The following is a 57,653-nucleotide window of genomic DNA, read 5'->3' on the forward strand; positions in this document are numbered from 1 at the left end:
GCGGCGCGCCTTGATCCTGTAGAGCGGAATTCGGCAGTGCAGGAGGTTGGGGATGGTGAGCTGTCGTGATGAGGTCTGGCTGCCTAGGGTGAGGGCGTGGATCTCGTTGCATGGGCCTACTCGGTCGCCGAGGACCGGCTTGCTGACTCGTTGCCTCGACGGTGGGCGCACGTGCAGGGTGTTGCGGCGCGGGTCGGGGTGGCTCAGCGGCTGTTCGTCGGGCAAGACCAGGAGCTGCTGACGGCGGCGGCTCTGTTGCATGACGTGGGGTATGCGCCTGATCTGGCGTCGACTGGGTTCCATCCGCTCGACGGTGCTCGTTACCTCGAACAACAGGGCTTCCCGGAACGGCTGTGTGCGCTGGTGGCGCATCACTCGTGCGCGCGCAGGGAAGCCGAGTTGAGGGGGTTGTCAGCGGAGTTGGCTTCGTGGGAGGACGAGCAGTCCGCGGTGCGTGATGCGCTCTGGTGGGCAGATATGACGACCAGCCCAGACGGTGAGACAACGACGGTTGATGATCGGCTTCGTGAAATTCACAAGCGTTACGGGCCGGAAGACGTTGTGACCGTCTTCATCAAGCAGGCTGAGCCCGAACTGAAAGCCGCAGTTGAGAAGACTGAGGAGCGCCTACGGGAGTTCGGGCACGGTCAGGTGGCGAAGTAGGGCTTCGGCCGGTTCTCGAAGCCGTGTTCGATCCGCAGTCGGATCGACGGGTGGATGTTGAGCGTGCTCACATCGTCGCGCTGCACCCAGTGGACCTCGCTGGACTCGCTGCTGGTGCGCAGCTCGCCACCGACCAGGCGAGCGCGAAAGCAGATCGAGAACTCCTGGCGAACCTCGCCATCAGTGTACGAAATGACGTGTGCCGGGTCCGAGTAGATGCCGATGAGGTCGGTCGGCTCTACGTCGTAGCCGGTCTCTTCCTTGACCTCGCGGATGACAGTGTGGCCGATGGTCTCGCCTACGTCTTGGGCTCCGCCGGGGATGGAGTAGAGGTCGTTGTCGGTGCGGCGGATCATGAGCAGGCGGCCTTGGTCGTCCTGGACGAACGCGGTCACGGCTACGACGATGTTGGTCGCCTTGGGGGCGTTGGGGTCGTTGTAGTGGTCGGTGCGCGCCATGGTTCCCTGCCTACCACTTGGGTGGCTTGGCGTCGTCCCAGACGCCCTGGAAGCTCTCGGCGTAGGTCTCGAAAAGGTCGCCTCCGGAGAGGCGGCGCAGGTGTAGGACCGGGGCGTGGGCTGCCATGAAGCCGTGGACGTGGGTGTTGACCAGCATCTCGTCATCGAAGCGGTAGATCGAGTTGTAGAGCGTGGTGCGGTGGCAGCGGATCTCGGCGTGGCCGGTGTCGGCCAGAGGCTTGAAGAACGCGAGGGCGTTGCGGACCTTTGCGGCGAGGGTGCCCTTGCCGATGCCCTCCTCCTCGCTGCGGCGGGCTACCTCGCGGCTGGCGGGGTCACCCAACAGTAGGCGGATCTTGACGCCTGTCTCGGCCTTCTGGCGGAAGGTCTTGATCAGGCTTGGGTTGTCGACCAGGAACATGCCCGCATACACCAAGATCGAGATGTTGAGGCGGGCTTGGTCGACCAGGTGGGTCCACTGCTCCTGGGGGACGGAGTGGCGGTGCGGGTAGACCTGCACGACCTCCGATTGAGTGATCTCCTTCTTGACATCCGGGGCGAGTGCGTTGGGCCAGAGGTAGGTCTCGGCCTCGCGCACCATGGCCGCGATGGTGCGGCGGTGGCGGGGGTATGGGGTTCGGTCGAGGTTGATCCAGCGTTCGACTGTCTTGGGGTCCACGCCGGTGGCCTTGGCCACCTGGTTGAGGTCGAATCCGTTGCGTAGCAACGAGTCTCGTAGGCGTTGGTTCGGCATGGCTCCCCCTGTGGAACGAGTTGGGACGTCTTCAACGTAGCAAGGACGTCTTCAGATGTCCCGCTATGTGGTGCTGACGTCCCCCATTTCTGCCGAAAGTGGTCGGTGTCAAGGTGCTGGACAGAGGGTCCAGCCGACACCGATGACAGGAGAACGGCTGTGGCGATCTCGGGCGGGAGCAGGCTCCCCACGTCGCACGACTTCGTGTTCCCCCGTGGCGCGCTGGTGATGGGCGTGGAGCCGGTGCTCAGGTTCCAGTCGGCCGAGGAGCGGGCGAAGGGACTGCCGGTGCAGCAGGAGACGGACAAGGAGTCCGGGTTGTTGGTGTGGTCGGTCCTGGTGATCGACCAGGCGGCGGAGCGGAAGACGGACGCCGTGGTGACGGTGAAGATCGCGGCCCCGCATCAGCCGGTGCCGCCGGAGGCGATTCCCGGTACCGACGTGCGGCCGGTGGTCTTCGAAGGGCTGACGGTGACGCCGTGGATTGACGACAAGGCGTGCCGGGGGAGCCACGGTGGTGAGCGGCACCGGTGCCGGGCGAAGCTCGGGTACAGCCTGCGAGCGACCGGGATGAAGCCGGTTGTCGTCAAGTCCGCGCCCAAGGCCGCGTGACCCAGGTGGCTGACATGGTCCGTTTGCATGTCACGGCTGACCTGCCGATTCGGGTCGAGCCGCTGGTGTTCGCGGGGAGGGTGGAGTTCCGGCTTGGCAACGCGTTCCCGGCGGTGTTGGTCGTTGACCGTGACGCGTTGCCGCGTCTGGCGCAGGCGATCGCCGAGGGGCAGGCCGCGTTGGGCACTCCGCCTCAGGTTGGGGGTGCGTGATGGCTCAGCCGAAGAAGGCCGATCCGTGGGTGGCGGCGTTCGGCGTGACGTTGCTCAAGGACGCGCACGAGGCGTTGACGCACCTGATGCCCGCGCCCGGTGCGTCCTCGGAGGTGTGGCGGGAGTTCTACCTGCGGTCGGCGGAGGTGTACGCGCGGGTCGCGGAGGTTGATCGGGGTCATCACCACGAGGCGCTGTATTGGGCCAAGCGGGAGCGTGCCAAGGCTGAGGGGGCTGTTTCGGATGAGCGTTGATCAGGCTGTGGAGCGGTCCCGTGGTAGGGCCGGTGCCGGGCTCGGCCGTGTGGTGCGGGACGGGTTGTCGTTGGAGCGGTTGTCGGGTGCCGGGTACACGCCGTTGATGTTCGAGGCGGTGATGCGCCGGCTCGTCGGCTACCCGCATGAGGAGTGGTCGTTGCGGTCGTTGGCGCGGTCGGCGGGGGCGTCGTATTCGGCGGTGCGTCACATCTGCCGTGACCTTGTCGAGCTGGGGCACGTGTCGGTCGATGAGGGGACGTTGCAGGGAGCCGCCTCCGTTCATCGGCATCGGCTATCGCCCGAAGGGCTTGCCTACTGGGGCGGTCCGGTGGTGCCGCACGACTGGTTGAGTGGCGCGGACCTGTGGCGGGATCCGCGGTTGGTGCCGGTGATGGGGGCGCGTCTGTCGGCCGAGGAGCCGGCGCGGGGCGAGCCGGTGGGTTACTCGTTCCCGGTGGTGTACCGGGTCGCGGATGCGCTGGTGCTCGTGCCGTCGCGGGAGTGGAGTGTCGCGGACCTGGCGACGGCGGCCGATGCCGATGAGGGCATGGTGCGGCTGGCCTGTCTGGACCTGGTCGCGGCCGGTCACGCCACGGCGCACGAGTGGCGAGAGGACGGCGAGCAGACCCGGTTCAAGATCACTCGTGCCGGGACGGTCTCCTGGCTGCCCTGGATGCCCGGCCCGTTCGACTGCTGATCGGTGGTGTGGGCGGGCAGCGGATGCGGCGGTGTCCGCCCACATCGAACGTAAGACCTGAAGACGATCACTGAACCTGTCGGTGGTGGTCGTCGGTGAACGGACCTCAAGTCTTGGCGGGCCTGGACCTGTTCACCGACGACACAACCGACCGGGCCTTCTCGCGCGCTTTTGTTGACACACAAGGGGTTCCGGTCATGTCTAGGCTATCGGTTCGTGGGGTGCGTGCGTCAAGTCGGCGTGTTGCCCCGTCGGTGTGGAAGCTGTCCAACGGTCGCCCCTGCGGGGCGTGCGGGCGGTTCGGGGTCTACGCGCCCAACCAGCTCGTCTGCTGTTCCTGTTTGGGCTGGTTGCAGCTGATCTTCGCCCCCGTGGGGCGTGCGTGATGGGCGACGGGAAGTGGGTGGACCCGGCTCCGTTCGAGGGTGTCCGGCCTCGGGTGCCGTGGTGGGCGCTCGTGCCGGGCAAGGCCAAGTGGATCACCGCCGTGGTGGCGCTGGTGTGGCTGGTCCTGGTCGGCGTCGTGCGCCTGGTGCTCGTCGTCGTCCGGTACCCGATGGTCACGGTGGTGCCGCTGACGGCGGCCTGGTGCTGGTGCAGGTTCGGCCTCTCACCGCTCGTTCTCGCACTGTTGTCGCTGGTCGCCGCGTTGAGCATCTGGGCGGGTCTGGATCGTGGGTCGTTCCTGCGGCACGGCTGCTACCGGCTGGTGACCGAGTGGCGGCGGGCGACGGTGTACGTGCCGAGGTGGCGGTCGGTGATGCGGCTCGCCGATCTGTCCAAGCGTGACCGTGGTCGTGAGTACCGACCGAGGCTGCGGCGGGTGCGGTCGGAGGGCTGGAGGGACCGGGTTCGGGTGCGGATGGTGCCCGCGCAGTCGCCGGAGGCGTGGGAGCTGCGGCGTGAGGGTCTGGCGCACTCGTTCGGCGCTCGGTCGTGTCGGGTGCGGGTGCTGCGGCCGAGGGCGATCGAGCTGGACTTCGTCCACCGTGACCCGCTGTTGCGTCCCCTGTCGGTGCCCGCGTTGACGGATGCCGAGGTGGATCTCAAGCGGGTGGTGGTCGGGCGGACGGAGACGGGTAGGCCGTGGCGGCTGCGGTTGCTGGGGTCTCAGGTGCTCGTGGTCGGTGTGCCCGGTGCGGACAAGGGCTCGGTGTTGTGGTCGATCGTGTGGCAGCTCGCCCCGGCTGTTCGGTCTGGTCTGGTTCGGCTGGTGGGGATCGACCCGAAGGGCGGGATGGAACTGGGGCAGTGCCCCGACGCCTTCGACCGCGTGGTCTACGACAACGGGTCGGAAGCCGTTGCCCTGCTTGAGGAGATCGCCGCTGAGGTGAAGGAGCGGGCGGCGCGGTATCGGGGTGTTCGACGGCTGTGGGCGCGCTCGACCGGAGAGCCGTTCACGGTCCTGGTGGTCGATGAGCTGGCTGACCTGGTCGCCTACCAGCAGGACAAGCAGCTCCGCGAGCGGGCCGCTCGGGCAATCCAGACCATCACCTCACAGGGGCGTGCGCCCGGCTATGCCGTGGTGGGCCTGGTCCAGGACCCGCGCAAGGAGGTCGTTGGGTTCCGGCACCTGTTCAGCACCCGCGTGGCGCTGCGCGTGGATGAGCCGCAGCAGGTGGACATGGTGCTTGGCGATGGCGTGCGGCAGCGGGGCGCGGCGGCGCACGAGATCAGCGAGAACACGCCCGGTGTCGCCTGGGTGAAGCAGGACGGGCAGCGGGAGCCGGAGCGGGCTCGGGCCTTCCACGTCACCGACGCTGACTTGGTCGAGCTGAGCGTCTTTCTGGCCGATGCAGAGGTGCACGACTTCCCGACCCGGCCGGACGGTAGTGGGGAGGTCGCGGCGTGAGCGAGTACCTGACCCGTGCCGACCGGATGAAGCAGCCGGCGGCGCTGGATGTGGCTCGGGCGGTGGCTGAGGAGCACGGCGTGTGCGTCCGGCCGCTGGCCAAGGAGCGGATCGACCTGGACACCGGGCGGGTGGACATCGTGCCCGTTCCATGCGGCTCGACGGTCGCCAGTGTGTGCCCGACGTGCGCGGAGAAGAACCGGCGGCTACGGATGGCCCAGTGTCGGGAGGGGTGGCACCTGACCGAGGAACCCGACTTCACCCCGGACCCGCCAACAGAGGATCAGCGGGCGCTGGCGGCCTTCCGGGCCGATCTGGTCAAGGCGTACCGGGCGGCGGTCGATGAGGGCGACGAGATCGGAGCGGAGGAGGTGCGGGAGGAGATCACCGGGGTTGATGCGGAGCTGCGGCAGCTCGGAGTCCGCGGGAAGCTCCCGGCGTTGGAGGCCCGGCCACGGGCGGTGCGGAAGCGGTCGACCAGGCGGCGGCAGGACGCGCCGAACTTGCCTCGGCGGCCGGTGACCAAGCGCACGGTCGGGCGGGTGTTCGGCGGCAAGTATCAACCGTCCACGTTCCTGACGTTGACGTTGGACAGCTACGGCAAGGTGCGGTCGGACGGCACTCCGGTTGACCCTGCCCGGTACGACTACCGGCGGGCGGCTCGGGACGCGGTGCACTTCGCGGCACTGCTCGACCGGTTCGTGCAGAACCTGCGGCGGTGCGTCGGGTGGGACGTGCAGTACTTCTCGACCGTCGAACCTCAGCGGCGACTGGCGCCACACTGGCACGCCGCTATCCGGGGCTCGATCTCGCGTGCGGAGCTGCGGGCGGTCGCTGAAGCCACTTACCACCAGGTGTGGTGGCCCAACCACGACGAGATCAAGTACAACGGCGACAACCGGCCGGTGTGGGACTCGCAGGCGAAGGGGTTCGTTGACCCCACCACCCGTGCACCGCTCCCGACTTGGGATGAAGCACTGGACCAGGTGGACGCGCCCGCGCACGTCGCCCGGTTCGGGGTGCAAGTGCACGCCAAGGGCATCCTCGGCGGCACGGAGGAGGCCGGTCGGCACATCGGCTACCTGACGAAGTACCTGACCAAGAGCATCGGCGAGTGCTTCGACGCCCGGACCAGTCGCCAGGAGGACCACGCCGAACGGCTCTGCGCCGAGCTGGCCGTCACGCCCTGCTCGCCGCAGTGCCAGGTCTGGCTGCTCTACGGCGTCCAGCCGCGCGGCGCTCGGCTGTCGATGGAGCCGGGCAAGTGCAAGGGCAAGGCGCACAAGCGCTCAACTCTAGGCGTCGCTGGCCGGCGGGTACTGGTGTCCCGGAAGTGGTCGGGCAAGTCGCTCGCCGACCACAAGCACGACCGGGTGAAGTTCGTTCGGCAACTGCTCGCCGATGTCGGGATCAAGCAGGACGACCAGCCCAGACGGGTCGTCTGGAACAACGTCCAGCCCGGTGACCCGAACGTGCCCCCGAGACCTCACCTGCTTCTGCGGGCGGTCGCGGAGCGGCGGAGGTGGAAGGCGGAGTACACGGCGGCGCTGCTCGCGTCGGCCGGTGGACAAGAGAGTTCGGCAACCGGCCAAGCGGCCTGATCTGGGGGGATCACCAATGCAAGAGCAGAAGCACTTCAGCGTGCCGGAAGCGGCTGAGTACATGAGCACCACGGAGCGCTTCGTCCGGCGGTTGGTCGCGGAGCGTCGCATCCCGTTTCACCGACTTGGGCGACTGATCAGGTTCAAGAAGGCAGACCTCGATGCCTTCATCGAGGCCGGTCGGGTAGAGGCGTTCGACCCCAACGCCGTTCGGCAACACCTGCGGAGGGTGTCGTGAGCGACAGGCGGCGGAGGTTCGGGCGGGTTCGCCAACTGCCTTCGGGGCGGTGGCAGGCGCGGTACCAGGGACCGGACGGCAGGCAGCACACCGCGCCGATGACGTTCGAGCGGGAGAAGGATGCCGACCAGTGGTTGAGCACCGTGGAAACGGACATTCTTCGCAACGACTGGACGAACCCGGACGCGGGGAAGATTAAGCTGCGGGTTTACGCGGAGGCGTGGATCAAGGAGCGGGACCTGGCGGTGCGGACGGTCGAGCTGTATGACGGCCTGCTCCGCAACCACGTTGGACCGAGGATCGGTGACGTGATGCTCGCCGACCTGACGCCTTCGCGAGTGCGGCGGTGGCGGAAAGAGATGCAGGACGACGGTGTGGGGGAGGTGACGGTCGCCAAGGCGTACCGGTTCCTGCGGGCGGTCCTCAACACGGCGGCGGCACCCGAGGAACGGCTCCTCAAGCACAACCCGTGCACGATCAAGGGCGGCGGCCAGGAGCGGAGCCCGGAACGGCCTACGGGCAGTCTCCAGCAGGTGTTCGAGGCGGCTGACGCCATCGAGGAGCGGTATCGCCTGATGGTGTTGTTGGCGACGTTCGGCAGTCTGCGGTTCGCCGAGATGGTGGGCCTCAAGCGGCGTGACTTCTCGGTCGTCCATGACGGTGAGCGGACGTTCTGCGTGGTCCAGGTCGAGCGGCAGACGGTGCAGCCGGACTCCGGGCCGCTGTTCGAGGACGACCCAAAGGCCAAGAGCAAGAGGCCGGTCACGCTGCCGCCGTTCCTCGGCGAGGAGATCGAGGCACACCTCAGTCACTTCGTGGACGACGACGAAGATGCCTGGGTGTTCGTCGGGCCGAAGGGCGGCAGGCCGAAGCGGAACAACTTCTGGCACATCTGGGACAAGGCGAGGCAGGCCGCGGGAATGCCTGATGTCCACCTGCACGACCTCCGGCACACCGGGAACACGTTGGCGGCGGAGACCGGGGCGACGCTCCGCGAACTCATGGACCGGATGGGGCACAGCTCCACCCGCGCGGCGCTCATCTACCTGCACGCGCGGGAGGAGCGGGGGCGGAGCATCGCGGCGGGGATCGAGGCTCTGGTGAGCGCCGAGAAGGGCACGGCGGAGGAGGAGGGGCACGCGAGGGGCACGGAAGATCCGCATAAAGCAAGAAACCGTCCACGAGGGACGGTCAGCAAGCGGTCTACCAGCGAGAAGAGTAGAGAGCGGGTGACGGGAATCGAACCCGCATGACCAGCTTGGAAGGCTGGGGCTCTACCATTGAGCTACACCCGCATCGCGGCCACCGGGGTGGGCGCGTGGTTAGCTTAGCCGGTCGCGATAGGCTGAGGTGGACCGGGGCGTGGCGCAGTTTGGTAGCGCACCCGCTTTGGGAGCGGGGGGTCGCAGGTTCAAATCCTGTCGCCCCGACGGTCGCCCTGGCCAGCCCGGTGGTTGGTCAGGGCCTCTTCGCGGGTAGCCGTCCGCCATGACGACCGCGCCGTTCGAGCCCGACCCCGAGTTCGGCAAGCCCCGCATCGCCGCCGCGGACCCCGGGCAGGGGGCGCCCGAGCAGGCGCCCGGCTACGGGGTCGAGGCCGAGGAGCCCGGCGTGGTCCCCGAGGACGACGACCGCGACTAGCCGCCCAGCTCGTTGACGGCGGTGGAGATCGTGGCCGCCTCACGTTCCAGCGCGTCGTCCGGCGAACTCTCGTCGACGCCCCGGCCCAGCAGCTCGGCCCTCGACACGAGCAGCATCGCACCGCGGAGGCCGTCGGTGTCCAGGTCGTCGACCTTGACCACCTCGACCCTGCCCTCGACCAGCACCAGGGTGGGGTCCGGCACATCGGACGCCAGCAGGGCGCGCAGGTCACTCGCCTTCACCGTCATGGCTTCGACCTACCCGCCGCCGGCCCCGTGAAACGCGGGCCGTTCTTGAGCACACCCGCGCCCGGGTGCTCAAGAACGGCTCCCAGTGTCACGCCGGGGTCGCCACCTGCTCGCTGACCACCTGCGCCGCCGCCGACACGAGCGCCGTCACGGACGGGTTGGTGGAGTTGTCCTGGCGCCACGCGAACTGCGTGTACACCCGGAACGGCGGCACCCAGGGCAGTCGGCGCAGCCGGCCGTCGGCGAGCTCCGCCGCGACCGTCACCTCGGGGACGAGCGAGATCCCCAGGCCCGAGGCGACCGCCCGCTTCGCGGCGTCGATCGAGTCGAGCGCCAGCACGGGCGACTTCGACTCGGCGTCCTGCAGGCCCAGCGCCTGCTCGAACTGCTCGTAGTAACTGGCGCCGTTCTCGGCCCGGATGAGCGTGCTCCCGCGCAGCTCGTCCTCGGTGATCACCGAACGCCTGGTCAGGGCGTGGGTCGGCCCGGCGACCATGACCAACGGCTCGGGGCACAGCACCGTCGTCTCCAACCCCTCGCGGGGCTCCACGGAGCCGATGAAGAAGGTGCAGTCGAGCCGTCCCTCGCGCACCGAGGTCAGGTTGGCCTGGGTGTTGCGCGAGTGGAGTGAGATCTGGACGCTCGGGTAGCGCCAGCACATGTACTCGATCAGTGGTAGCAGACGGTAGTCGGTCAGACTCTGTGCGCTGCCGATGACCAGCTTGCCGTGCGGCTCGCCGTTCATCGTGATCGCTTTCCTGGCCTTGTCGGTCAGGGTGATGATGTTCCGCGCGAAAGGCAATAGCTCGACACCGGCAGAGGTCATCTGGATGCCGCGCGGAAGTCGTCGGAACAGGGGGACGCCGAGGGTCTCCTCGAGCGCCTTGATCCGAGTGGTTATAGTGGGTTGTGAGCAATTCAGCGTGGCGGCTGCCTTGGTGAAACTGCCCGTTTGAACCACAGTTGTGAACGCCAAAAGCTGACGCGTCTCCATGGAGCTCCCCAACGGTGCGTGTAAGTGGTCCACGATGAGGCCGGTACGGGACGGCATCGTGATCTCTTGTGCGTGGCGGCAGTTGACCTGGCCGTGCTGATCAGGCGCGGCCCGAGGTCGATCAACATCGCCGCGCTACCGCCAGGGGTGGAACGCGGTGGCCGGGAGGCTCCCCGGGGGCCGGTCGGACCCCGAAGCGACAGCCGGCGCCCAGTGGTGGTCCTGGGTTAGTGTTCGGCAGCGGCGGAATGGATCTCATCGGGTCATCGGCACCTTGTCTGGTAGGTGGTTAAAGAGCTCGATGACATTGTCTCGCTCGTTCCTGTCGGTCCCGGTTGCCGGTTGCGTCCGCTGCTGACCCCCCAGAACGTCCGGCAACGCCAATTATTGCTGGTCCAACATGCGGATCCGGGCGTCACGCTACCTGAAACCCACACTAATGGACTACGGCGGTTGGAGTCATCTCGACAAGTGAAAGTTTTCTGGCGAGCGCTACTCCAAACGGCCTCAATTCACTCTTTGTGGCGAACCTCCCCTCCGCGATGGTTGCCGACTGTTAGTCGCCTCTACGACATACGTGTTACACGACCTGGGTCCCGCCTCGCTCGGTGCTGACGCTCTCCGCAGTGCTCACGGCTCCCATTGCCACTCGAACGGAGTAACGGATCACCCTGTCGATCGACCGTTGGGCCGCATAGGTACACCCGAATCGCCTCTGGCGAAACCGCGAAAATGCGGTCTGCTAGCCCGTTGACGTGAAGCTGCCGGCCGTGGTTGGCGGTCGCGGCGGGCGGCCCGGCGGGACAGCCGGGGCGCGCCGGCGGCGGGTGGTTAGGAACCAGCGTTGTGATTTCCACCGCCCGCGGCGGCCGTCCCGCGAGGTGGACGCGGGGGCCCGGCGGGTGCGTCCGGACGGCGGTATGGAGCGGCGCGGCGGAGCCCCTGGCCGACAACCCCCTCGAAAGGGTGAAATTCCGCCGCCCGCGCGAATTCCCGAAGCGCCGGCGAAGGCATTCCCGGCCACCCGGTATTGCCGCCGCAATGGCCGGCGGCGGCCGTCGGGCCCGCCGTCACGCCCGGTTGCGGCACCCGGAGCCGGGGTGCTAGCGCCGCCGCGTCCGCCGACCGCCTAGACTCAGGCGGAATCCCGGCACGCGCCCACGCGTTCCCCGGGGTGTTCCGCACGTCATGCCCGTTACGAGGAGACCACGTTGAAGAGCACCGTCGAGCACCTGAGCCCGACGCGGGTCCGGATCAACGTCGAGGTGCCGTTCGACGAGCTCAAGTCGGACTTCGACCGCGCGTACCGCAAGCTGGCCAAGCAGGTCCGCATCCCCGGCTTCCGCCCCGGCAAGGCCCCCGCCCGCGTGCTGGAGAGCCGCATCGGCCGCGCGCCCGTGCTGGACGAGGTCGTCCAGGAGGCCATCCCGGCCAAGTACCTGGAGGCCGTCACCTCCGGCGAGCTGCGCACCCTGGGCCGCCCCGACTTCGAGGTGACCAAGATCGAGGACGGCGAGTCGCTGGCGTTCACCGCCGAGGTCGACGTCCGCCCCGAGATCACGGTCCCCGCGTTCGGCGAGCTGACCGTCAGCGTCGACGACCAGGAGGTCACCGACGAGGACGTGGACACCCAGCTCGACGAGCTGCGCGCCCGCTTCGCCACCCTCACCGGCGTCAAGCGCCCCGCCCAGCAGGGCGACTTCGTCGTGGTCGACCTGTCGGCGACGGTGGACGGCGAGGAGGTCGAGGAGGCCAAGACGACCGGTCTGTCCTACGAGATCGGGTCCGGCCAGCTCGTCGAGGGCATCGACGACGCCCTGATCGGCGCGTCCGAGGGCGAGTCGAAGAACTTCACCACCACCCTGGTCGCCGGCGACCACGCGGGCCGCGACGCCGAGGTCATCGTGGTGCTGAACTCGGTCAAGGAGCGCCAGCTCCCCGAGCTGGACGACGAGTTCGCGCAGCTCGCCAGCGAGTTCGACACGCTGGACGAGCTGAAGGCCGACCTGCGCACCCGGTTGGCCCGCGTGAAGAAGATGCAGCAGGGCGTCCAGGCCCGGGACAAGGTGCTGGAGGCGCTGCTGGCCAGCGTCGACGTGCCGCTGCCCGAGGCCGTCGTGCAGGGCGAGGTCGAGGCGCGGGCGCACGACGCCATCCACGCGCTCGACCACGACGAGGCGCGCTTCGCCGAGTGGCTGGCCGAGCAGGGCCAGACCCAGGAGGAGTTCGACGCCGAGGTCCGCCAGGCGTCCGAGCAGGCGGTCAAGACCCAGCTCGTGCTGGACGCGATCGCCGACGCCGAGCAGCTCAACGTCACCGACGCCGAGCTGACCGAGCGCATCATCTACCAGGCCCAGCGGTTCGGCATCAGCCCGGACGAGTACGTCAAGCGGGCGCAGCAGTCCGGCCAGCTCGGCGCGATCTTCGCCGACGTGCGCCGCGGCAAGGCGCTGGCCTCGGTCGTGCGGCAGGCGACCGTCAAGGACTCCGCCGGCAACACCCTGGACCTGGACGAGCTCTTCGGCGAGACGAAGTCCACTGAGGAGCAGGAACCCGCGAACGCGGAGTGAAGCCCTGAGCGAACGCGGGCGGTGTCGGGACGTCGACGCCGCCCGCCTTCGTTAAGGTCGTTGCTACGAGACTCTTTTCGGCACAGCTAGTCGGCAAAGTTAGGCAGGCAGACGTGACGCAGCATTCCTTCCCGACGCCCTTGATGCGAGCGGCCACGGGGATGAACCTCAACGACTCGGTCTACGAGCGCCTGCTCCGCGAGCGGATCATCGTGCTGGGGTCGCAGGTCGAAGAGGGCATCGCCAACCAGATCACCGCCCAGCTCCTCCTGCTCGCCGCGGAGGACCCGGAGAAGGACATCACGCTCTACATCAACTCGCCCGGCGGCTCGGTGACCGCGGGCATGGCGATTTTCGACACGATGCAGCTCATCGAGCCGGACGTGGCCACCTACGCGATGGGCCTGGCCGCCTCGATGGGGCAGTTCCTGCTCTCCGCGGGCACGCCCGGCAAGCGGCACGCGCTCCCGCACGCCCGCATCCTCATGCACCAGCCCTCGGCCGGTGTCGGCGGCACGGCGGCGGACATCGCGATCCAGGCGGACATGCTCACCAGGACCAAGCACGAGATGGCCGAGCTCATCGCGCAGCACACGGGTCAGCCGGTCGAGCGCATCATCGCCGACTCGGACCGCGACCGCTGGTTCACCGCCCAGGAAGCCCTCGAGTACGGCTTCGTGGACAAGGTGATCACCCGTGCCAGCCAGGCGACGACCAACTGACCGCGAGCAGAGCACCAGGAGACCTGAAGTGAGCCAGTTCCACGCGCCGCAGTCCCGGTACGTGCTCCCGTCGTTCGTCGAGCGCACCAGCTACGGCATCAAGGAGTCCAACCCGTACAACAAGCTGTTCGAGGAGCGCATCATCTTCCTCGGCGTGCAGGTGGACGACGCGTCGGCCAACGACGTGATGGCCCAGCTGCTCGTGCTGGAGTCGGAGGACCCCGACCGCGACATCCTGATGTACATCAACTCGCCCGGTGGCTCGTTCACCTCGCTGATGGCCATCTACGACACCATGCAGTTCGTCCGCCCGGACATCCAGACCTACTGCCTGGGCCAGGCGGCCTCGGCGGCGGCCGTGCTGCTCGCGGCGGGCACCCCCGGCAAGCGGCACGCGCTGCCGAACGCCCGGATCCTGATCCACCAGCCGGCCACCGAGGGCGTCTACGGGCAGGTCTCCGACCTGGAGATCCAGTCCAACGAGATCCAGCGGGTCCGCCGGCTGCTGGAGACCACGCTCGCGCGGCACACCAGCCGCTCGCCCGAGCAGGTGCGCGCCGACATCGAGCGCGACAAGATCCTCACCGCCGACGAGGCCAAGGAGTACGGCATCGTCGACAGCGTCCTGCCCTACCGGAAGCTCTCGGCGAAGTAGTCCCGGCGTGGCGTGGGGGGGGCGCGCCCCCCCCCCCGGGGCCCCGCGGGGGGGCGGGGGGGGGGGGGGGGGGGGGGCCCCCCCCCCCCGAGCCGACCAGGGGTCCTGCCCGGTTCGGCGTGTCGGGGGCACGCTGGTCCTCCCGCACAGGCGGGTAGGACAGGTACCGTCGAGGGGAACGGGCGGACCCCGCACCCAGCGGGCACTCGCCACATCAGCAGTCAGGCGCACCTCACCAGGTCGTGCGCCGGAGGGGACAGAGGTCAGCGGTCATGGCACGTATCGGTGACGGCGGCGACCTGCTGAAGTGCTCTTTCTGCGGCAAGAGCCAGAAGCAGGTGAAAAAACTCATCGCCGGACCGGGTGTCTACATCTGCGATGAGTGCATCGACCTCTGCAACGAGATCATCGAGGAAGAACTCGCGGAGGCCGGCGACGTCAAGCTCGACGAGCTGCCCAAGCCCGCCGAGATCCACGAGTTCCTCGACCAGTACGTGATCGGCCAGAACGAGGCCAAGCGCACGCTCTCGGTGGCGGTCTACAACCACTACAAGCGCATCCAGGCAGGTGACCGCGGGCGTGAGGGCCGCGACGACGGCGTGGAACTCGCCAAGTCGAACATCCTCATGCTCGGTCCGACCGGGTGCGGCAAGACCTACCTGGCCCAGACGCTCGCCAAGATGCTGAACGTGCCGTTCGCCATCGCGGACGCCACGGCGTTGACCGAGGCGGGCTATGTGGGCGAGGACGTGGAGAACATCCTCCTCAAGCTCATCCAGGCGGCGGACTACGACGTCAAGCGCGCCGAGACCGGCATCATCTACATCGACGAGGTCGACAAGATCGCTCGAAAGAGTGAAAACCCGTCGATCACGCGCGACGTGTCCGGTGAAGGCGTGCAGCAGGCGCTGCTGAAAATACTGGAGGGCACGACGGCCTCCGTGCCGCCGCAGGGCGGGCGCAAGCACCCCCACCAGGAGTTCATCCAGATCGACACGACGAACGTGCTGTTCATCGTGGCGGGCGCGTTCGCGGGCCTGGACAAGATCATCCAGGACCGGGTCGGCAAGCGCGGGCTCGGCTTCGGCGCCGAGGTGCGCACCAAGGCCGAGGTCGACGCGGCGGACTACTACGCCGAGTCGATGCCCGAGGACCTGATCAAGTTCGGTCTGATCCCGGAGTTCATCGGCCGGTTGCCGATGGTCGCGAGTGTCACGAACCTGGACAAGGCGTCGCTGGTCCGCATCCTCACCGAGCCGAAGAACGCGCTGGTCAAGCAGTACCAGAAGCTGTTCGAGATGGACGGGGTGGAGCTCGAGTTCACCCGGACGGCGATGGAGGCGGTCGCGGACCAGGCGATCCTGCGGGGCACCGGCGCCCGCGGCCTGCGGGCGATCATGGAAGAGGTTCTGCTGCCGGTGATGTACGACATCCCCAGCCGCACGGACGTCGCCAAGGTCGTCATCACGGAGCAGACCGTGAAGGAGAACGTCAACCCGACCATCGTGGCGCGGCAGCCCTCGCGGCGCGAGCGCCGCGAGAAGTCCGCCTGAGGACCGGTCCGGGTTGTCCCTCCCGCACGTCCTGATCCTGCACGGCCTGGGCGGCTCCGGGCCGGAGCACTGGCAGAACTGGCTGGCAGGCGAACTGGCCCACCACGGTGGGTCGGTCGACCTGCCCCTGTTCAGCTCCCCGGACGCGCCGAGCCTGCCGGCGTGGCTGGCGGAGCTGCGGTCGCACCTGGCCGCGATGCCGGCGCCCGACTCGGGTGAACGGGTCGTGGTCGCGCACTCGCTGGCCGCGCTGCTGTGGCTGCACCACGCGGCCGGCGAGTTCGACGAGGCGCTGCGGGTCGACCGGGTGCTGCTGGTCGCGCCGCCCGCGCCCGACTACGACGGCGAGCCGCTGATCCGGGACTTCCTGGGGCCGCGGCTGGACCCGACGGCGGTGCGGCGGGCGGCGGTGTCGACCCGGCTGGTGGCGGGCGAGGGCGACTCCTACTGCACGTTGGCGCAGGCCAAGGAGCTGGCCGAGGCGTTGCGCGTGGACCTGGACGTGATCGTGGGCGGCGGTCACCTGAACGTGGACGCCGGCTACGGTCCGTGGAGCGCGGTGCTGAAGTGGGTCCGCAGCGGGCGGGTGCCGCTCACGCCGCGGTGACGGTCACCCGGAAGAGGGTGAACGAGGCCAGGAACGGGCCCGTGCGCAGGTCGGTCAGCCACGCGTCGGCGGCCAGGCGGGCGAGCTGCCGGCCGACCACCGAGTGCGGCACGACCCGGTCGCACACGAAGCGGTTGAACGCCAGGTTCACGGCCACCGGGCCGGGGTCCACGGCGAGGGTCTCCCAGTCCGGTTGCGCCAGCGCGGCGCGACCGGTGGGGCGCAGCACGCGGCGCAACTCGGCCAGGACGGCGGCCGGGTCGGGGACCCGGTGCAGGACCCGGTCGAGCCGGGCGCGGTCCACGCTGTCGTCCTCCAGCGGGAGCGCCTGCGCGCAGCACGGTCACCGTGGTCGGCATGGGGTCAGGCAACCACAGCCGTGTGGAGGAACCGTGGGCGTCAGGGAACGCGCTTGCCGAGGAAGCGGATGACGTCGGGGACGACCTTGCGGTAGAGGGCGTCGTCGTGGCCGCCGGGGACGATGGAGGCCACGGCGGGCCGGGTGGCGGCGATGAACCGGCGGGTGCCGGTGATGAAGCGGTCCCGGTCGCCCGCCCAGACGCCGATCGGCGTCGCGCCCAGCTTGTCGGTGTTCTTCAGCGGGTCCAGCTCGGCCCAGGCGGCGGGGCTCGCGAACGCGCCGCGCTGCGACATCTCCGCCCAGTCGGTGAGCAGGGCGGGGGCGATGGCGGCGACGGCCCGGACCGGGTCGCGGCGCTCGTGGCGCCGGCGGGCGTAGAGGAGCGCGCCGAAGCCGCCCATCGACACGCCGGTGCAGGCGAACGGGGCCCCGAAGCCGCGTTCCCGCAGCCAGCGGGGCACCTCGTCGAGCAGCATGGCCAGGGGGTCGTCGCCGGGCACGTTCTCGTGCCAGTAGTGGTCGCCGCCGTCCACCGCGACGAACCCGAACGGCGGGATCTGGCGCCGGGCGACGGCCGCGACCAGCACCGCGTCCATGTTCGCCACGGACGCGAGGCGGGCGGTGCCGTGGCGGCCGTGCAGCAGGATCGACATGGGCAGGTCTTCGGTGCGGGTGTTCGGCGGCACCATGGTGAGCAGGTCCACGTCGCGCCCCCGGTGCTCGGAGCGGACGCGTTCGATCGTGACCACGGCGCGTTGGACGGCCGGCACCGGGCCCGCCACGCCGAGCGCGTGGCGCAGGGCCTCGCCGAGCGGCGCGTTGCCGTGCAGCGCGGCGGTCACGCCCGCGGTCGCCAGCGCGCCGCCCGCCAGCGCGGTGAGCGCCGTCCGTCTGCTGAGCATGGTTCACCCCTCCGGGCACATCGCTGTGAACCGCGCTCGCGTTTCTTCAGATCGCCGAGCGGCTGCGCAGTTCCGCGATCTGCTCCGGGGTGTAGCCGAGCCCGTGCAGCACGTGGTCGGTGTGCTCGCCGAGGGCGGGCACCGGCGCCGGGGTCCACGTCCACGCCGACGAGTCGACCGGCGGGCGCAGGGCGGTGACGTGGCCGCCCGGCACCGGGACGGTGGCCCGCCGGTCGCGGGCGACGAGCTGCGGGTGGGTCGGGAGGTCGGCGACGCCGCGGGTCCGGGCGGCGGGCACGTCCGCCTCGTCCAGGGCCCGGAGCAGGTCGGCGGCGGTCCAGCGGGTGAAGTCGAGCTGGGCGTGCAGCTCGTCGCGGTGGGCCACGCGGGACGCGACGGTGGTGAAGCGGGGGTCGTCGGCGAGGTCGGGGCGGTCGAGGAGGCGGCACAGGCGTCGCCACTGGGGGTCGTTCTGCACGGCCACGTGGACGGTGCCGTCCGCGCACGGGAACGGGCCGTACGGGGCGATGGTGGCGTGGTGCGCGCCGGTCCGCGGCGCGGCTCGGCCGGTGCCGGCGGCGTAGAGCATGGGCTGGTGCATCCACTCGGCCATCGCCTCGAAGAGGGACAGGCCGAGGGTGGCGCCCTCGCCGGTCCGGGCGCGGTGCAGGAGGGCGGCCAGGACGGCGGACTGGAGTTGGACGCCGGCGGCGATGTCGGCCACCGAGATGCCCACCCGCGCGGTGACGTCGTCCTGCCCGGTGAGGTCGATGAGGCCGGTCTCGGACTGGACCAGGGCGTCGAACGCCTTGCGCGCCGCGTACGGCCCCGGCTGCCCGTAGCCGGAGAGTTCGCCGATCACGAGATCGGGTTTCACCTGCCGGAGTGAGGCGGCGTCCACGCCGAGCCGGCGCGCGGCGTCCGGCGAGAGGTTGCACAGGACCACGTCGGCGGTGGCGACGAGGCGGCGCAGGACGTCGCGGGCGTCGGGGTGCTTGAGGTCGAGGGTGAGGGACTCCTTGCCGACGTTGGTCCAGGCGAAGTAGGAGGAGACTTCGCCGCAGGCGGTGTCGTAGTAGCGGGCGAAGTCGCCCTCCGGGCGCTCGACCTTGACCACCCGCGCGCCCAGGTCGGCCAGCAGCCGGGTGGCGTAGGGCACCGCGACGGCCTGCTCCAGGCTGACGACGAGCACCCCGTCCAGGGGTCTCACGCGGCGACCCGGTCGTGGCCGGTGTAGACGTTCATCGAGTCGCCGCGCAGGAACCCGACCAGGGTCACGCCCTGCTCCTCGGCCAGGTCGGCGGCCAGCGAGGACGGCGCGGAGACGGCGGCGAGCACCGGGACGCCGGCCATCGCGGCCTTCTGCACCAGCTCGAACGACGCCCGGCCGGAGACCATGAGCACGGTGCCCGCCAGCGGGACGCGGTTCTGCAGCACGGCCCAGCCGAGGACCTTGTCGACCGCGTTGTGCCGGCCCACGTCCTCGCGGACGACCAGCGCCTGGCCGGTGGTGGTGAACAGCCCGGCCGCGTGCAGGCCGCCGGTCGCGGCGAAGACCTTCTGCCGCCGGCGCAGCTCGTCGGGCAGGCCGGCGAGGACGTCCACGTCGACGGTGGAGTCGTCGTGGGCGGGGGAGTGCCTGGTCTTGAGCTTGACCGCGTCCAACGCCGCCTTGCCGCAGACGCCGCACGACGACGTGGTGTAGAAGTTGCGCTCCACGCTCGCGTCCGGCGGCGCGACGCCCTCGGCGAGGGTGAGGTCGAGCACGTTGTAGGTGTTGACGCCGTCCGGGCCGGCGCCCTCGCAGAACCGCGCGACGGCGATGTCCTCCAGACCGGTGATGACGCCCTCGCCGAACAGGAAGCCGTGCGCCAGCTCGACGTCGTGGCCGGGGGTGCGCATGGTCACGGTGAGCGCCTTGCCGCCCACCCGCAGCTCCAACGGCTCCTCGGCGGCGAGCGCGTCGACCCGTTTGCGGGACGTCCGTCGCGCGAACGTGACGACTGGACGACGCACGGTGACCCGCCCCATCGCGTGCCTCCTTCTGCTGGCCGGGTGGTCTCGCGGTCCAGGTTACGGACTGCGGGGCGGGGTGGTCGTCCACTTCGGACCCGCGCGGGCAGCCGCGGGATCGCGGCGGCGTCGTCTGGCAGAGTCGGGTGCGTGGATACCTACGACGTGGTGGTGGTCGGCGGCGGGCACAACGCGCTGGTGGCGGCCGCGTACCTGGCGCGGGCGGGTCGCACGGTGCTGGTGCTGGAGAAGCTCGACCACGTCGGCGGCGCGGCGGTGAGCGAGGAGGCGTTCCCGGGCGTGCCGGCGCGCCTGTCGCGGTACTCGTACCTGGTCAGCCTGCTGCCCGACCGGATCGTGGCGGACCTGGGGCTGCGGGTGGCGTTGCGGTCGCGGTCGGCGTCGTCCTACACCCCGGCGGGCGACCTGCTGGTGGAGCGCGACCCGGGCCCGGCGACCGCCGCGTCGTTCCGGGCGCTGACCGGCTCGGACGCCGAGTGGGAGCGGTGGCGGCGCTGGTACGACGACCTGGAGGTGCTGGCGGAGGCGTTGTCGCCGACGCTGCTGGAGCCGCTGCTGTCCCGCGAGCACGCCCGGCTGCGGGTCGACTCGGTGGCGCGGATGCGGCTGTGGGACCAGGTGGTGGAGCGGCCGCTGGGCGAGACGCTGGAGGAGCTGTTCGCGCACGACGTGGTGCGCGGCGTGGTCGCCACGGACGCGTTGATCGGCACGCACGCGTCGTTGCACGACCTGAAGGCGAACCGGTGCTTCCTCTACCACGTGATCGGCAACGGCACGGGGGAGTGGCAGGTGCCGGTGGGCGGCATGGGCGCGGTCACCGGCGAGTTGCTGCGGGTGGCGCGCGAGGCCGGGGCGGAGGTCGTGACGCGGGCCGAGGTGACCCGCGTCGAGGCGGACGGCGTGACGGCCGAGGTGGACTACGACGGCCGCACGGTGGGGGCGAGGTTCGTGCTGAGCGGCGTCGCTCCGTCCACTTTGGACCGGCTGCGCGGTCGGCCGGCCGCGCCGGTGGCCGAGGGCTGCCAGGTGAAGGTGAACATGCTGCTGGAGCGGCTGCCGAGGTTCCGCAGCGGCGTGGACCCCCGGGTGGCGTTCGCCGGGACGCTGCACGTGGACGAGTCGTACGGGCAGTTGGAGGCGGCGTACCGGGAGAGCGCGGCCGGTCGGACGCCGTCGGTGCTGCCGGCGGAGATGTACTGCCACACGCTGACCGACCCGTCGATCCTCGCGCCGGAGCTGGTGGCGCGCGGGTGGCACACGTTGACGCTGTTCGGCCTGCACACGCCCGCCGCGTTGTTCGAGCGGGACAACGCGGGGTTGCGGGACGAGCTGGTCGGCCGGTACCTGGCCGGGCTGAACGCCCACCTGGAGGAGCCGATCGAGTCGTGCCTGGCGAGGGACGCGAACGGCGAGCCGTGCCTGGAGGCGCGCACGCCGCTGGACCTGGAGTCGGAGCTGGGCCTGCCGCGCGGCAACATCTTCCACGACGAGCTGGCCTGGCCGTTCGCCGAGCACGAGGAGGAGGTGGGCCGGTGGGGCGTGGAGACCGACGTGGCGAACCTGTTCGTCTGCGGCGCGGGGGCCCGGCGCGGCGGCGGGGTCAGCGGGATCGGCGGGCACAACGCCGCCATGGCGGTGCTGGAGCGGTGACGCCGTGAGCGACGTCCACAACGAGATCAGCGGCACCGTGTTCGGCCCGGTGCTCCAGGTCGGCCGGGTGGACTCGCTGACCGTCGTGGGGCCGGCCGCGCCGGTGACCCCGGCGAGCCTGCCGGTGGACGAGGGGTTCGTGGGCCGGGCCGCGGAGCTGAACGCGCTGCGGGACTTCCTGTCGCCCGCCGGCGAGCGGACCGCGCTGGCCGTGGTGGGCCTGGCCGGGGTGGGCAAGTCGGCGCTGGTGGTGCGGGCCGCGCACCTGGCGGTCGGGGCGGGCTGGTTCCCCGGCGGCGTGCTGTTCGTGGACGCCCAGGGGTACAACGACGACCGGCGGTTGAGCGCGAACGACGCGTTGGCCTCCCTGCTCCGCGCGCTCGGCGTGCCCGGCGAGGCCATCCCTCCCGGCCAGGGCGATCGCGAGGCGCTGTACCGGTCGCAGCTGGCGGCGCGCCCGGCCGTGCTGGTCGTGGTGGACAACGCGTCGTCGGCCGACCAGGTGCTGCCGTTGCGGCCCGCCGGTCGGGCCCACCGCATGGTGTTGACCAGCCGGGACACCCTGCCGGTGCCCGGCGCGCGGCGGATCGAGCTGGACGTGATGAGCGCCGCCGAGGCCGTAGCGGTGCTGGAGGACGCGGTCCGCGCCGTGGACCCGGACGACGACCGGATCGCCACCGACCCGGCGGCGGCCGGCGCGTTGGCCGGGTCGTGCGGCTTCCTGCCGCTGGCGTTGCGGATCGTCGCCGAGGTGGTGGCCGACCGGCGGGGCGAGGACCTGACCCGGTTCGCCGAGTCCATCGGCGCGGCGCACGACCGGTTGAGCGAGTTGGCCTACGACGACTCGGTCGACGTGCGCACGGCGTTCAACGCCTCCTACGCGCGGCTGCCCGCGGACCAGGCGCGGATGTTCCGCCTGGCCGCGCTCCACCCCGGTCGCACGGTCACCGCCGCGACCGCCGCCGCGCTGGCCGGCGTCACGCCCGCCCTGGCCGGGGTGTTGTTGATCCGATTACGGCGCGCACACCTGCTCCAGCGCGGTGTGGTGGCCGACGAGTACCGGTTCCACGACCTGCTGCGCATCTACGCCGCCGAAAGGTGCGCCGCCGTGGAGTCCGAGGAGGCACGCCGCACGGCGCAGCGCGCTCTGGTGGACCACTACGTGACGCGCGCCAAGGGCGTGCACAGCCACCTGGACCCCGGCTCGGCCGCCCGGGAGGTGTTCGCCGACCGCTCGGCGGCCCTGGCCTGGTTCGACAGCGAGGTGCACAACCTGCCGCCGGTGCTGGACCTGGCCGCGCGCCACGGGTGGCACGCCGAGGTGCGCGACGCGGGCAGCGCGTCGTTCCGGTACTTCGACCTGCGCCGCCCCCCGGAGTGGATGCCGGTCGAGCTGATGGCGCTGGCCTCCGCACGGGCCCTGGGCGACCGGATCGGGGAGGGCAAGGCGCTGAACGGCCTGGGCAGCGCCCACCACCGGCTGCGGCGGTTCGACGAGGCGCTGACCCACTTCCGGAGCGCGTTGGCGTTGTTCTCCGAGGCGGGGTCGCTGCGGGACCAGGCGCACTCGCTCAACAACATCGCCTCGACCTACGCGGTGACCGGCCGCTTCACGGAGGCCGTGCCGCACCTGGAGCGCAGCGCCGCCGCGTACCGGGCCGCCGGGGACCGGGACGGCGAGGCGCGGTGCCTGGCGAACCTCGGCAAGCTGCACAACGACCTGGGCGACCCCGGTCGGGCGATCGACTTCTACCGGCGCGCGCTGGACCTGCGCCGGCAGGTCGGCGACCGGGACGGCGAGGGCGACTGCCTCAACGGCCTGGGCATCGCCTGCGAGCGCCTGGACGCGCTGGACGAGGCCGAGCGGCACTACCTGGCCGCGCTGGAGGTGTACCGGTCGACGGGCAACCGGCACGGCGAGGGGCAGGTGCTGGGCAACCTCGGGCAGGCGCTGGGCGGCGCGGGCCGGTTCGCCGAAGCGCTCGGCTACCACGAGCGGGACCTGGCCATCGCGCGGGAGGTCGGCGACGCGCACGGCGAGGCGATCTCGCTCTACAACCTCGGGCTCACGCACTGGTCGTTGGGCGACGCCGACCGGGCCGCCGAGCACCTGCGGCACGCGGCCGGGCGGTTGGACGAGACGAACGACCCCGCCACGGCCGAGGCGGCCCGCGACTCGCTGCGGCGGCTGGAGGCCGAGCGGACCGCGGGCCGCACGTGGTTCAGAGGGCGGCGAAGAGGTCGGTGACCAGCCGCTGGGCCCGGTCGGCGGTCGCGCCGGACGTCACGGTGATCTCGATCGCGCCGGCGCGGGCGACGACGGCGGTCAGGACGACCTCGCCCGTGACGGCGGTGGCGCGGTACGCCTCGTCGTGGAAGCCGGGCAGGTCGGTGACCTGGCCGTGCTCGCGCCGCCCCTCGGCGAAGGAGGCGGCGTCGACGCCGGTCCGGAAGCGGACCTCGGTCGTGCCGCCGTCGTAGGTGCAGCGCACGACGTTGCCGGCGATCGTCTGCCGCGGGTGGTTGAGCCGCAGCCCCAGGGCCGCGCCGACCACGTCCGGCGGCGCGTCCGCGCAGGTCAGGCCGGCCGCGTCGGTCGCGGCCGGTGACGCCTCCGGCGCGGCGGCCGGCGGGCTCGGCGGCGCGCTCGTGCACGCGGCCAGCACGAGCAGGGCCACGGCGGGGAGCACGGTCCTCATCACGTGCGTAGGTTCGCCCGAACGGCCGCAGGCGTTACCGGCCGTCAGACCGCCTCCAGCCGCACCACGATGGACTTCGACGTCGGCGTGCCCGACCCGGTGGCCGTGGAGTCCAGCGGCACCAGCGCGTTGGCCTCCGGGAAGTACGCCGCCGCGCAGCCCCGCGCCGTCGGGTAGGCGACCACCCGGAACCGCTCGGCCCGCCGCTCGGTGACGCCCGTCGGGTCGTCCGGCCACTCGCTGACCAGGTCCACGTGCTGCCCGTCGCGCAGGCCGAGCGCCGTCAGGTCCTCGGGGCTGACGAACACCACCCGCCGGCCGTCCTTCACGCCCCGGTAGCGGTCGTCCAGCCCGTAGATCGTGGTGTTGTACTGGTCGTGGCTGCGCAGCGTCTGGAGCAGCAGCCGGCCCGGCGGCACGCGCAGCACGGTCAGGTCGTTCGCCGAGAAGTGCGCCTTGCCCGACCGGGTGCCGGTGAACTCGCGGGCGTCGCGGGGCGCGTGCGGCAGCACGAAGCCGTCCGGCCGGCGTACCCGCTCGTTGTAGTCGGCGCAGCCCGGCACGACCCGCGCGATCCGGTCCCGGATCAGGTCGTAGTCCTTCTCGAACTCCTCCCACGGCACGGGGTGCGCCGGCCCCAGCACGGCCCGCGCCAACCGGCACACGATCGACACCTCCGACAGCAGCCGGTCGCTCGCCGGGGCCAGCCGCCCCCGCGAGCGGTGCACGACCGACATGGAGTCCTCGACCGTCACGAACTGCTCGCCGGTGTGCTGCACGTCGCTCTCCGTGCGGCCCAGCGTGGGCAGGATCAGCGCCGTGCGCCCGTGCACCACGTGCGACCGGTTCAGCTTGGTCGACACGTGCACGGTCAGGTCCAGCTTCCGCATGGCCGCCTCGGTCACCGCCGTGTCCGGGGTGGCGGAGGCGAAGTTCCCGCCGACGGCGAAGAACACCTTCGCCGCGCCGTCGCGCATGGCCCGGATCGACGCCACGGTGTCGAACCCGTGCTCGCGCGGCACCTCGATGCCGAACTCGGCCTCCAGCGCGGCCAGGAACTTCTCCGGCATCTTCTCCCAGATGCCCATGGTCCGGTCGCCCTGCACGTTCGAGTGGCCACGCACCGGGCACAGGCCCGCGCCCGGCTTGCCGATCATGCCGCGCAGCAGCGCCACGTTCGCGATCTCGCGGATCGTCGGCACGGCGTGCTTGTGCTGGGTCAGCCCCATGGCCCAGCAGAAGATCGTGCGCTCCGACTCCGCGAGCATCCGGGCGAACCGCTCCACCTGCGCCCGCGGCAGCCCGGTGGCCGCGTCGACCGACGCCCAGTCCAGCCGCCGCACGTGCTCGGCGTACTCGGCGAACCCGTCGGTGAAGCCCTCGACGAACGCGGTGTCGACCGCGTCCCAGGACAGCAGCAGGTTGCCCGCCGCCTGGAACAGCGCCTGGTCGCCGCCCAGCCGGATCTGCAGGAACTCGTCGGCCAGCTTCGTGCCCGCGCCGACCAGGCCGCGCGCGTTCTGCGGGTTCTTGAACCGCAGCAGCCCGGCCTCGGGCAGCGGGTTCACCGCCACGATCCGCGCGCCCGCGCGCTTGGCGTCCTCCAGCGCGGACAGCATCCGCGGGTGGTTCGTGCCCGGGTTCTGGCCCACCACCACGATCAGGTCGGCGCGGGCGAAGTCGTCGATGCCCACCGAGCCCTTGCCGATGCCGGTCGTCTCCGACAACGCCGCGCCGGACGACTCGTGGCACATGTTCGAGCAGTCCGGCAGGTTGTTCGTGCCGAACGAGCGCACCAGCAGCTGGTACAGGAACGCGGCCTCGTTGCTGGTGCGGCCCGAGGTGTAGAACACGGCCTCGTGCGGGCTCGCCAGCCCGTTGAGGTGGGAGGCGACCAGCGAGAACGCCTCGTCCCAGGCGATCGGCTCGTAGTGCGTCGCGCCCTCGCGCAGCACCACCGGCTCGGTGATCCGGCCCTGCTGCCCGAGCCAGTAGTCGGTCTTGCCGGCCAGCTCCGCGACCGGGTGCGCGGCGAAGAACTCCGGGCCGACGCGCCGCCGGGTCGCCTCCTCGGCGACCGCCTTCGCGCCGTTCTCGCAGAACTCGGCGAGCTTGCGGTGCCCCTGCGGCTCCGGCCACGCGCAGCCGGGGCAGTCGAACCCCTCGCGCTGGTTGAGCAACCGCAACGTGGTCGCCGTGCGGGTGACGCCCATCTGCTCGACCCCGCGCCGCAGCGACACCGCGACGCCGGGCAGGCCCGCCGCCCACCGCTTGGGCTCGCTCACGTCGAGCCGGGACTCGTCGATGTCCTGCCGGGGCGGGGTGCGGTCCATGGCCCCATTGTGCAACCAGCCGGTACGCCGCCGGCGCGCCCCGCGCGAGCGCGCCGGCGGTCTGTCCGATCGCCGGCCGCGCCGAGGGCGACGCGGACCGCTGCCACGGGCCCCAAGGGGTTGCGATCGGCCCGTGGAACCGACGTCCTCACCTGCGGCGATCCGGTGATCAACGCTCATTGTGATCGCCGTCACTGTGCTGCGAATCGTCCGATCGGGTGACCTCAGCGGTGGCAGCTGTCGGCCGTCGGCATCGGTCGGTCCGGGTCGAAGTAGTGCTCCGGGTCCTCGCGCGCGTCGGCCCCCACCGGCGCCCCGCGATCCGCGATCGCCGGCGCGAGGAACCCCCGGTCGGCCGCCTCGCACGACATCGAGTAGCGGAAGCCGGACGACTCCCCGGTCCACAGGCCGTGGCTGCCGTCCCGGAAGGTCGGGCCCGAGCGCACCACGTAGGTCATCCTGACGCGATCGAGCGCGACGATGTCCATCGGACCGGTCAGCCGGCCCGGCTCGGCGTGGCGAACGCGTAGGCGATCGCGTAGTTCGTGTGCACGACCAGCTCGCCGGCCTTGCCCGCCTCCGCCCGCATCGACCCGCTGACCTTCGGCGCGACCGGCAGCAGCGGCCACTCCCGCGCCACCCGCGTCACCACCAGGCCGGCCTCGACGTCGTGGCGGCCGTCGAACAGCGGGCGCATGTGGTCCTGCAGGTCCGGGGCGAGCAGCCCCAGGAACGGCTCCACGTCGTGCCCCTCGACCACGCGCCGGTCCAGCCGCGACGTGACGACAGCCCACCGGACCCGTTCGTACGCCGCCGCCACCTGGTCCGCGGTGAACTCGCCGAACGCCTCGGCCCGCGGCACGACGACCCCGGCCTCGCCGTCCGCCCACCCCTCGACGGGCGTGCCGGCGAACGGCCGCGCCGGGTCCACCCCCGACCACGGGCCCGGTCCCGACCCGTCCCGCTCCCGCAGGCTCCACCACGACGCCCCGACGAGCAGCAACACGACGAGCGCCACGGCCGTGACCGTCCGGGCGCGGCCGGTGGGCAGCCGCCGTCGCGGTCGGCGCACCCGCTTCGGGCGCTCGGCGCGGGCCGCCTTCTCCGCCCGCCGGGTCGCCTCCCGGATCCACTTCTCGTCGTTCAAATCCGGGTGGTCTTCCAACCCGTACGCGTCCACAGTCCCCCCAGGCGAGTGATGCCCTCACTCGATCGCCGCGGGGAGCGGACGCGTTACCGCCCGTCGCGGGTCAGTCCGGACAGCCGTCGGTGGGCGACGACGGCGCGCCCAGGTCGAAGTCCAGCCCCGTCGGCAGGGCGGGCTCGGTGAACGCGGGCGCGAGGAAACCCCGCTTCGCCGCCGAACACCCGATCGAGTGCAGCGACCCCACCGACGAGTCCGCCCACAACCCCTCCACCCCGGGACCGCCCGTGCGCAGCGAGTACCGCACCTGGAACCGCGACAACGCCACCACGTCCAACGGCCCCCGCACCGCCTCCGGCCGGTCCGGCGTGAACGCGTACGCGAACGTGTAGTCCGTCCGCACCGCCAACTCGCCCTCCGGCCCCACCTCGGCCACCATCCCGCCGCGCACCTTCGGCTCCGCCTCGGCGAGCCGCACCCCCTTGTCCACCCGCGTCACCGCCAACGCCGCCTCGCCGTCGTTGCGGCCGTCGAACAGCACCCGCAGCGAATCCCGCAGGTCCGGCGCGAACAGCCCGAAGAACGGCTCCAGGTCGTGGTCGCGCACCACCCGCCGGTCCAACCGCGCCGCGACCACCGCCTCCCGCACCCGCTCGTAGGCCGCCGCCACCTGCTCGGCCGAGTACGGACCCACCGGCCCCGCCTCCGGCGCCACGACACCCTCCGCGCCGTCCGCCCACGACGCCGCCGCCGTGCCCGCGAACGGCCGGTCCGGGTCCACCGGCACGCCCAGCCCCCGGCTCACCGCGCCGTCCGTCCCCGTCGCCAGCACGGCCCACCCCAGCAGCACCGCCGCCACCGCGATCGCCGCCCCGACCCAGAACCGCCGCCGCGGTCGCCGCGGCAACGACCGCAACCGCGCCGCCCGCGCCTCCCGCTCGGCCCGCCGCACCACGTCCCGAGCCCACTTGCGGTCCTGCAGGTCCGGGTGGTCCTCGATCCGGTACTCGTCCACGTCACCGCCCCCACGCTCGCCAAGCCCTACCCAAGGCGTTACCAGGTGACGGGTGAGTTGTCGATACGGACGGTCACCGCCGGGGCACCGTGCGGCACCCCGCCATCGGCCACCGGCGCCGCTACCAGGTATCTGGTGAGAAGTCGATACCCGCGCCTCCGTAGACTTTCGGGCGTGACTGAGACCCCCACCGCACCCCAGCGCTCCGAACTCCCGCCGGCCTGGAACCCGGCCGAGGTAGAGGCCGGGCTGTACGAGCGGTGGGTCGAGCGCGGCTACTTCACGGCCGACGCCACCAGCGACAAGCCGCCGTTCACCATCGTGCTGCCGCCGCCGAACGTCAACGGCAGCCTGCACATGGGCCACGCGCTCAACCACAGCATCATGGACGCCCTCAGCCGCCGCCGCCGCATGCAGGGCTACGAGGTCCTCTGGCTGCCCGGCACCGACCACGCGGGCATCGCCACCCAGACCGCCGTCGAACGCGCCCTCGCCGGTGAGGGCAAGTCCCGCCACGACGTCGGCCGCGAGAAGTTCGTCGAGCGCGTCTGGGAGTGGCGCGAGGAGGTCGGCGGCAAGATCCTCGCGCAGATGCGCCGCCTCGGCGACGGCGTCGACTGGACCCGCCTGCGCTTCACCATGGACGAGGGCCTCTCCCGCGCCGTCCAGACGATCTTCAAGAAGCTCTACGACGACGGCCTGATCTACCGCGCCGAACGCATCATCAACTGGTGCCCGCGCTGCCAGACCGCGCTGTCCGACATCGAGGTCGACCACTCCGAGGACGACGGCGAACTCGTCTCCATCCGCTACGGCTCCGGCGACAACTCCATCGTCGTCGCCACCACCCGCGCCGAGACCATGCTCGGCGACACCGCCGTGGCCGTGCACCCCGAGGACGAGCGGTACCGCCACCTCATCGGCACCGAGGTCGAGGTGCCGCTGACCGGCCGGCACGTCCCCATCGTCGCCGACGAGCACGTCGACCCCGCGTTCGGCACCGGCGCGGTCAAGGTCACGCCCGCGCACGACCCCAACGACTTCGAGATCGGCCGCCGCCACGACCTGCCCGCGCTCACCGTCATGGACGGTCGCGGCGTCATCACCGCGCACGGCCTCTTCGAAGGACTCGACCGCTTCGAAGCCCGCCCCGCCGTCGTCGCCGCCCTGCGCGAACAGGGCCGCATCGTGGCCGAGAAGCGCCCCTACAAGCACTCCGTCGGCCACTGCTCCCGCTGCGACACGGTCATCGAGCCCCGCCTCTCCATGCAGTGGTGGGTCAAGGTCGCCCCGCTCGCCGAAGCCGCCGCCGAAGCCGTCCGCGACGGCCGCACCACCATCCACCCGCAGGAGCTGAACAAGCGCTACTTCGACTGGGTGGACAACCTCAACGACTGGTGCATCTCCCGCCAGCTCTGGTGGGGCCACCGCATCCCCGTCTGGTACGGCCCCAACGACAAGGTCATGTGCGTCGGCCCCGACGACGAGCCGCCCGGCGAGGGCTGGGTCCAGGACGAGGACGTCCTCGACACCTGGTTCTCGTCCGGCCTGTGGCCGTTCTCCACCCTCGGCTGGCCCGACCGGACCGCCGACCTGGCCAAGTTCTACCCGACCACCGTGCTGTCCACCGGCTACGACATCCTGTTCTTCTGGGTCGTCCGGATGATGATGTTCGGCCTGTACGCGATGGACGGCAAGCAGCCGTTCGACCACGTGTTCCTGCACGGCCTCATCCGCGACCAGTTCGGCAAGAAGATGTCGAAGTCGCGCGGCAACGGCATCGACCCCATCGACTGGATGGACGCCTACGGCACCGACGCCACCCGCTTCACCCTGCTGCGCGCCGCCAGCCCCGGCTCCGACATGGCGCTCGCCGACGAGTGGGCCGCCGGCTCGCGCAACTTCACCACGAAGCTGTGGAACGCCTCCCGCTTCGCGCTGAACAACGGCGCCACCGCCGACCGCCCCCTCCCGCCGCGCGACGAGCTGACCGACGCCGACCGCTGGATCCTCGACCTGCTCGACCAGCTCGTCACCGACGTCGACGGCCACTTCGAGAACTTCCAGTTCGCCAAGCTCAGCGAAGCGCTCTACCACTTCACCTGGGACGAGTTCTGCGACTGGTACCTCGAACTGGCCAAGGTCCAGCTCGCCGAGGGCGGCGCCCGCGCCGACGCCACCCGGACCGTCCTCGGCCACGTCCTCGACGTGCTGCTGCGGCTGCTGCACCCGCTCACGCCGTTCATCACCGAAACGCTCTGGACCACCCTGACCGGCGGCGAGTCCCTCGTGGTCGCCGACTGGCCCCAGCCCACCGGCGCCGCCCGCGACGAGGTCGCCGCGACCCGCGTCGAAGGGCTCAAGAAGCTCGTCACCGAGATCCGCCGGTTCCGCTCCGACCAGGGCCTCAAGCCCGCGCAGAAGGTCGCGGGCAAGGTCCGCGGCGCGTGCTGCGTCGACCTGCTCGACCAGGTGCCCGCCGTGCGGTCGCTGACCCGCATGACCGAACCCGGCGACGACTTCACCGGCAGCGTCTCCCTCGACGTCGGCCTGCCCAAGGGCACCGTCAAGGTCGAGCTGGACCTGTCCGGCGCGATCGACGTCGTGGCCGAGCGCAAGCGGCTCGCCAAGGACCTCGCCGTGGCCGAGAAGGAACGCGCCCAGTGCGAGGGCAAGCTCAACAACGCCGCGTTCCTGGACAAGGCCCCCGCCGACGTCGTGGCCAAGATCCAGGCCCGGCTGGCGGCGGCCAACGCCGAGATCGACCGCATCCACGCCCGCCTCGACACCCTCCCGCAGGACAACTCGTGACCGGGTTCGAGACGGGCGGGCTGGAGGAACTGCGGCAGGTCGAGTCGGAGCTGAACACCCGCTGGCCCGAGACCAAGATCGAGCCGAGCCTCGACCGGATCCGCGCGCTCGCCGACATCCTCGGCGACCCGCAGACGTCCTACCCGGTGGTGCACGTCGGCGGCACCAACGGCAAGACGTCCACGTCGCGCATGATCGACGCGCTGCTCACCAGGATCGGCCTGCGCACCGGCCGCTACACCAGCCCGCACCTGCAGCTCGCGACCGAGCGGATCAGCGTCGACGGCGCGCCCATCAGCCCCGAGCGGTACGTCGAGATCTACCGCGACATCGAGCCGTACCTGTCCATCGTGGACGCGCGCGGCGACGTGCCGATGAGCAAGTTCGAGGTGCTCACCGGCATGGCGTTCGCCGCGTTCGCCGACGCCCCCGTGGACGTCGGCGTGATCGAGGTCGGCATGGGCGGGTCGTGGGACGCGACCAACATCGTGGACGGCAAGGTCGCCGTGATCACGCCCATCGGGCTCGACCACGTCGAGTACCTCGGCGGCGACCTGGCCGGCATCGCCGCGGAGAAGGCCGGGATCATCAAGCCCGGCGCGGTCGCGCTGCTCGCCAAGCAGGAGGCCGCCGCCGAGCAGGTGCTGCTGCGGCGGTGCGCGGAAGTGGACGCCACCGTGGCCCGGCTCGGGTCCGAGTTCGGCGTCACCCAGCGCGACATCGCCGTCGGCGGGCAGGTGCTGCGGCTCCAGGGCCTCGCCGGCGAGTACGACGACGTGTTCCTGCCCCTGCACGGCGCGCACCAGGCCGCGAACGCGGCGCTCGCCCTGGCCGCCGTGGAGGCGTTCTTCGGCGCGGGCGCCGACCGGCAGCTCGACGTCGAAGCCGTGCGCGAGGCGTTCGCCACCGTCACCTCGCCCGGCCGGCTGGAACGCGTGCGCACCGCGCCGACCGTCCTGGTCGACGCCGCCCACAACCCGCACGGCGCGGAAGCGCTGGCCAAGGCGCTGGACGAGGAATTCGGCTTCCGCAAGCTCGTCGCCGTCGTCGGCGTGATGCAGGAGAAAGACGCCGTGGGCATCCTCAGCGCCCTCGAACCGGTCGTGCAGGAAGTCGTCCTGACCGCCAACTCCTCGCCGCGCGCCATGGACCCCGACCTCCTGGCCGGCGTCGCGATCCCGATCTTCGGCGAGGACCGGATGGTCGTCCAGCCGCACCTCGACGACGCGATCGAGGAGGCGGTGCGGCTCGCCGAGGAGAGCGACGACGGCGACATCGTGTCCGGCGGCGGCGTCGTGGTGACCGGCTCCGTCGTCACGGCGGGCGACGCGCGGGCGCTGTTCGGCAAGGAGCCGTCATGACCTCCACCCCGCAGCCGGACCCGCAACCGGAGCCGGGCTCACAGCCGGCCGCGGAGGGGCGGTCGACGTCGGCGCCCGCTCCGAAGAAGGACCCGATGAAGTCCTTCCGCGGCATCATGGCCGGCACGCTGATCCTCGAGGTGATCGTCGTCGCGCTGGCCCTGCCGGTGGTGGCCAAGCTGGCCGGCGGCGTCGGCACCGGGACCGGTTACCTGGTGCTCGGGCTGATCGTCGCGCTCATCGGCACGTGCGCGCTGCTCAAGCGCCCGTGGGCGGTGTACGTGATCGTGGCGATCCACGTCGTGATGGTCGCGTCGTGGTTCGCCCTGACCGCGCTCGGCGGGATCGGTGTCGTGTTCAGCCTGGTGTGGGTGTACCTGCTGTGGCTGCGGCGCGACGTGGCCAAGCGCATGGCCCAGGGGCGGCTGCCGAGCCAGCAGGCGTAGCTCGAACGGGCCGCCGCGCGTGCCCTTCCGACCGCTCTGTCGATCTTCTCGTGCACTCGAACGAGTGGCTGCCGCGCGGGCTATTGATTGCTTTATGTGGTGATCAGGACGGCCCGGCACCCGATGTGGTGAAGGTTGACTCGATCGAGGGATCGAGGCCTGAGATTGTCGGTGCCGCTCCCTATGTTGCGTCGCGTGGGTTCCGGCGCACAGCGCCGGTCCTCTTCTGCGAATACGACGCTGATAGGACCAGTGGCACATGACGACTCTTCAGCAGTCCGCCGATCAGGGGACGCTGATCGACCTCACGACCGAAGAAGGGAGTCGCCCGGCCGGCTCTTCCGCTGCGGATCCGTTCCCCGTGGTCAACCCTTGGGTGAAACGTGGTGGCGGTGCGCCGTACGTTCCCGGGAACCCGCAGGAGATCCTCGACCGCCTCCGCGTCGTGCTGCGCGCGGTTGACGAGAACAAGGGCCCGGAGCACGAACTGAACTGGCCGTCAGGCGGCACGACGGTGCTGCAGGAGGCAGTTCAGTGGTTGAGCACCTCAGGGCTGATCGCGCGTGAAGGCGTGCCGTCACGGTACGTCCTGACGGCGGCAGGACGCCGCTTCCTGGACGATCGCGATGAGCTGTTCCTGGTGGCGACCTTTCACGCGAACATCCGGTTCTTCGGGGAGATCCTCGCCGAGTTGGGTGACGGGCTGACCCATGCAGAGCTGAACGCCCTCGCCAAGGAGAAGTACGGCCTTGCCTGGAGCTCGTTGGATCAGGTCCGGCGTCGGGTGTACTGGCTGCGGGCGACCGGTGTGGTCGACTACTGGAGTAACAACCGAATCGTGCTGACTGACGTCGGCAAGGCGCTGCTCGACCGGTTGACATTGGCAGACCCGGTCGGCCTGGGCGGAGACGAGGGCTCCCCCGCCCTTCCCCCTCCCTCGTCGGAGCTCGCGGCCTATCTCGACAGCCTTGACGACGCGGCGCTCCACGCACGAACTCGCGTTATCGGCTACATCGCGGGTGGGATCAATACCGCGACGATTCGACTGCTGGTCGAGGAGGCGCTGTCCCCGATCCCCAGAGCGCGGTTCATCGCATTGTGCAGCCAGATCTGCCGAGTGAAGCCCTCCTCGGCGGAGCATACCTTGAATACCTTCAAGTCGTTGGGCGTGATGGAGCAGGTCGGCGCCGACGCCTTCTGTGCGACGCCGCCGGTCGCGGAGTGGGTGTCGTCCTCCGGCACACCATTGGATCTCGTGCGGATCCTGCACGGCAAGGTGGCACTCGTCGGTGAACTGCTCGACGTGATGTCCCCGCGAACGGACGCCGGTCGGATCACTCGTGCACTCGCGAGCGCCTACCCGAAGATCAACCTGTCGCGCGACGAAGTTACCCGCAGGCTGGTGTTCCTCAAGGAAGCCGGACTCGTCGAGCGGCTGGGAAACCAGCTCCGCAGGACGCCGGCGGGCGCGAGCTTCGCCAAGTCGGTGCGTCTTCTCCCACAGGAAGAGGACGGTTCCGCCGATCATGAGAGTGGAACCGGCAGCACTGATCACCGATCGGTGGTGCGGCAAGCGCAGGAGCGCCTCATGGAGACGGCGCTCAACAGCGCCGAGCCACAGCGTTTCGAAACTGCCGTGGCCGACGCGTTCCGGTTGCTCGGGGTCGATGTCGAGCAGCTTGGCGGTGGCAGCAAGACAGACGCGCTGATCAGCCTGTGGGTGTCACCGACCGACCGGGTGAAGGTGGCGGTGGAGGCCAAGACCGACAGTGGCGGCGTGGTCACCGAGCAGGACGTGAAGTTCCCGGCACTGGCCGAACACCGGAAGCGACACGGTGCGCGCGTGACCCTCTTGATCGGGCCGAGCTTCAACCGCCGGCTGACTCAGTGGGCAGCGGACGAGGAGGTCGTGCTGGTGACGGCGCGGCAGCTCGCGGATTCGCTCAACCGACAGGCCAGCGCCCCGCTGTACCCTCGTGAACTCAGCAGCTTGCTCACCGAAGGTGACAGCGATGCCCGGGAACGAGTATGGCGCCGAGTCGAACGTCGCCAGTCGGTCGTGGCGCACGTGCTGGACATCATGTGGAAGAGCGCGAACGATCCGGTCGACATCGAGTATGGGCAAGGCGCCCTCGGCGTCAGCGAAATCTGGCGTGAGAGCAAGACGCTCCTCGACAACCCCATGGACCGATCCGAGATCGAGGAAGCGCTGTCGTTCCTCTCGACACCGCTCCTGTCGGCGGTGAGCAGGGTCGGCCACAATCACGTCGTCAACACCCCGCCCGTATTGGTCGCAGCCAGGCTCCGGATGCTGGCCGACATGATCGAGAACCGGGGGAAGCCGATCGCCACCAGACCTTACCGCTCGGAGTTCGCGCAGCCCGCTGCACCAAAGGCTGAACGGCGGCCGGAGCGTCCGGACGTGGATCCGAGCGCGGTGCGGGCCTGGGCAACCGCGAACGGGCGAGCGGTGAGCCAACGCGGTCGACTGCCGGCGACGTTGATCGACGCGTTCCGCGCCGCGAGTGCCGGGCAAACTCCGACGCTCCCACCGGAGGAAGCGGGGGCGAGATAGGGGTTGCTCATCCCCTCGGTGGGGAGCGTCCGCTCATCCACGTGGGACATGCGGTTCGGCTCTTCCGACGCTGCGCTGCTCGCCGGCCGGGCGCTACGGGCCACCCGCCGCCCGCCCGGCCAGTGGCGGACGGTTCCCGTTCACCCGGAATTCCACTGCGGCGATTACAAACCGGCGCATGAGCGATGGTGTGGTGAACCGGCGGACGCTGCTGCGCGCCGGCGCGATCGGAACGGCGGCGGCGTTCGTGCCCGGTGGGGTGGCGCTGGCGCGCGGCGGGGATCGGCCGGTGCTCACGCACGGCGTGCAGTCCGGTGACGTGACGGTCGACGGCGGACTTGTGTGGACGCGGGCCGACCGGCCCTCGCGGATGCTGGTGGAGGTGTCGTCGGACCCGTCGTTCCGGCACGTCCGGACCGTGCGGGGTCCGGTGCTGACGCCCGAGACCGGCGGCACGGGGCGGGTGCGGCTGCGTGGCCTGCCCGGCGGGCGCGAGGTGCACTACCGCGTGGTGGCCGAGGACCTGCACGGCCGCACCCGCAGCGAGGCCGTGGTCGGCAGCTTCCGCACCGCCCCGGTCGGCCGGGACGAGGTGCGGTTCGTGTGGTCCGGCGACGTGGCGGGCCAGGGCTGGGGCAGCAACCCCGACCTGGGCGGCATGCCGATCTTCGGCGCGATGGCGGCGCGCCGGCCCGACTTCTTCATCAACAGCGGCGACACGGTGTACGCGGACGGTCCGCTGCAGGAGTCCGTGACGCTGCCCGACGGGCGGGTGTGGCGCAACGTCGTCACGCCGGAGAAGCTGAAGGTCGCCGAGACGCTGGACGAGTACCGGGGCCAGTTCGCCTACAACCTGCTCGACCCGGAGTACCGGTCGTTCGCCTCCCGCGTGCCCATGATCGTGCAGTGGGACGACCACGAGGTGACCAACAACTGGTACCCCGGCGAGATCCTGACCCTGCCCGCCTACACCGAGAAGCGGGTGGACGTGCTGGCCGCGCGGGCGTTCCGGGCGTTCCACGAGTGGCAGCCGATCGACCCGCGGCAGGCCGTGGACGGCCGGGTGTACCGCAAGTTCCGCTACGGCGCGCACGTCGAGGTGTTCGTGCTCGACATGCGGTCGTACAAGGACGCGAACACCTCCCCGCGCGACGGCCGGGGTGTCGTGCTGGGCGAGGCGCAGGCCCGCTGGCTGGTCGACTCGCTGGACCGCAGCCGCGCCACGTGGAAGATCATCGCGGCGGACCTGCCGATCGGCCTGACCGTGCCGGACGGCGTGGACATCGAGGGCGTGGCGAACGGCCTGCCGGGCGCGCCGGGCGGGCGTGAGCACGAGCTGGCGTGGGTGCTGGGCGAGCTGAAGCGGCGGCGCGTGCGCAACACCGTGTGGTTGACGGCGGACGTCCACTACACGGCGGCGCACCACTACTCGCCGGAGCGGGCGGCGTTCCAGGACTTCGACCCGTTCTGGGAGTTCGTGTCGGGGCCGCTGAACGCGGGCGCGTTCGGCCCGAACGCCCTGGACCCGACCTTCGGGCCGGAGGCGGTGTTCGTCAACGCCCCGCCGGCCGCCAACACCACCCCGCTGGACGGCTTCCAGCACTTCGGGGAGGTGCGGGTCACGCGGGACGGCGAGCTGACCGTGTGGCTGCGCGACATCAAGGGCGCGTCGCTGTGGAGCAAGACCCTGCAACCCACCCGGCGCTGACGGCGCAACGATCTGCAAGGAGTTGCAGCCTTCTGGGCCTTGTCCGGCCGTGATTGTCGTGGTTTCGTGCACTCCGTCCCGGCGGCTGCCGGGACGGGGGTTGCAAATTCTTGCGACAAGGAGGTCGCGATGCGTCGGGCCGTCGCCGCGCTCATCGCCCTGGCCGTTGTGCCGTTCGTACCACCACCCGCCGGCGCCGCGCCCGAAGCCCGCAGGCTCGCCGTCGGCGCGGTCACCGACATCGCGCCCGGTGTGCGGGGCGGTGACAAGGCGCTGGCCAAGGACGCGCTGCGGGCCGACCTGACCGGTGAGCGCTTCTACTTCGTGATGCCCGACCGGTTCGCCAACGGCGACCCGCGCAACGACCGCGGCGGCACGGCCGAGACCGACCGGCTCAAGAGCGGGTTCGACCCCGCCGACAAGGGCTTCTACCACGGCGGCGACCTCAAGGGCCTCCGGGACAAGATCGACTACCTGGACGACATGGGCATCACCGCGATCTGGATGACGCCCATGTTCCAGAACCGGTGGGTGCAGGGCTCCGGCGACGACGTCTCGGCCGGCTACCACGGCTACTGGACCACCGACTTCACCAAGCTCGACCCGCACTTCGGCACCACGAACGACATGCGGCGGCTCATCCAGGACGCGCACCGCCGCGGCATCAAGGTGTTCTTCGACATCGTCGCCAACCACACCGCCGACCTCATCGACTACGCCGAGGGCCGGCACGACTACGTCGGCACCGGCGCGCAGCCCTACCTGGACGAGCAGGGCAACCCGGTCGACATCTCGAAGATCGCGGGGCAGGAGCCGTTCCCGAAGCTCACCGCGCCGTACACGCCGGTCGTCCAGGGGAAGAAGACGCCGGACTGGCTCAACGACCCGCAGCTCTACCACAACCGCGGCGACTCGACGTTCAGCGGCGAGTCCAACGAGTACGGCGACTTCTTCGGCCTCGACGACCTGATGACCGAGCACCCGACGGTCGTCAAGGGCATGAAGCGGATCTTCACGAGCTGGATCGACACGCTCGGCATCGACGGCTACCGGGTGGACACCGTCAAGCACGTCAACATGGAGTTCTGGCAGGCCCTCGCGCCGCACGTGAAGCGGTACGCGGCGATGCGCGGCAAGGAGGACTTCTTCGTCTTCGGCGAGGTGTTCGACGCCGACCCGGCCTTCACCTCCCGCTACACCGCCACCGGCCGGATGCAGGCGACGCTGGACTTCCCGTTCCAGAGCGGCGCGGCGGCGTTCCTGTCCGGCCAGGGCTCGGCCCGGCTCGGCGAGGTGCTGGTGGACGACGACCGGTACACCGACGCGGACTCCAACGCGTCCTCGCTGCCGACGTTCCTCGGCAACCACGACATGGGCCGCATCGCCTGGATGGTCCGGCAGGCCCGGCCGGGCGTCTCCGAGGCCGAGCTGCTCCAGCGGCTCAAGCTCGGCAACGCCCTGATGTACCTGTGGCGCGGCAACCCGGTCGTCTACTACGGCGACGAGCAGGGCTTCGCGGGCACGGGCGGCGACAAGCTGGCCCGCCAGGACATGTTCGCCTCCAGGACCCCCGAGTACGCGGCCGAGGACCTGATCGGCAGCGACCGCACCGGCGCGGTGGACAACTTCCGCACCGACCACCCGCTGTACCGGCAGCTCAAGGACCTGGCGGCGTTCGTGGACCGCGACCCGGTGTGGCGTGAGGGCAACCAGGCGCTGCGGCTCGCCGACGGCGACGTGATCGCGTTCAGCCGCACGGGCCGCACCCAGCAGGTCGAGCACGTCGTGGTGGCCAACGCGGGCACCGCGCCCGCCACCGTCGAGGTGCCCGTGGCCGGACGCGGCTACCGGCCCGTCTGGCCCTCCGCCGGCGGCCAGGTCGACGCGGCGAACGGCAAGGTCACCGTGACCGTGCCCGCGCTGTCGGCCCTGGTGCTCCGCTCCACCGGCAGGATCCCGTCCGCCGCGCCGACCCCGACGCTGGCCGTGCCGCCGACCGGCACCGTGCTGGACGACCGGGTCGAGCTGCGGGCCGACGGCGTCACCTCGCCGTACGCGCAGGCCACGTTCGCCGCCCGGGTCGAGGGCGAGCGGGACTGGCAGGTGCTCGGCACCGACGACGCCGCGCCGTACCGGGTGTTCGCCGACCTGTCCGCGCTGCCGGGCGCGGCCGTGGGCAAGAACGTCGAGCTGCGCGTGGTCGCGAAGGACGCCAAGGGCTCCCTGGGCGCGGACGGCGCGAAGGTCGGCCTGGTCGCCGCGCCGGTGGTCGAGCCGCCGACCGCGGTGACGTCGGACTGGCTGGTGGTGCACTACAACCGCCCGGCCGGCGACTACGACGGGTGGGGCCTGCACGCGTGGGGCGACGTCGAGGACGCGCCCACGTGGGACGCGCCGCTGCCGTTCGCCGGGGAGACCCCGTACGGCCGGTTCGCCTGGGTGAAGCTCAAGCCGGGCGCGCGGTCGGTCGGCGTCATCGCCCACCGCGGCGACGAGAAGGACACCGACGGCGACCGGTTCGTCGACCCGAGCGCGACACCGCAGGTGTGGCTGCGGCAGGGCCAGACCGCCGTGCACGCGAGCGAGGTCGCGGCGACCGGCCAGGCCGTGATCACGCACACCGGGGACGCCGCGGGCCTCGCGGTGCGCGTCAACGGCGTCGACCACCCGTTCACCGGGGGAGTGGCGACCGTCCCGGCCACCGCGCCGGTCGAGTTCTCCGTGGTGCGCGGCGACACCGTGCAGGCCACCGGCCGCACGGCGGGACGCGCGTGGGTCGACGGCGACAAGGTCTACGCGAGCCTGGCCGCCGCGCAGAACCGCGCGGTGATCCACTACAACCGGCCGGACGGCGACTACACCGACTGGACGCTCTACCACTGGACCGGGTCGCTGGAACCGAGCCCCGGCTGGAACCAGTCCCGCGTGCCGGACGGGACCGACGGGTTCGGCGTGTACTGGTCGGTCCCGCTGGAGCCGGGCGCGGCCGGGCTGAGCAACATCATCCACCGCGGTGACGCCAAGGACCCCGGGCCGGACCAGTTCCTCGACGTCACCGGCACCGGCTACGAGGTCTGGTACGTGTCCGGCTCCACCAGGCCGGACGGGTCGATCTCGTACGTGCTGCCCCCGTCGGGCGGCGAGGGCGTGGACGACGACCCGACCAAGGCCAAGGCGATCTGGGTGACCAAGGACCTGGTCGTGTGGGACGTGCCGGTGGCGCCGACCGACGGCTACCGGCTGGAGTACGACGGCAAGGTGCTGCGGCTGGAGCCGGCCGCGGACGCCGTGCCGGAGCGGTTCCCGCACCTGCGGGGCAAGCCGGTGTTCCGGGTGCGCGACGGCGCGCGGCTGGACGAGGCGTTGCGCGGCAGGCTGTCCGCCGTGCACGTGGACGCCGGCGGCCGGCTGCGGCACCGCACGGGCGTGCAGCTCGCCGGCGTGCTGGACGACCGGTACGCCGCCGCGGCGGCGAAGCTGACCTACGGGCCGACGTTCGACGGCGACCGCGTGACCGCGCGGCTGTGGGCCCCCACCGCGTCGTCGGTGCGGCTCCAGGTGTTCGACCAGCCGGGCGGCGCGGCGCGCACGGTGGCCATGACCCGGGACGACGCGTCCGGCTCCTGGTCGGCGACCGGGGCGTGGCGGGACAAGTTCTACCTGTTCGAGGTCACCGTCGCCGGGCGCACCGCGACCGTCACCGACCCGTACTCGGTGGCGCTGGCGGTGAACTCGACGCACTCTCAGTTCGCCGACCTCGGCGACGCCCGCACGATGCCCGCCGGCTGGGCCGCGCACGTCGCCCGCGGCCTGGACGACGACCCGACCGAGCACGGCATCACCGAGCTGCACGTCCGGGACTTCTCGATCGGCGACACGTCCGTGCCGGAGGCCGACCGGGGCACCTACCGCGCGTTCACGCACTCGTCGTCGGTCGGCATGACGCACCTGCGCGAGCTGGCGGCGGCGGGCCTGGACACCGTGCACCTGCTGCCCACGTTCGACATCGCCACCATCCCGGAGAAGCGCTCCGACCAGCAGCGGCCCGCGTGCGACCTGGCGTCGCTGCCCGCCGACTCGCCGGCGCAGCAGGCGTGCGTGGCCGAGGCCGCCGCGAAGGACGGCTTCAACTGGGGCTACGACCCGTACCACTACGACGTGCCCGAGGGCTCCTACGCGACGGACGACGCCCAGACCGGGTGGGCGCGCTCGAAGCAGTACCGCGAGATGGTGAAGTCGTTGCACGACAACGGCAACCGGGTGGTGGTCGACGTGGTCTACAACCACACGGCCGCCTCCGGCGACGCGCCGACGTCCGTGCTGGACAAGGTCGTGCCCGGCTACTACCAGCGGCTCGACCTCGACGGCACGGTCGCCGACTCCACGTGCTGCGCCAACACCGCGCCGGAGAACGCGATGATGGGCAAGCTCGTCGTGGACTCCGTGGTGCGGTGGGCCCGCCTCTACAAGGTGGACGGCTTCCGGTTCGACCTGATGGGCCACCACCCGAAGGCCAACATCCTGGCCGTGCGCGCGGCGCTGGACGCGTTGACCGTCGAGCGCGACGGCGTGGACGGGCGCAAGATCCGCGTCTACGGCGAGGGCTGGGACTTCGGCGAGGTCGCCGGCAACGCCCGGTTCGAGCAGGCCACGCAGGCCAACCTGGCCGGGACGGGCATCGGCACGTTCAGCGACCGGCTGCGCGACGCGGTGCGCGGCGGCGGCCCGTTCGACGCCGACCCCCGCGTGCAGGGCCTGGCGTCCGGGCTCGCGGGCGACCCGAACGGCTCGCCGGCCAACGGCGACGTGGCCGCCCGGCTCGTCAACCACACCGACCTGGTGAAGCTCGGCATGGCGGGCAACATGGCGTCGTTCCGGTTCCGGTCCACCGCCGGCGGCGAGACCACGGGCCGTGACGTGTCGTACAACGGATCGCCCGCCGGGTACGCGGGCGGTCCGGCCGACGTGATCACCTACGTCGACGCGCACGACAACGAGACGTTGTTCGACTCGCAGACCTACAAGCTGCCGGTCGGCACGTCCATGGCGGACCGGGTGCGGATGCAGAAGGTCGCGCTGGCCCCGGTGCTGCTCGGCCAGGGGCAGCCGTTCCTGCACGCGGGCGCGGAGTTCCTGCGCTCGAAGTCGTTGGACCGCAACAGCTACGACTCGGGCGACTGGTTCAACCGCTACGACCCGTCGTTGCGGGACAACGGCTTCGGCCGCGGCCTGCCGCCCGCCGCGGACAACGGGGACAAGTGGCCCTACGCCGCGCCCCTGCTGGCCGACGCGTCGCTGAAGCCGTCGTCGTCCGACATGCGCACCGCCCTGGGCAACACCCTGGAACTGCTCCGCATCCGCGCGTCCTCGCCGCTGTTCACCCTGAACGACGCGGCGCTCGTGCAGCGGAAGCTGACGTTCCCGGAGGCCGAGCCCGGTGTGGTCGCGGCCCTGCTGGACGACACGGTGGGACCGGACGTCGACCCGGACCGCGACGCCGTCCTGGTCGTCGTGAACCCGTACCCGACCGGGAAGTCGGTCGCGGTCGCGGGCGACTGGCGCAACCACCCGCTGGCCGCGGACGAGGCGGCGGTGGCCGACGGCCGGATCACCGTGCCGGCCCGCTCGGTCGTCGTCCTGACCCGGTAACGGCCGGCGCGACACCCTCGGCGCGCAGGACGCGGGACCACTCCCGCTCCTGCGCGCCGAGCGCTTTCCCGGACCCGCTCGGGGGGAAAGTCGGCCATTCCCGTGGTCGGGACCGGCGCGGCCGTATATAACCCGTGCATGGCGGAGCCGCGGTGGGAAGGACTGCTGAGCGGGGATCCCGGTCAGGCCGAGCGCAGCATCGACGACTGGGTCGAGGGCATGCGCGGCCGGGCCGATCGCCTGCAGGCGTTGCGCGACCGGGTCGACCGGATCCGGGTGACGGAGACCAGCGCGAACGGCGCGGTCACCGTGACCGTCGACGCCACCGGGGGCCCGGTGGACGTCCGGTTCACCGACCGGGCCGCCGCGGTCCGGCCGGAGGAGCTGGGGCCGCTGGTCATGGCCACCCTGAACGCGGCCCGCGCCCGGATCGCCGGCGAGGTGCGGGCGGCGACCGAGGCGGAGGTGGGCGACGACCTGCCCGACACGCGCCGCATGGTGGTGGACGCCTACCGCGACCGCTTCGGGGACGCGCCCCCGCCCCCGCCGCGCACGCGGCGGCGGGACGACGACGACTTCAGCGGCGACTCGTACCTTGCGTGAGGGGACGGCATGACCGGTTACGAGGCTCTACCCGGCGAGCTGCGGGCGCACGCGGCCAAGCTGGACGCGTTGGCCGAGCGGTTGGGCGAGGCGGTGCACGCGGCGCGGGCGGTCGGCATGGCCGACGGCGCCTACGGGCAGCTGTGCCAGTTCCTGCCGGCCGTCATGCGCGACATCGAGGACCAGGCGAGCGAGGCGTTGACGGCGGGCACCAAGGGCCTGGCCGACACCGCCACCAACGTGCGGTACACCGCCGACGAGTACGAGCAGCGCGAGGACGACGCGGCGGTCATGTTCGGGAGCCTGCGGTGACCGCCGGCGGGAACCCGTTGATCGCGCCGGTGCAGGACAGCACCCGGTGGTACTCCGGCATCGGGATCGCCGAGTCGGCCGCCGACGTCAAGGACGGCATCGAGAGCGGGAGCTGGGTCGACATCGGCCTGGGCGTCGCGGGCGCCGGCCTGGAGGCGCTCAGCTTCGTCGTGGACCCGCTCGGCTCCCTGCTGTCGGCGGGCGTGTCGTGGCTGATCGAGCACGTCAAGCCGCTGTCCGACGCGCTGGACTGGCTCGCGGGCAACGCGGACCTCGTCGCGTCGCACGCCGCCACGTGGAAGAACGTGGCGAAGGCCGTGGCCGACGTGCGGGACGACTATTCGCGCGACGTGGCGGCCGACACCGCCGGGTGGGTCGGGCAGGCGGGCGACGCCTACCGGGCCGTGGCGAAGAACAACGCCGACGTGCTCGGCGGCGCGTCCACCGCCGCGGACGGGTTCGGCTCGGCGGTCGAGATGGCGGGCGTCGTGGTCGCCGTGGTGCGCGAGGTCGTGCGCGACCTCATCGCGGACCTCGTCGGCCGGCTGATCTCGTGGGCGCTGGAGGTCGCGTTCACCCTCGGCCTGGCGACGCCCGTCGTGGCCGCGCAGGCGTCCGCGGCGGTGGCGCGGTGGGCCGCGAAGATCGGCGACATCCTGAAGAAGCTCGTGCGCACGATCGGCAAGCTCGTCCCGCTGCTGCGCAAGCTCGGCGACGTGTTCGGCAAGGTGCGCAAGGTCCTCGACGACCTCAAGGCCCCGGCCCGGTCCGGCGACGAGCTGCCCCGCCCCGGCCAGACCGGCGGCGCGCGGCCGGTGGACGACGGGTCGCTGCGCGCCTACGACCGCATCGACCGCTGGTCGGAGAACGCCTACCAGTCGATCCGCGGGTCCGACGACATCGACGACGTGGCGGGCCACGTGGCCGACGTGCCGCGGGTCGGCGGCGGGACGGGGTTCACCCGGGCCGAGATCGAGCAGATCAAGAACCACGTGTTCGAGGACCTGCACCCGCTGGAGGGCGTCGACGGCGGCACGGTGATGGCCCGCTTCGACCCCAACCCCGACATGGCGGAGGCGTGGCTGCGGCTGCGCGCGGGCCGGGCGCAACCGTCGGACATCGCCCTGCTCGAGCACGAGTTGGCCGAGGCGCGATACTGGCAGCAGAACCCGAACGCCTCGTACCGCGAGGCCCACGCGGCCGCCAACGACGTGTCGCGGTGGGAGACGCAGGTCCCGCCCGCGTCCAACGAGGACTACAGCGAGCCCTGGAGGTGATCGCGTTGGCGATGCTCGTCTACCTGGACAAGGAGAGCGAGACCGAGGCCGAGGCGCGCTACCGGTTCCACACCGACGGCGGCGCGCACCGGTACCTGGTGCTGGACAAGCGGTCCGAGGTCATCGCGCCCGACGACGGCAACCGCGACGGCGTGTTCCGCGCCGCGGCGGCCAAGCTCGCCCGGACGTGGCTCAGCACCGGCGCGGCGCCGGACCGGCTGGTCCACCAGAGCTGACCGGGCGGCCCGGGCCCCGGCGGTGGTCACGGCGGACGCCGCCGCCCCTCCGGTTACCCTTGACCGAGTCGCATCACCCCGTACGTAAGGAGCACCGACCGCCGTGAGCGAGCGCACCCTGGTCCTGGTCAAGCCCGACGGCGTCAGCCGCGGCCTGGTCGGCGAGGTCATCTCCCGCATCGAGCGCAAGGGCCTGAAGCTGGCCGCGCTGGAGCTGCGCGTCGTGGACCGCGCGACGGCCGAGCAGCACTACGCCGAGCACGACGGCAAGCCGTTCTACCAGGACCTGGTCGAGTTCATCACCGGCGGCCCGCTGGTCGCCCTGGTGGTGGAGGGCTCCCGCGCGATCTCGGCGTTCCGCCAGCTCGCCGGCGGCACCGACCCGGTCGAGAAGGCCACCCCCGGCACGATCCGCGGCGACTTCGGGCTGGAGGTCCAGTTCAACCTGGTCCACGGCTCGGACTCGCCGGAGTCGGCCGAGCGCGAGATCAAGCTCTGGTTCCCGAACCTCTGAGCCGACCGCCACGACGGCCCGGACCCCGCGCGGGTCCGGGCCGTCGTGCTACGAGCCCGCCGGCACGCGCGCCGGGGACGAGCCGAGGCCGCCCGGCGCCGAGCCGTGCAGCACCACCCCGTCCGGGTAGCCCAGGGGCAGGTACATGCGGACGTCGTCGAACCGCACGTCGCCCACCGCGATCACGTTCGGCAGCCGGCCCCACTCGCGGAAGCCGAGGCTCTCGTAGAGCCGGATCGCGCCGTGGTTGTTGCCGCGCACGCCCAGCGTCAGCATCTCCAGCCCCGCCGCGCGGGCGTCCTCCACCACCGCGCGCACCAGCCGCGCGCCCAACCCGAGCCCTCGCGCCGCCGGGTGCGCGGTCACCCGCCGCACCTCGGCCATGTGCCGGAACACCTCGCTCTCGGAGCGCCGCCACGTCGCCGTGCCGCGCAGCACGCCGTCCACCCGCGCCACGACGAGCGCGCCGTCGCGCGGGGAGGCGAACACGGTGTCCAGCCACGCGTCGGTGTCCGCCCGCGACGGCGGCGCCTGCCAGCCGATCGCGCCCCCGGCGGCCACCACGGCGTGCAGCACCTCGTGCACTTCGGCCCGAAGCCGTTCGTCGGCCACCGCTGGCTTGCTGAGCTGGATCTCCACGGCCCCAACCCTAAAACGGCTCCGGGAATGTCGGACGCCGTCGCTACCGTGACGCACGTGACCCCCACCCTCGTCCACGCCCAGGGCCTGACCAAGCACTTCGGCTCGTTCGAAGCCGTCCGGGGCATCGACGTCGAGGTGCGCCGGGGCGAGGCGTTCGGCTTCCTCGGCCCCAACGGCGCGGGCAAGTCCTCGACCATGCGGATGGTGTCGTGCGTGTCGCCGCGCACGGGCGGCGAGCTGCGCGTGCTGGGCCTGGACCCGGACACCGACGGCCCCCGCATCCGCGCCCGCCTGGGCGTGGTGCCGCAGCAGGACAACCTCGACACCGAGCTGACCGTCCGGCAGAACCTCCAGGTGTACGGCCGCTACTTCGGCCTGTCCCGGGCGGCGGTGCGGGAGCGCGCCGTGGAGCTGATGGAGTTCGCCCAGCTCACCGACCGCGCCGACGCCGAGGTGGAGCCCCTGTCGGGCGGCATGAAGCGGCGGCTCACCATCGCCCGCTCGCTGGTCAACGACCCCGAGCTGCTCCTGCTCGACGAGCCGACCACGGGCCTGGACCCGCAGGCCCGCCACCTGCTGTGGGACCGGCTGTTCCGGCTCAAGCAGTCCGGCGTCACGCTCATCATCACCACGCACTACATGGACGAGGCCGAGCAGCTGTGCGACCGGCTCGTGGTGATGGACGGCGGCCGGATCGTGGCCGAGGGGTCGCCGGCGGAGCTGATCCGCCGCTACTCGACCAGGGAGGTGCTGGAGCTGCGCTTCCCGCCCGGCGAGCAGAGCGCCGCCGAGGTGCGCGACCTGGCCGACCGGGTCGAGGTGCTGCCGGACCGGGTGCTGCTCTACACCGCCGACGGCGAGGCGGCGCTGTCCGCGGCGCACGCGCGGGGCGTGCGGCCGGTGTCCGGCCTGGTGCGCCGCAGCACGCTGGAGGACGTGTTCCTGCGCCTGACCGGCCGGACGTTGGTGGACTGAGATGAGCGCCCACGTCGTCGGACCCTGGCGCGCCGCGCTCATCGCGGTCGAGCACCACTGGACCTGGTACCGCCGCAACTGGCGGGCCACGGTCATCTCCAACTTCCTGCAACCCGTGCTGTTCCTGCTCGCGATGGGCGTCGGCTTCGGCTCGCAGGTCCGGGTGGGCGAAGCCACCGGCGGCCACCCGTACCTGGTGTACCTGGCGCCCGCGCTGATGGTGCTGACCGCCGTGCAGAACGCCGTGTTCGAGTCCACCTGGGTGGTGTTCTCGTCCTTCCAGTGGCAGCGCACGTACCTGGCCGTGACGGCCACCCCGGTCACGCCCGCCCAGGTGCTCCACGGCCAACTGCTGTGGATCGCGCTGCGGCTGGCGTCCGGCGCGGCCGTGTTCCTGCTCATCGCCGCCGCCCTGGGCGCGATCACCAGCCCGGCCGCGCTGCTGGCCGTGCCGTTCGCCGTGCTGGCCGGCATGGCGTTCAGCGCGCTCACGGTCGCCTACACCGCGACCAGGTCGAAACCCGACTCGTTCAGCGCCCTCCTCCGCTTCCTGGTGACGCCGATGACCCTGTTCACCGGCGCGTTCTTCCCGCTGGACCAGCTGCCCGGCTGGCTGCGCCCGCTGGCCTGGCCCACCCCGGTCTGGCACGGCATCGAGCTGGCCCGCGGCGCGACGTTCGGCACCCTGCGCCCGCTGCCCGCCCTGGGCCACGTGGCGTACCTGTCCGCCCTGGTCGTGCTCGGTGTCGTGCTGGGTCGCCGCTACTTCCGCCGGAGGCTGGCCGGATGAGGCACGAGACCGCCACGCGCCCGCCCGCCCCGGCCCCGTCGCGCCCCGGCGCCGGGCTGCTGCTGCGGGTCGTCCCACCCGGCCTGTACGCGGGCCGCTCGCACGTCCTGGTCGAACGCTCCTACCTGGTCAGCAGGCGGGTCTGGCTGCAGGTGGTGTCCGGGTTCGCCGAGCCGCTGTTCTTCCTGTTCTCCCTCGGCTACGGCCTCGGGCAGCTCGTCACCACCGTCGAGGGACCCGACGGGCCGGTGCCGTACGCCGCGTTCGTCGCGCCCGCCCTGCTGGCCGCGTCGGCGATGAACGGCGCGGTGTACGAGGCCACCTTCAACCTGTTCTTCAAGTTCAAGCACGCGAAGGTCTACGACGCGGTGCTGGCCACCCCGCTCGGCCCGGTCGACATCGCGGTCGGCGAGGCGGCGTGGTGCCTCATCCGCGGCGGCCTGTACTCGGGCGGGTTCCTCGTGGTCATGCTCGGGTTCGGGCTCGTCGGCTCGCCGTGGGCGCTGCTGGCGCTGCCCGCGTGCCTGTTGGTCGCGCTGGGGTTCGCGGCGGTCGGCATGGCCGCGGCCACGTTCCTGCGCTCGTGGCACGACTTCGACCTGGTGCAGCTCGCGGTGATGCCGCTGTTCCTGTTCTCGACCACGTTCTACCCGCTGTCGGTCTACCCCGGCTGGTTGCGGGCGGTGGTCCAGTGCACCCCGCTGTACCACGCGATCGAGCTGATGAGGGACCTGACCACCGGGCACGTCGGCTGGGACGCGCTCGGGCACGTCGCGTACTTCCTGGTCATGGCCGTCGTCGGGGTGGCCCTGGCGGCCCGCAGGCTCGGCAAGTTGCTGCTGACCTGAGCCGGTTGAACACTGGACGAACCCCGAGCACCGGAGGTCGTCATGGACGTCATCGCACTCATCGGCCGCATCCTGTTCGTGTTCCTGTTCTTCGGCTCCGCCTTCGGCCACATGACCCAGACCGAGGCCATGGCCGGCTACGCCGCGTCCAAGGGCGTCCCGTCGCCCAAAGCCGCCACGTTCGGCAGCGGCGTGCTCATGGCCGTCGGCGGGTTGATGCTGCTCCTGGGCGTGTGGGCGGACCTCGGCGCGCTGCTGCTGGTGCTGTTCCTGCTGCCCACGGCGTTCCTCATGCACGCGTTCTGGAAGGAGACCGACCCGCAGAACCGGCAGGTCGAGATGATCCAGTTCAACAAGGACCTCGCGCTCGCCGGCGGCGCGCTCATGTTCTTCGGCCTGTACGCGGGCCCGGGGTCCGAACTCGGCCTCACCATCACCGGACCGTTGTTCTGACTCGCGCCGGCGCTGCCGTTACCCTGGTCGCGTGAGTGTCGAGTCGGTCTTCCCCGCCCTGGAACCCCTGCTGCCGAGGGTCTCCAAGCCGGTGCAATACGTCGGCGGGGAACTCAACGCCACCGTGAAGGACTGGGACGCCGCCGCGGTGCGGTGGGCGCTGATGTACCCGGACGCCTACGAGGTCGGGCTGCCCAACCAGGGCGTCATGATCCTGTACGAGGTCCTCAACGAGCAGCCGGACGTGCTGGCCGAGCGCACCTACGCGGTGTGGCCCGACCTCGAACGGCTGATGCGCGAGCACGGCGTCCCCCAGTTCACCGTCGACGCGCACCGGCCCGTCGGCGCGTTCGACCTGCTCGGCGTCAGCTTCGCCACCGAGCTGGGCTACACGAACCTGCTCAACGCGCTCGACCTGGCCGGCATCCCGATCCACGCCGCCGACCGCACCGAGGATCACCCGATCGTGGTGGCCGGTGGGCACGCGGCGTTCAACCCGGAGCCGATCTCGCCGTTCGTGGACGCGGCCGTGCTCGGCGACGGCGAGGAAGCCGTCCTGGAGATCACCGACCTCGTCCGCGCGTGGAAGGCCGAGGGCCGCCCCGGAGGCCGCGACGAGATCCTGACCAGGCTCGCCGAGACCGGTGGCGTCTACGTGCCGCGGTTCTACGACGTCGAGTACCTGCCCGACGGCCGCATCCAGCGCGTGGTGCCCAACCGCGAGCGCGTGCCGTACCGGGTGTTCAAGCGGACCACGATGGACCTCGACGCGTGGCCCTACCCGAAGCAGCCGCTGGTGCCGCTCGCGGAGAGCGTGCACGAGCGGATGAGCGTGGAGATCTTCCGCGGCTGCACGCGCGGCTGCCGCTTCTGCCAGGCCGGCATGATCACCCGCCCGGTGCGCGAGCGGTCCATCGAGGGCATCGGCGCGATGGTGCAGCGCGGCCTGGAGGCGACCGGGTTCGAGGAGGTCGGCCTGCTGTCGCTGTCCAGCGCGGACCACTCCGAGATCGCCGAGATCACCAAGGGCCTGGCCGACCGCTACGAGGGCACGAACACCAGCCTGTCGCTGCCCTCGACGCGGGTGGACGCGTTCAACATCGACCTGGCCAACGAGCTGTCCCGCAACGGCCGCCGGTCGGGCCTCACGTTCGCCCCCGAGGGCGGCAGCGAGCGCATCCGGCGCGTGATCAACAAGATGGTGTCGGAGGAGGACCTGATCCGCACGGTCAGCGCGGCGTTCGCCGCGGGCTGGCGGCAGGTGAAGCTGTACTTCATGTGCGGCCTGCCCACCGAGACCGACGACGACGTGCTCCAGATCGCGGAGATGGCCAAGAACGTCATCCGCGCGGGCCGCGAGGTGTCCGGCCGCAAGGACATCCGCTGCACGATCTCCATCGGCGGGTTCGTGCCCAAGCCGCACACCCCGTTCCAGTGGGCCTCGCAGTGCGACCCGGACACGGTGGACGAGCGGCTGCGCAAGCTGCGCGAGGCGGTGAACTCCGACCGGGCGCTGGGCCGCAACATCGGCATGCGCTACCACGACGGCAAGCCGTCGCTCATCGAAGGGCTGCTCTCGCGCGGCGACCGGCGCGTCGGCCTCGTCATCGAGCGCGTGTGGCGCGAGGGCGGCCGGTTCGACGGCTGGTCCGAGCACTTCTCCTACGACCGCTGGGTCCAGGCCGCCGAGGCCGAGCTGACCCCGCTGGGCGTCGACCTGGCGTGGTTCACCACGCGCGAGCGCGAGGAGTTGGAGGTCCTGCCCTGGGACCACCTCGACTCGGGGCTCGACAAGGAGTGGCTCTGGGCGGACTGGCAGGACGCGCTCGACGAGCGCGAGCAGGACGACTGCCGCTGGACGCCGTGCTTCGACTGCGGTGTGTGCCCGGCGATGGGCACCGACATCGAGGTCGGGCCCACCGGCCGGACCCTGCTGCCGATCTCGCCGGTCGGCAAGGGCTCCCCGGTGCGCAACCCGGCGTTGGCGAAGCCCTGACCGGGTGTTGACCTGCGGATTCCCGTAGGCGATCGGGGGCGGATCCGCGCGTGGGCGCGAGTCCGCCCCTCTACTCCCGCACGGCGGCGAGCGCGTCGACCATGCCGTGCCCGTAGAAGCCGTTGTACTCCGAGTACCCGGTGCAGTAGGCGTCCTGCGCGCCCGTGCCGTTGAGGTCGTAGTCCGCCGGGCACGGCAGCGTCTCCGCCTGCGCGTTCAGCATGCGGGTCAGGTCCCCGGGACCGGCCTCGGGGTGCGTGGACGCGAGCAGCGCCGCCACCCCGGACACGTGCGGCGCGGCCATCGACGTGCCGCACGAGTAGTCGTATCCGGCGGCCGGCACGGTCGACAGCACGCACGAGCCCCGCCCGTCGTCCGGGGCCTGCCGGCGGTCGCCGCCCGGCGCGGTCACGTCCACCGCGCCCAGCCCGTAGGAGCTGTACCCGGCCTTGACCTTGTTCGCGCCCACCGACGACACCGCCACCACGTTGCGCAGCTGCGCCGGCAGCACCAGGCACGAGTTGTCCACCGGCCGCGGCCGGACGTCCTCCGGCGCGGCGTTGGTCGGGCTCACCGCGTCCCGGCCCGGCTTGGTCAGGTCGACGGCCGCGTTGCCCGCCGCCGCCACCGTCAGCACGCCCCGCGCGGACGCGTGCTCGACCGCCCGCCGCACCGCCTCGTAGACCACGGACTGGCCCTGCTGGTCCTGGCAGGTGAACACCCAGGGGTCGATGAAGTAGCTGTTGTTGGTGATCGTCATGCCCCGTTCGGCGGCCCACATGAACCCGCACACCGCGTACTCGGGGTAGATGAACCCGGCGTCGTCCACGACCTTCACCGACGCGATCCGCACGCCCGGCGCGACGCCCGTCGTGCCCCGGCCGTCGTCGGCCGCCGCGATCGTGCCCGCCACGTGCGTGCCGTGCCCGGACGTCGTCGGGGACCACGCCGCGGGCGACGGGTCCGCCACCCCGGTCGTGCAGCCGGCCGACAACGCCGGGTCCAGCGCGCCGACGAGGTCCGGGTGCGTCGGGTCGATGCCCGAGTCGAGCACGCCCACCACCACGTCCCGGCTGCCGGTGCTCACCGCGTGCGCCTCGGCCGCCCGGATCAGGTCCATGTCCCACTGCTCGGCCGTGCGGTCCACCGGCGCCTGCTCGGCGCGCGCGCCGCCCGCCTCGTCGTCCTTCTTCTTCCGGGCGGGCGCGCCGGTGCGCTTGGACAGGCCGTCGAGCTGCGCGCTGTACGCCCGGTGCGGGCCGATGCGCCGGCCGAACGCGGGGTCGGGCGAGGTGGCCACGGCCACCGCGATCTGCGGGTAGTAGTGGGCGGTCGCGCCGCACGCGGCGGCGATCTCCGCCTCGGCCAGCGGCGCGCTCGTGCCGGGGGTGAAGACGATCAGGTAGCGCAGCGTCGGGCCGGGCTGGACGCAGTCCGCCGCGGTCACCGGCGACCCGGGCTCGGCCGCGGCCGCCGGGGCGGCCAACGGCAGGCAGCCGGTCGCGAGCAGCGCCGCGCTGACCGCGACCGCTTGGACGCGGCGGTGCAGAGGCACGGGGGACCTCCAGGGCTGTACCGGTCGGGGCTGCTGGTGCCGGACGGTAGCCAGGCGGGGCGGAGCAGACAAGCGCAACGCTGCCGAACAGGTCCAAGGTACCGTCCTCGTGGACTAGGAGCGTGGACCGTCGGGGTGCTCACCCCGCCGCGGCCCACCCGGGCACCCCAGGGGAGTAGCACTGAGCCGCCAGCAGCAGCCCAACCCGTCGGCCGCACCTGTGCAGAAGCTGCGTCTGCGCTATGCCAAACGCGGTCGGCTGCGGTTCACGTCACACCGTGACATCGCACGCACGTTCGAGCGTGCGTTGCGCCGGGCAGGTGTCCCCATGGCCTACTCCCAGGGCTTCAACCCTCACCCGAAGGTGTCCTGGGTCGGCGCGGCGCCCACCGGGGTGGCGAGCGAGGCCGAGTACCTCGAGGTGCAGGTGGTCGACCCGGTCGACCCGGAGGCGCTGCGGACCGCGCTGGACGCCGTGCTGCCGCCCGGCCTGGACGTGCTCGAGGTGGTCCAGGCGGCCGGCGGGGCGCTGCCCGAGCGCATCGAGGCGAGCGCCTGGCGGGTCGAGCTGCCCGGTGTGCCGCCGGAGCGGCTCGCCGACGCCGTGACCGCGTTGATGGGGTCCGGGTCGGTCGAGGTCGAGCGGCTGACCAAGGACGGGAAGAAGATCGTGGACGTGCGGCCGGCGATCGTGTCGGCCGCGGTCGAGGCGCAGGTCGGCGTGCATTCGAGCGACGCCGGACACGATGCACGGGATTTGTCACAGCCGTATGGGATACTCATGACGGTCGTACGGCAGACAACCCCTACCGTGAGACCCGACGACGTGCTGAGCGCGCTCCGAGTCGTCGCCGACCTGGTTCCGCCGGTGCCCGCGAAGGCGACCCGGATGGCGCAGGGGCGGCTGGACGAGGAAGGCCGCCTGGTCGACCCGCTCGCCCCGGACAGGGCGGCGGAGGTCTGATCGCGCGGTGCGGAGCGGCGCTGACGGCGTCGTCGACCAGTGTTACCGGACCTGCTGTGCCGCGTGCCCCACGGGCGGGCGCCACAGCGCGAGGCAAGGATTCCCGCCGCCAGCCGCGGCGGTGAGTGGACAAGAGAGGCCCCTGCGCGGCCGCGTCGGTTGGGACGCGCCCGGGGGCGGAGGAGCTGCATTGTCGAACACGGAAAAGCCTGCCGGCGCCGCCGGCGGGGGTAGCGCCACATCCGCACACCCGGATCTGGCCGACCTGCCCGCGAAGCTGCGGGTGCACGCGCTGGCCAAGCTGCTCGGCGCGAGCAGCAAGGACGTCGTGGCGGCCCTCGCCGACCTCGGCGAGACGGTGAAGGGCGCGCAGTCCAGCGTGAGCCGCGACCTCGCGCTCAAGGTCGCCGAAAGCCTGCTGAACTGGGACGACATCGTCACCGGCGAGGTGGACGAGCAGACCGAGGAACCGGTGGCGGTGGCCCGCGAGGTCGCGCCGCTGGTGCCGCTGTTCGCCCCGCCCTCGGCGGTCTTCCTGCCGCCGACCCCGGTGGCCGCCCAGACCCCGGTGAGCCGCGACGACGACCTCGACGAGCACGAGGACGACGCGGAGGAGCACGCGGGCGCCGACGACGCCGGCGACGAGGGCGAAGGCCGCCGCCGCCGTCGTCGTGGCCGGCGTGGCCGCGGCCGCGGCAAGGGCGTGGGCGAGGACAACGGCGAGGAGGAGCAGGTCGAGGAGCCGGCGGAGGCCGCCGAGGCCGAGGCCGAGACCGCCGACGAGACCGCCGCCGAGGACGAGGGCACGGGCAGCCGCCGCCGTCGGCGGCGCCGTCGCCGCAAGACCGGCGCCGACGAAGAGGCCGCGCCGAACGAGGACGACCCGCCGAACACGGTCGTGCACGTCCGCGAGCCCGCCCGCGACGCCCGCGACGACAAGGCCGACTCCGAGGCCGTGCAGAACGAGGTGCGCAGCGTCCGCGGCTCGACCCGGCTCGAGGCCAAGCGCCAGCGCCGCCGGGACGGCCGCGAGGCCGGTCGCCGCCGCGCCCCCGTGCTGTCCGAGGCCGAGTTCCTGGCCCGCCGCGAGGCCGTCGAGCGCACGATGGTGGTGCGCGAGCGCGGCGACCGCACGCAGATCGGCGTGCTGGAGGACGGCGTCTTGGTCGAGCACTTCGTGACCTCGTCGGGCAGCGGCTCGCTGGTCGGCAACGTCTACCTCGGCCGGGTGCAGAACGTGCTGCCCTCGATGGAGGCGGCGTTCATCGACATCGGCCGGGGCCGCAACGCGGTGCTGTACGCGGGCGAGGTCGACTGGGACGCGGCCGGCCTGGAGGGCAAGGCCCGCAAGATCGAGCAGGCCCTGTCCACCGGCGACAGCGTGCTGGTGCAGGTCACCAAGGACCCGGTCGGCCACAAGGGCGCGCGGCTCACCACCCAGATCAGCCTGCCCGGCCGCTTCCTGGTGTACGTGCCCGGCGGCGGCGCGACCGGCATCAGCCGCAAGCTGCCCGACAACGAGCGCAAGCGCCTCAAGGACATCCTCAAGCGCGTCGTCCCCGAGGACGCGGGCGTCATCATCCGCACCGCCTCGGAGGGCATCGCCGAGGAGGAGCTGGCCCGCGACGTGACCCGCCTGCAGGCGCAGTGGCAGGTCATCAAGGAGAAGGCCGACGCGCCCAAGGCCCAGGCCCCGCAGCTGCTGTACGAAGAGCCGGACCTGCTGGTCAAGGTCGTGCGCGACCTGTTCACCGAGGACTTCTCCGCGCTCATCGTCCAGGGCTCGGACGCGTGGGAGACCATCGACGCCTACGTGCGGCACGTGGCGCCCGACCTCCAGGACCGGTTGCGCAAGCACGTGGGCACCAGCGACGCGTTCACCGAGTACCGCATCGACGAGCAGCTGCTCAAGGCGCTGGACCGCAAGGTCTGGCTGCCGTCGGGCGGCTACCTGGTCATCGACCGCACCGAGGCGATGACGGTCATCGACGTCAACACCGGCAAGTTCACCGGATCGGGTGGAAATCTCGAGGAGACGGTGACGCGGAACAACCTGGAAGCGGCCGAGGAGATCGTCCGCCAGCTCCGGTTGCGCGACATCGGCGGCATCATCGTCATCGACTTCATCGACATGGTGCTGGAGTCCAACCGCGACCTGGTGCTGCGCCGGCTGACCGAGTGCCTCGGCCGCGACCGCACGCGCCACCAGGTGGCGGAGGTGACGTCGCTGGGCCTGGTGCAGATGACGCGCAAGCGGGTCGGCACGGGCCTGCTGGAGGCGTTCTCGACCACCTGCGAGCACTGCCGCGGGCGTGGCCTGGTCGTGACCACGGAGCCGATGCACGCGCACGGCAACGGCAACGGCGGCCAGTCGCAGCAACAGCAGCAGGGCGGCGGCCGCAAGTCGCGCCGCGGCAAGCAGGTCGACGTGCCGGAGCCGGTGGCCGAGCCGACCGTGGAGCCGACGGAGGAGCCCGAGGCGATCGCCGAGCAGCCGACCTCGGAGGACCCGGTGGCCGCCGTGGTCGAGGAGGAGGCGGCGCCGGAGACGCCGAAGCGCGAACGCCGCCAGCGCCGCCGCGCCCGCCGCGAGGCCGGGGCCGTCGTCAAGCACGGCGACGAGCCGGCCACCGAGCCGACCGCCGAAGCCGCGCCCGAAGCGGTGTCCGAAGGCACGGCCGACACCCCGGCCGCGCCCACCGAGCAGCCCCGGCCCGCCGAGGCCGGGTCGGCGCAGTCGGAGCCGGGCCGGTCGGCGTCCGCCCGGCCGGAGTCGGGTGAGCCGGGTCGGGCGCAGTCGGCGGGGTCCGCACGGAGCCGGACCCGGTCCGGCCGCACCGTGCCGGCCCAGCCCGCGCAAGCCGAGCCCGCGCCGGCCCAGGCCGAGTCGGGTTCCGCCGCGCCGAGCCAGGCCCGGTCGGAGCAGGCCCAGTCGGAGCAGGCCCAGTCGCAGCAGGCCCAGTCCGGTCAGGCGCAGTCGGGTCAGGCCGAGCCGGCCCAGTCCGGGTCCGGCACCCCGGTGACCCGGCCGGAGCAGGCCACCGCCCCGGTCTTGGCCCAGCCGACGACCCCGGCCGAGCCCGCCGCCCAGGCCCAGCCGGAGCCCGCCGCGCAGCCCGAGCCCGCCGCCCAGGCGCAGCCCGAGCCCGCCGGGCAGGCTCGGTCCGCCGAGCCCGCCGCCCAGCCGGAGCCCGCCCAGGCGGAGCCCGCGGCCGAGCAGCCGCTCAACGGCCGGACCCCGGAGCCCGCGGCCCCGGTGGTGACCACCACGCGTCGCCGCCCGGCCCGCCGCGCCGCCTCCCGGCCCGCCGGCCCGCCCCTGGGCGCGGTCAAGGAGGGCTGATCCACCACGCCGCCGGGGGCGGCCCCCCCCCCCGGGGGGGCGGGGGGGGGGGCGGCGGGGCGCCCCCCCCCCCCCCCCCCCCCCCCCCCGCCCCCGGCGGCGGGCTCGCCCGCGAGCGCGCCA

At 71.8% G+C, this 57,653-nt stretch carries 49 protein-coding genes, 2 tRNA genes and 1 pseudogene; 36 read left to right on the forward strand and 16 right to left on the reverse strand.

The genetic code is table 11. The features are described from left to right. The first annotated feature begins 96 nt into the window (after positions 1-96). Positions 97-663 (forward strand): HD domain-containing protein, encoded by a 567-nt coding sequence (locus ACFXGA_RS12485; RefSeq protein ID WP_378087114.1) that lies wholly within the window; start codon positions 97-99, stop codon positions 661-663. Here ACFXGA_RS12485 and ACFXGA_RS12490 read toward each other — a convergent pair. Then, positions 648-1,121: an NUDIX hydrolase gene (locus tag ACFXGA_RS12490; protein WP_378087116.1), complete on the reverse strand. Its 474-nt coding sequence runs from the start codon at positions 1,119-1,121 to the stop codon at positions 648-650. The genes ACFXGA_RS12485 and ACFXGA_RS12490 overlap by 16 nt on opposite strands. Before the next feature lie 10 nt (positions 1,122-1,131). Beyond that, positions 1,132-1,875 carry a DUF5919 domain-containing protein gene (locus tag ACFXGA_RS12495; RefSeq protein ID WP_378087117.1) on the reverse strand — a complete coding sequence of 248 codons (744 nt, stop codon included), beginning with the start codon at positions 1,873-1,875 and terminating at the stop codon, positions 1,132-1,134. 159 nt (positions 1,876-2,034) lie between these two features. On the opposite strand from ACFXGA_RS12495, the gene ACFXGA_RS12500 reads away from it, so the two are divergent. The 8 genes from ACFXGA_RS12500 (at position 2,035) to ACFXGA_RS12535 (ending at position 8,597) form a co-directional block, all read left to right on the forward strand. Further along, positions 2,035-2,487: a hypothetical protein gene (locus ACFXGA_RS12500; RefSeq protein ID WP_378087119.1), complete on the forward strand. Its 453-nt coding sequence runs from the start codon at positions 2,035-2,037 to the stop codon at positions 2,485-2,487. Positions 2,488-2,501: 14 nt separating this feature from the next. Beyond that, complete coding sequence (locus ACFXGA_RS12505) at positions 2,502-2,699, forward strand: hypothetical protein (protein WP_378087216.1); 198 nt, start codon at positions 2,502-2,504, stop codon at positions 2,697-2,699. Beyond that, positions 2,699-2,953 carry an AMED_5909 family protein gene (locus ACFXGA_RS12510; protein ID WP_378087121.1) on the forward strand — a complete coding sequence of 85 codons (255 nt, stop codon included), beginning with the start codon at positions 2,699-2,701 and terminating at the stop codon, positions 2,951-2,953. Before ACFXGA_RS12505 ends, ACFXGA_RS12510 begins: the two co-directional genes overlap by 1 nt. A gap of 106 nt (positions 2,954-3,059) precedes the next feature. Then, entirely contained in the window at positions 3,060-3,653 is a 594-nt protein-coding gene (locus tag ACFXGA_RS12515; RefSeq protein ID WP_378087123.1) for a hypothetical protein, read from the forward strand. A gap of 385 nt (positions 3,654-4,038) precedes the next feature. Beyond that, positions 4,039-5,505, forward strand: coding sequence for a cell division protein FtsK (locus ACFXGA_RS12520; protein ID WP_378087125.1), 1,467 nt, complete (start codon positions 4,039-4,041; stop codon positions 5,503-5,505). A gap of 26 nt (positions 5,506-5,531) precedes the next feature. Then, a complete protein-coding gene (locus tag ACFXGA_RS12525; RefSeq protein WP_378087218.1) occupies positions 5,532-7,106 on the forward strand; it encodes a replication initiator in 1,575 nt (524 codons plus the stop codon). Between the two features lie 16 nt (positions 7,107-7,122). After that, entirely contained in the window at positions 7,123-7,344 is a 222-nt protein-coding gene (locus ACFXGA_RS12530; RefSeq protein ID WP_378087126.1) for a helix-turn-helix domain-containing protein, read from the forward strand. A gap of 98 nt (positions 7,345-7,442) precedes the next feature. Beyond that, entirely contained in the window at positions 7,443-8,597 is a 1,155-nt protein-coding gene (locus tag ACFXGA_RS12535; RefSeq protein ID WP_378087128.1) for a tyrosine-type recombinase/integrase, read from the forward strand. Here ACFXGA_RS12535 and ACFXGA_RS12540 read toward each other — a convergent pair. Beyond that, positions 8,569-8,639, reverse strand: a tRNA-Gly gene (locus ACFXGA_RS12540). The two genes, ACFXGA_RS12535 and ACFXGA_RS12540, sit on opposite strands and share 29 nt — an antisense overlap. Positions 8,640-8,700: 61 nt before the next feature. On the opposite strand from ACFXGA_RS12540, the gene ACFXGA_RS12545 reads away from it, so the two are divergent. Beyond that, positions 8,701-8,774, forward strand: a tRNA-Pro gene (locus tag ACFXGA_RS12545). A gap of 58 nt (positions 8,775-8,832) precedes the next feature. Further along, the gene (locus ACFXGA_RS12550; RefSeq protein WP_378087130.1) at positions 8,833-8,985 is read left to right on the forward strand and encodes a hypothetical protein; all 153 of its coding nucleotides are present in this window, start codon (positions 8,833-8,835) and stop codon (positions 8,983-8,985) included. Here ACFXGA_RS12550 and ACFXGA_RS12555 read toward each other — a convergent pair. Then, entirely contained in the window at positions 8,982-9,233 is a 252-nt protein-coding gene (locus tag ACFXGA_RS12555) for a hypothetical protein (protein ID WP_378087131.1), read from the reverse strand. The two genes, ACFXGA_RS12550 and ACFXGA_RS12555, sit on opposite strands and share 4 nt — an antisense overlap. Before the next feature lie 88 nt (positions 9,234-9,321). Continuing rightward, positions 9,322-10,227, reverse strand: coding sequence for a LysR family transcriptional regulator (locus ACFXGA_RS12560; RefSeq protein WP_378087133.1), 906 nt, complete (start codon positions 10,225-10,227; stop codon positions 9,322-9,324). Positions 10,228-11,438: 1,211 nt separating this feature from the next. Between ACFXGA_RS12560 and tig the strand changes: the two genes are divergently transcribed. The 5 genes from tig (at position 11,439) to ACFXGA_RS12585 (ending at position 16,334) form a co-directional block, all read left to right on the forward strand. Further along, positions 11,439-12,797, forward strand: a complete 1,359-nt coding sequence (gene tig, locus ACFXGA_RS12565) for a trigger factor (RefSeq protein ID WP_378087135.1) — start codon at positions 11,439-11,441, stop codon at positions 12,795-12,797. Between the two features lie 113 nt (positions 12,798-12,910). After that, positions 12,911-13,519 (forward strand): ATP-dependent Clp protease proteolytic subunit, encoded by a 609-nt coding sequence (locus tag ACFXGA_RS12570; RefSeq protein ID WP_378087137.1) that lies wholly within the window; start codon positions 12,911-12,913, stop codon positions 13,517-13,519. 28 nt (positions 13,520-13,547) lie between these two features. After that, entirely contained in the window at positions 13,548-14,174 is a 627-nt protein-coding gene (locus ACFXGA_RS12575; RefSeq protein ID WP_378087139.1) for an ATP-dependent Clp protease proteolytic subunit, read from the forward strand. A 272-nt stretch (positions 14,175-14,446) separates the two neighbouring features. After that, positions 14,447-15,727 carry an ATP-dependent Clp protease ATP-binding subunit ClpX gene (gene clpX / locus ACFXGA_RS12580; RefSeq protein ID WP_204841888.1) on the forward strand — a complete coding sequence of 427 codons (1,281 nt, stop codon included), beginning with the start codon at positions 14,447-14,449 and terminating at the stop codon, positions 15,725-15,727. Positions 15,728-15,740: 13 nt separating this feature from the next. Continuing rightward, on the forward strand, positions 15,741-16,334 hold the full coding sequence (locus ACFXGA_RS12585) for an RBBP9/YdeN family alpha/beta hydrolase (RefSeq protein WP_378087141.1): 594 nt from the start codon (positions 15,741-15,743) through the stop codon (positions 16,332-16,334). On the opposite strand, the pseudogene ACFXGA_RS12590 reads toward ACFXGA_RS12585, so the two are convergent. From ACFXGA_RS12590 to fdhD, 4 genes and pseudogenes are all read right to left on the reverse strand, one after another. Then, a pseudogene (locus ACFXGA_RS12590) lies at positions 16,321-16,656 on the reverse strand (methyltransferase domain-containing protein); the annotation flags it as partial. The gene ACFXGA_RS12585 and the pseudogene ACFXGA_RS12590 overlap by 14 nt on opposite strands. Before the next feature lie 77 nt (positions 16,657-16,733). Continuing rightward, a complete protein-coding gene (locus tag ACFXGA_RS12595; protein ID WP_378087143.1) occupies positions 16,734-17,597 on the reverse strand; it encodes an alpha/beta hydrolase in 864 nt (287 codons plus the stop codon). Positions 17,598-17,643: 46 nt separating this feature from the next. Further along, positions 17,644-18,807, reverse strand: coding sequence for a CaiB/BaiF CoA transferase family protein (locus ACFXGA_RS12600; protein ID WP_378087145.1), 1,164 nt, complete (start codon positions 18,805-18,807; stop codon positions 17,644-17,646). Continuing rightward, positions 18,804-19,628: a formate dehydrogenase accessory sulfurtransferase FdhD gene (gene fdhD / locus ACFXGA_RS12605; protein ID WP_378087147.1), complete on the reverse strand. Its 825-nt coding sequence runs from the start codon at positions 19,626-19,628 to the stop codon at positions 18,804-18,806. The genes ACFXGA_RS12600 and fdhD overlap by 4 nt, the downstream gene beginning before the upstream one ends. Positions 19,629-19,760: 132 nt before the next feature. Here fdhD and ACFXGA_RS12610 point away from each other — a divergent pair, with 132 nt between their 5' ends. Together ACFXGA_RS12610 and ACFXGA_RS12615 are read left to right on the forward strand one after the other, a co-directional pair. Continuing rightward, positions 19,761-21,281 (forward strand): phytoene desaturase family protein, encoded by a 1,521-nt coding sequence (locus ACFXGA_RS12610; RefSeq protein WP_378087148.1) that lies wholly within the window; start codon positions 19,761-19,763, stop codon positions 21,279-21,281. A 4-nt stretch (positions 21,282-21,285) separates the two neighbouring features. Next, a complete protein-coding gene (locus ACFXGA_RS12615) occupies positions 21,286-23,529 on the forward strand; it encodes an ATP-binding protein (protein ID WP_378087150.1) in 2,244 nt (747 codons plus the stop codon). Here the strand turns inward: ACFXGA_RS12615 and ACFXGA_RS12620 are convergent. The 5 genes from ACFXGA_RS12620 to ACFXGA_RS12640 all read right to left on the reverse strand — a co-directional run bounded on the left by ACFXGA_RS12620 (position 23,504) and on the right by ACFXGA_RS12640 (position 28,472). Then, positions 23,504-23,980, reverse strand: coding sequence for a hypothetical protein (locus tag ACFXGA_RS12620; protein ID WP_378087152.1), 477 nt, complete (start codon positions 23,978-23,980; stop codon positions 23,504-23,506). The two genes, ACFXGA_RS12615 and ACFXGA_RS12620, sit on opposite strands and share 26 nt — an antisense overlap. Before the next feature lie 44 nt (positions 23,981-24,024). Next, on the reverse strand, positions 24,025-26,313 hold the full coding sequence (locus ACFXGA_RS12625) for an FdhF/YdeP family oxidoreductase (protein WP_378087154.1): 2,289 nt from the start codon (positions 26,311-26,313) through the stop codon (positions 24,025-24,027). Between the two features lie 224 nt (positions 26,314-26,537). After that, the gene (locus tag ACFXGA_RS12630) at positions 26,538-26,771 is read right to left on the reverse strand and encodes a hypothetical protein (RefSeq protein WP_378087156.1); all 234 of its coding nucleotides are present in this window, start codon (positions 26,769-26,771) and stop codon (positions 26,538-26,540) included. Positions 26,772-26,809: 38 nt separating this feature from the next. Next, positions 26,810-27,460 (reverse strand): hypothetical protein, encoded by a 651-nt coding sequence (locus ACFXGA_RS12635; RefSeq protein ID WP_378087158.1) that lies wholly within the window; start codon positions 27,458-27,460, stop codon positions 26,810-26,812. 103 nt (positions 27,461-27,563) lie between these two features. After that, positions 27,564-28,472, reverse strand: coding sequence for a hypothetical protein (locus ACFXGA_RS12640; protein WP_378087160.1), 909 nt, complete (start codon positions 28,470-28,472; stop codon positions 27,564-27,566). 174 nt (positions 28,473-28,646) lie between these two features. Between ACFXGA_RS12640 and ACFXGA_RS12645 the strand changes: the two genes are divergently transcribed. From ACFXGA_RS12645 to ndk, 11 genes are all read left to right on the forward strand, one after another. Further along, positions 28,647-31,283: a valine--tRNA ligase gene (locus ACFXGA_RS12645; protein ID WP_378087162.1), complete on the forward strand. Its 2,637-nt coding sequence runs from the start codon at positions 28,647-28,649 to the stop codon at positions 31,281-31,283. Beyond that, complete coding sequence (locus ACFXGA_RS12650; RefSeq protein WP_378087164.1) at positions 31,280-32,644, forward strand: bifunctional folylpolyglutamate synthase/dihydrofolate synthase; 1,365 nt, start codon at positions 31,280-31,282, stop codon at positions 32,642-32,644. Before ACFXGA_RS12645 ends, ACFXGA_RS12650 begins: the two co-directional genes overlap by 4 nt. Positions 32,645-32,739: 95 nt before the next feature. After that, positions 32,740-33,090 carry a DUF4233 domain-containing protein gene (locus tag ACFXGA_RS12655; protein WP_378087220.1) on the forward strand — a complete coding sequence of 117 codons (351 nt, stop codon included), beginning with the start codon at positions 32,740-32,742 and terminating at the stop codon, positions 33,088-33,090. A 259-nt stretch (positions 33,091-33,349) separates the two neighbouring features. After that, positions 33,350-35,665, forward strand: a complete 2,316-nt coding sequence (locus ACFXGA_RS12660; protein WP_378087166.1) for a histone-like nucleoid-structuring protein Lsr2 — start codon at positions 33,350-33,352, stop codon at positions 35,663-35,665. Between the two features lie 178 nt (positions 35,666-35,843). After that, positions 35,844-37,373, forward strand: a complete 1,530-nt coding sequence (locus ACFXGA_RS12665) for an alkaline phosphatase D family protein (RefSeq protein WP_378087167.1) — start codon at positions 35,844-35,846, stop codon at positions 37,371-37,373. Positions 37,374-37,502: 129 nt separating this feature from the next. Next, positions 37,503-43,022, forward strand: a complete 5,520-nt coding sequence (gene pulA / locus ACFXGA_RS12670) for a pullulanase-type alpha-1,6-glucosidase (protein ID WP_378087169.1) — start codon at positions 37,503-37,505, stop codon at positions 43,020-43,022. Between the two features lie 138 nt (positions 43,023-43,160). Further along, complete coding sequence (locus ACFXGA_RS12675; RefSeq protein WP_378087171.1) at positions 43,161-43,625, forward strand: YbaB/EbfC family nucleoid-associated protein; 465 nt, start codon at positions 43,161-43,163, stop codon at positions 43,623-43,625. 9 nt (positions 43,626-43,634) lie between these two features. Then, on the forward strand, positions 43,635-43,937 hold the full coding sequence (locus tag ACFXGA_RS12680; protein ID WP_378087173.1) for a type VII secretion target: 303 nt from the start codon (positions 43,635-43,637) through the stop codon (positions 43,935-43,937). Then, positions 43,934-45,214 carry a WXG100 family type VII secretion target gene (locus ACFXGA_RS12685; protein ID WP_378087175.1) on the forward strand — a complete coding sequence of 427 codons (1,281 nt, stop codon included), beginning with the start codon at positions 43,934-43,936 and terminating at the stop codon, positions 45,212-45,214. The genes ACFXGA_RS12680 and ACFXGA_RS12685 overlap by 4 nt, the downstream gene beginning before the upstream one ends. After that, on the forward strand, positions 45,211-45,450 hold the full coding sequence (locus tag ACFXGA_RS12690) for a hypothetical protein (RefSeq protein WP_378087177.1): 240 nt from the start codon (positions 45,211-45,213) through the stop codon (positions 45,448-45,450). Before ACFXGA_RS12685 ends, ACFXGA_RS12690 begins: the two co-directional genes overlap by 4 nt. A gap of 103 nt (positions 45,451-45,553) precedes the next feature. After that, entirely contained in the window at positions 45,554-45,964 is a 411-nt protein-coding gene (ndk, locus tag ACFXGA_RS12695) for a nucleoside-diphosphate kinase (protein WP_378087178.1), read from the forward strand. 48 nt (positions 45,965-46,012) lie between these two features. On the opposite strand, the gene ACFXGA_RS12700 is transcribed toward ndk, so the two are convergent. Next, positions 46,013-46,603 carry a GNAT family N-acetyltransferase gene (locus ACFXGA_RS12700; RefSeq protein ID WP_378087180.1) on the reverse strand — a complete coding sequence of 197 codons (591 nt, stop codon included), beginning with the start codon at positions 46,601-46,603 and terminating at the stop codon, positions 46,013-46,015. Positions 46,604-46,630: 27 nt separating this feature from the next. Between ACFXGA_RS12700 and ACFXGA_RS12705 the strand changes: the two genes are divergently transcribed. From ACFXGA_RS12705 to ACFXGA_RS12725, 5 genes are read left to right on the forward strand one after another with little or no spacing between them, the layout of a single operon-like run. Next, entirely contained in the window at positions 46,631-47,581 is a 951-nt protein-coding gene (locus ACFXGA_RS12705) for an ABC transporter ATP-binding protein (protein WP_378087182.1), read from the forward strand. 1 nt (position 47,582) lies between these two features. Then, entirely contained in the window at positions 47,583-48,371 is a 789-nt protein-coding gene (locus ACFXGA_RS12710; RefSeq protein ID WP_378087184.1) for an ABC transporter permease, read from the forward strand. Further along, positions 48,368-49,219 carry an ABC transporter permease gene (locus tag ACFXGA_RS12715; protein WP_378087186.1) on the forward strand — a complete coding sequence of 284 codons (852 nt, stop codon included), beginning with the start codon at positions 48,368-48,370 and terminating at the stop codon, positions 49,217-49,219. The genes ACFXGA_RS12710 and ACFXGA_RS12715 overlap by 4 nt, the downstream gene beginning before the upstream one ends. 42 nt (positions 49,220-49,261) lie before the next feature. Next, positions 49,262-49,672 (forward strand): DoxX family protein, encoded by a 411-nt coding sequence (locus tag ACFXGA_RS12720; RefSeq protein ID WP_378087188.1) that lies wholly within the window; start codon positions 49,262-49,264, stop codon positions 49,670-49,672. A 31-nt stretch (positions 49,673-49,703) separates the two neighbouring features. Further along, positions 49,704-51,668 carry a TIGR03960 family B12-binding radical SAM protein gene (locus tag ACFXGA_RS12725; RefSeq protein ID WP_378087190.1) on the forward strand — a complete coding sequence of 655 codons (1,965 nt, stop codon included), beginning with the start codon at positions 49,704-49,706 and terminating at the stop codon, positions 51,666-51,668. 70 nt (positions 51,669-51,738) lie between these two features. On the opposite strand, the gene ACFXGA_RS12730 is transcribed toward ACFXGA_RS12725, so the two are convergent. Further along, positions 51,739-53,223, reverse strand: a complete 1,485-nt coding sequence (locus ACFXGA_RS12730; RefSeq protein ID WP_378087192.1) for a S8 family serine peptidase — start codon at positions 53,221-53,223, stop codon at positions 51,739-51,741. A gap of 220 nt (positions 53,224-53,443) precedes the next feature. Here ACFXGA_RS12730 and ACFXGA_RS12735 point away from each other — a divergent pair, with 220 nt between their 5' ends. Both ACFXGA_RS12735 and ACFXGA_RS12740 read left to right on the forward strand, forming a co-directional pair. Next, positions 53,444-54,187, forward strand: coding sequence for a TIGR03936 family radical SAM-associated protein (locus ACFXGA_RS12735; protein ID WP_378087194.1), 744 nt, complete (start codon positions 53,444-53,446; stop codon positions 54,185-54,187). Positions 54,188-54,377: 190 nt separating this feature from the next. Beyond that, on the forward strand, positions 54,378-57,530 hold the full coding sequence (locus ACFXGA_RS12740; protein ID WP_378087196.1) for a translation initiation factor IF-2 N-terminal domain-containing protein: 3,153 nt from the start codon (positions 54,378-54,380) through the stop codon (positions 57,528-57,530). Positions 57,531-57,653 lie beyond the last annotated feature (123 nt).

It is taken from the genome of Actinosynnema sp. NPDC059335, assembly GCF_042752395.1.
Classification (GTDB): Bacteria; Actinomycetota; Actinomycetes; order Mycobacteriales; family Pseudonocardiaceae; genus Actinosynnema.

What these genes read in the sequence shown, in the direction of transcription:
- ACFXGA_RS12720 (WP_378087188.1), top strand. Translation starts at nt 49,262, where the DNA reads ATGGACGTCATCGCACTCATCGGCCGCATCCTGTTCGTGTTCCTGTTC.
- ACFXGA_RS12715 (WP_378087186.1), top strand. Translation starts at nt 48,368, where the DNA reads ATGAGGCACGAGACCGCCACGCGCCCGCCCGCCCCGGCCCCGTCGCGC.
- ACFXGA_RS12555 (WP_378087131.1), bottom strand. Translation starts at nt 9,233, where the DNA reads ATGACGGTGAAGGCGAGTGACCTGCGCGCCCTGCTGGCGTCCGATGTG.
- ACFXGA_RS12495 (WP_378087117.1), bottom strand. Translation starts at nt 1,875, where the DNA reads ATGCCGAACCAACGCCTACGAGACTCGTTGCTACGCAACGGATTCGAC.
- ACFXGA_RS12510 (WP_378087121.1), top strand. Translation starts at nt 2,699, where the DNA reads ATGGCTCAGCCGAAGAAGGCCGATCCGTGGGTGGCGGCGTTCGGCGTG.
- ACFXGA_RS12515 (WP_378087123.1), top strand. Translation starts at nt 3,060, where the DNA reads ATGTTCGAGGCGGTGATGCGCCGGCTCGTCGGCTACCCGCATGAGGAG.
- ACFXGA_RS12675 (WP_378087171.1), top strand. Translation starts at nt 43,161, where the DNA reads ATGGCGGAGCCGCGGTGGGAAGGACTGCTGAGCGGGGATCCCGGTCAG.
- ACFXGA_RS12620 (WP_378087152.1), bottom strand. Translation starts at nt 23,980, where the DNA reads ATGAGGACCGTGCTCCCCGCCGTGGCCCTGCTCGTGCTGGCCGCGTGC.
- ACFXGA_RS12525 (WP_378087218.1), top strand. Translation starts at nt 5,532, where the DNA reads ATGAAGCAGCCGGCGGCGCTGGATGTGGCTCGGGCGGTGGCTGAGGAG.
- ACFXGA_RS12705 (WP_378087182.1), top strand. Translation starts at nt 46,631, where the DNA reads ATGTCGGACGCCGTCGCTACCGTGACGCACGTGACCCCCACCCTCGTC.
- ACFXGA_RS12490 (WP_378087116.1), bottom strand. Translation starts at nt 1,121, where the DNA reads ATGGCGCGCACCGACCACTACAACGACCCCAACGCCCCCAAGGCGACC.
- ACFXGA_RS12665 (WP_378087167.1), top strand. Translation starts at nt 35,844, where the DNA reads ATGAGCGATGGTGTGGTGAACCGGCGGACGCTGCTGCGCGCCGGCGCG.
- clpX (WP_204841888.1), top strand. Translation starts at nt 14,447, where the DNA reads ATGGCACGTATCGGTGACGGCGGCGACCTGCTGAAGTGCTCTTTCTGC.
- ACFXGA_RS12595 (WP_378087143.1), bottom strand. Translation starts at nt 17,597, where the DNA reads ATGCTCAGCAGACGGACGGCGCTCACCGCGCTGGCGGGCGGCGCGCTG.
- ACFXGA_RS12560 (WP_378087133.1), bottom strand. Translation starts at nt 10,227, where the DNA reads ATGGAGACGCGTCAGCTTTTGGCGTTCACAACTGTGGTTCAAACGGGC.
- pulA (WP_378087169.1), top strand. Translation starts at nt 37,503, where the DNA reads ATGCGTCGGGCCGTCGCCGCGCTCATCGCCCTGGCCGTTGTGCCGTTC.
- ACFXGA_RS12530 (WP_378087126.1), top strand. Translation starts at nt 7,123, where the DNA reads ATGCAAGAGCAGAAGCACTTCAGCGTGCCGGAAGCGGCTGAGTACATG.
- fdhD (WP_378087147.1), bottom strand. Translation starts at nt 19,628, where the DNA reads ATGGGGCGGGTCACCGTGCGTCGTCCAGTCGTCACGTTCGCGCGACGG.
- ACFXGA_RS12680 (WP_378087173.1), top strand. Translation starts at nt 43,635, where the DNA reads ATGACCGGTTACGAGGCTCTACCCGGCGAGCTGCGGGCGCACGCGGCC.
- ACFXGA_RS12550 (WP_378087130.1), top strand. Translation starts at nt 8,833, where the DNA reads ATGACGACCGCGCCGTTCGAGCCCGACCCCGAGTTCGGCAAGCCCCGC.
- ACFXGA_RS12505 (WP_378087216.1), top strand. Translation starts at nt 2,502, where the DNA reads ATGGTCCGTTTGCATGTCACGGCTGACCTGCCGATTCGGGTCGAGCCG.
- ACFXGA_RS12520 (WP_378087125.1), top strand. Translation starts at nt 4,039, where the DNA reads ATGGGCGACGGGAAGTGGGTGGACCCGGCTCCGTTCGAGGGTGTCCGG.
- ACFXGA_RS12710 (WP_378087184.1), top strand. Translation starts at nt 47,583, where the DNA reads ATGAGCGCCCACGTCGTCGGACCCTGGCGCGCCGCGCTCATCGCGGTC.
- ACFXGA_RS12535 (WP_378087128.1), top strand. Translation starts at nt 7,443, where the DNA reads ATGACGTTCGAGCGGGAGAAGGATGCCGACCAGTGGTTGAGCACCGTG.
- ACFXGA_RS12655 (WP_378087220.1), top strand. Translation starts at nt 32,740, where the DNA reads ATGAAGTCCTTCCGCGGCATCATGGCCGGCACGCTGATCCTCGAGGTG.
- ACFXGA_RS12625 (WP_378087154.1), bottom strand. Translation starts at nt 26,313, where the DNA reads ATGGACCGCACCCCGCCCCGGCAGGACATCGACGAGTCCCGGCTCGAC.
- ACFXGA_RS12630 (WP_378087156.1), bottom strand. Translation starts at nt 26,771, where the DNA reads ATGACCTACGTGGTGCGCTCGGGCCCGACCTTCCGGGACGGCAGCCAC.
- ACFXGA_RS12660 (WP_378087166.1), top strand. Translation starts at nt 33,350, where the DNA reads ATGACGACTCTTCAGCAGTCCGCCGATCAGGGGACGCTGATCGACCTC.